General features: G+C 56.7%; 36 protein-coding genes, 2 tRNA genes and 1 other RNA gene. 12 read left to right on the forward strand and 27 right to left on the reverse strand.

All coding sequences use genetic code 11. The features are described 5' to 3' along the window. Positions 1-181 precede the first annotated feature (181 nt). The 15 genes from pnp to rlmE form a co-directional block, all read right to left on the reverse strand. Entirely contained in the window at positions 182-2,287 is a 2,106-nt protein-coding gene (gene pnp, locus EQV90_RS19425; RefSeq protein WP_003439642.1) for a polyribonucleotide nucleotidyltransferase, read from the reverse strand. Positions 2,288-2,510: 223 nt separating this feature from the next. Beyond that, positions 2,511-2,780 (reverse strand): 30S ribosomal protein S15, encoded by a 270-nt coding sequence (rpsO, locus tag EQV90_RS19430; protein ID WP_003439639.1) that lies wholly within the window; start codon positions 2,778-2,780, stop codon positions 2,511-2,513. Between the two features lie 162 nt (positions 2,781-2,942). Further along, positions 2,943-3,860 carry a tRNA pseudouridine(55) synthase TruB gene (gene truB, locus EQV90_RS19435; RefSeq protein WP_003439625.1) on the reverse strand — a complete coding sequence of 306 codons (918 nt, stop codon included), beginning with the start codon at positions 3,858-3,860 and terminating at the stop codon, positions 2,943-2,945. A gap of 3 nt (positions 3,861-3,863) precedes the next feature. Beyond that, positions 3,864-4,265, reverse strand: a complete 402-nt coding sequence (gene rbfA / locus EQV90_RS19440) for a 30S ribosome-binding factor RbfA (protein WP_003439623.1) — start codon at positions 4,263-4,265, stop codon at positions 3,864-3,866. Between the two features lie 158 nt (positions 4,266-4,423). Continuing rightward, positions 4,424-6,931, reverse strand: coding sequence for a translation initiation factor IF-2 (gene infB, locus EQV90_RS19445; protein WP_003439621.1), 2,508 nt, complete (start codon positions 6,929-6,931; stop codon positions 4,424-4,426). Positions 6,932-6,958: 27 nt separating this feature from the next. Then, the gene (gene nusA / locus EQV90_RS19450; protein WP_003439619.1) at positions 6,959-8,440 is read right to left on the reverse strand and encodes a transcription termination factor NusA; all 1,482 of its coding nucleotides are present in this window, start codon (positions 8,438-8,440) and stop codon (positions 6,959-6,961) included. 47 nt (positions 8,441-8,487) lie between these two features. Beyond that, complete coding sequence (rimP, locus tag EQV90_RS19455; protein WP_003439616.1) at positions 8,488-8,946, reverse strand: ribosome maturation factor RimP; 459 nt, start codon at positions 8,944-8,946, stop codon at positions 8,488-8,490. Between the two features lie 141 nt (positions 8,947-9,087). Beyond that, positions 9,088-9,164: transfer RNA gene (locus EQV90_RS19460), tRNA-Met, on the reverse strand. 96 nt (positions 9,165-9,260) lie between these two features. Next, positions 9,261-9,346, reverse strand: a tRNA-Leu gene (locus tag EQV90_RS19465). Positions 9,347-9,375: 29 nt separating this feature from the next. Continuing rightward, positions 9,376-9,759, reverse strand: coding sequence for a preprotein translocase subunit SecG (gene secG, locus EQV90_RS19470; protein ID WP_003439612.1), 384 nt, complete (start codon positions 9,757-9,759; stop codon positions 9,376-9,378). Between the two features lie 2 nt (positions 9,760-9,761). Next, positions 9,762-10,517: a triose-phosphate isomerase gene (tpiA, locus tag EQV90_RS19475; RefSeq protein ID WP_240878558.1), complete on the reverse strand. Its 756-nt coding sequence runs from the start codon at positions 10,515-10,517 to the stop codon at positions 9,762-9,764. 66 nt (positions 10,518-10,583) lie between these two features. Further along, positions 10,584-11,921, reverse strand: a complete 1,338-nt coding sequence (gene glmM, locus EQV90_RS19480) for a phosphoglucosamine mutase (protein ID WP_003439606.1) — start codon at positions 11,919-11,921, stop codon at positions 10,584-10,586. A 16-nt stretch (positions 11,922-11,937) separates the two neighbouring features. Then, complete coding sequence (folP, locus tag EQV90_RS19485) at positions 11,938-12,789, reverse strand: dihydropteroate synthase (protein WP_003439604.1); 852 nt, start codon at positions 12,787-12,789, stop codon at positions 11,938-11,940. A gap of 8 nt (positions 12,790-12,797) precedes the next feature. Further along, on the reverse strand, positions 12,798-14,705 hold the full coding sequence (ftsH, locus tag EQV90_RS19490) for an ATP-dependent zinc metalloprotease FtsH (RefSeq protein WP_003439601.1): 1,908 nt from the start codon (positions 14,703-14,705) through the stop codon (positions 12,798-12,800). 191 nt (positions 14,706-14,896) lie between these two features. Continuing rightward, positions 14,897-15,547, reverse strand: a complete 651-nt coding sequence (rlmE, locus tag EQV90_RS19495) for a 23S rRNA (uridine(2552)-2'-O)-methyltransferase RlmE (RefSeq protein WP_003439598.1) — start codon at positions 15,545-15,547, stop codon at positions 14,897-14,899. Between the two features lie 106 nt (positions 15,548-15,653). Here rlmE and yhbY point away from each other — a divergent pair, with 106 nt between their 5' ends. Next, positions 15,654-15,962, forward strand: coding sequence for a ribosome assembly RNA-binding protein YhbY (gene yhbY / locus EQV90_RS19500; RefSeq protein WP_003439595.1), 309 nt, complete (start codon positions 15,654-15,656; stop codon positions 15,960-15,962). A gap of 305 nt (positions 15,963-16,267) precedes the next feature. Here yhbY and greA read toward each other — a convergent pair whose 3' ends face one another. The 7 genes from greA to grpE form a co-directional block, all read right to left on the reverse strand. Beyond that, a complete protein-coding gene (gene greA, locus EQV90_RS19505; protein ID WP_240878559.1) occupies positions 16,268-16,744 on the reverse strand; it encodes a transcription elongation factor GreA in 477 nt (158 codons plus the stop codon). Continuing rightward, positions 16,741-19,962: a carbamoyl-phosphate synthase large subunit gene (gene carB / locus EQV90_RS19510; protein ID WP_003439590.1), complete on the reverse strand. Its 3,222-nt coding sequence runs from the start codon at positions 19,960-19,962 to the stop codon at positions 16,741-16,743. The genes greA and carB overlap by 4 nt, the downstream gene beginning before the upstream one ends. 114 nt (positions 19,963-20,076) lie before the next feature. After that, complete coding sequence (carA, locus tag EQV90_RS19515; RefSeq protein WP_240878560.1) at positions 20,077-21,213, reverse strand: glutamine-hydrolyzing carbamoyl-phosphate synthase small subunit; 1,137 nt, start codon at positions 21,211-21,213, stop codon at positions 20,077-20,079. Positions 21,214-21,472: 259 nt separating this feature from the next. Beyond that, positions 21,473-22,279 (reverse strand): 4-hydroxy-tetrahydrodipicolinate reductase, encoded by an 807-nt coding sequence (gene dapB / locus EQV90_RS19520; RefSeq protein WP_003439585.1) that lies wholly within the window; start codon positions 22,277-22,279, stop codon positions 21,473-21,475. A 10-nt stretch (positions 22,280-22,289) separates the two neighbouring features. Further along, positions 22,290-23,414, reverse strand: a complete 1,125-nt coding sequence (gene dnaJ / locus EQV90_RS19525; protein WP_003439584.1) for a molecular chaperone DnaJ — start codon at positions 23,412-23,414, stop codon at positions 22,290-22,292. 321 nt (positions 23,415-23,735) lie between these two features. Next, a complete protein-coding gene (gene dnaK, locus EQV90_RS19530; protein WP_003439583.1) occupies positions 23,736-25,649 on the reverse strand; it encodes a molecular chaperone DnaK in 1,914 nt (637 codons plus the stop codon). A gap of 100 nt (positions 25,650-25,749) precedes the next feature. After that, positions 25,750-26,316: a nucleotide exchange factor GrpE gene (gene grpE, locus EQV90_RS19535; protein ID WP_003439582.1), complete on the reverse strand. Its 567-nt coding sequence runs from the start codon at positions 26,314-26,316 to the stop codon at positions 25,750-25,752. Between the two features lie 253 nt (positions 26,317-26,569). On the opposite strand from grpE, the gene recN reads away from it, so the two are divergent. Continuing rightward, on the forward strand, positions 26,570-28,252 hold the full coding sequence (gene recN, locus EQV90_RS19540) for a DNA repair protein RecN (protein WP_003439581.1): 1,683 nt from the start codon (positions 26,570-26,572) through the stop codon (positions 28,250-28,252). A gap of 96 nt (positions 28,253-28,348) precedes the next feature. Here recN and fur read toward each other — a convergent pair whose 3' ends face one another. Then, positions 28,349-28,762 (reverse strand): ferric iron uptake transcriptional regulator, encoded by a 414-nt coding sequence (gene fur, locus EQV90_RS19545; RefSeq protein ID WP_003439580.1) that lies wholly within the window; start codon positions 28,760-28,762, stop codon positions 28,349-28,351. 97 nt (positions 28,763-28,859) lie between these two features. On the opposite strand from fur, the gene EQV90_RS19550 reads away from it, so the two are divergent. Continuing rightward, the gene (locus tag EQV90_RS19550; RefSeq protein ID WP_010656958.1) at positions 28,860-29,393 is read left to right on the forward strand and encodes an outer membrane protein assembly factor BamE; all 534 of its coding nucleotides are present in this window, start codon (positions 28,860-28,862) and stop codon (positions 29,391-29,393) included. A gap of 56 nt (positions 29,394-29,449) precedes the next feature. Here the strand turns inward: EQV90_RS19550 and EQV90_RS19555 are convergent, their stop codons facing one another. From EQV90_RS19555 to EQV90_RS19565, 3 genes are read right to left on the reverse strand one after another with little or no spacing between them, the layout of a single operon-like run. Beyond that, the gene (locus EQV90_RS19555; RefSeq protein ID WP_003439578.1) at positions 29,450-29,755 is read right to left on the reverse strand and encodes an RnfH family protein; all 306 of its coding nucleotides are present in this window, start codon (positions 29,753-29,755) and stop codon (positions 29,450-29,452) included. Positions 29,756-29,760: 5 nt separating this feature from the next. Next, a complete protein-coding gene (locus EQV90_RS19560) occupies positions 29,761-30,195 on the reverse strand; it encodes a type II toxin-antitoxin system RatA family toxin (RefSeq protein WP_003439577.1) in 435 nt (144 codons plus the stop codon). A gap of 7 nt (positions 30,196-30,202) precedes the next feature. After that, positions 30,203-31,606, reverse strand: coding sequence for a sodium-dependent transporter (locus EQV90_RS19565; protein ID WP_003439573.1), 1,404 nt, complete (start codon positions 31,604-31,606; stop codon positions 30,203-30,205). Positions 31,607-31,746: 140 nt separating this feature from the next. Here EQV90_RS19565 and smpB point away from each other — a divergent pair, with 140 nt between their 5' ends. Continuing rightward, on the forward strand, positions 31,747-32,229 hold the full coding sequence (smpB, locus tag EQV90_RS19570) for an SsrA-binding protein SmpB (protein ID WP_003439570.1): 483 nt from the start codon (positions 31,747-31,749) through the stop codon (positions 32,227-32,229). A gap of 60 nt (positions 32,230-32,289) precedes the next feature. Here smpB and EQV90_RS19575 read toward each other — a convergent pair whose 3' ends face one another. Next, the gene (locus tag EQV90_RS19575) at positions 32,290-33,057 is read right to left on the reverse strand and encodes a GntR family transcriptional regulator (RefSeq protein ID WP_003439567.1); all 768 of its coding nucleotides are present in this window, start codon (positions 33,055-33,057) and stop codon (positions 32,290-32,292) included. Positions 33,058-33,309: 252 nt separating this feature from the next. On the opposite strand from EQV90_RS19575, the gene EQV90_RS19580 reads away from it, so the two are divergent. From EQV90_RS19580 to EQV90_RS19615, 8 genes are all read left to right on the forward strand, one after another. Then, positions 33,310-35,004: a lactate permease LctP family transporter gene (locus tag EQV90_RS19580; RefSeq protein WP_010656956.1), complete on the forward strand. Its 1,695-nt coding sequence runs from the start codon at positions 33,310-33,312 to the stop codon at positions 35,002-35,004. A gap of 139 nt (positions 35,005-35,143) precedes the next feature. Beyond that, positions 35,144-35,968, forward strand: a complete 825-nt coding sequence (locus EQV90_RS19585; protein ID WP_003439562.1) for a (Fe-S)-binding protein — start codon at positions 35,144-35,146, stop codon at positions 35,966-35,968. Next, positions 35,965-37,425: a LutB/LldF family L-lactate oxidation iron-sulfur protein gene (locus EQV90_RS19590; RefSeq protein WP_240878561.1), complete on the forward strand. Its 1,461-nt coding sequence runs from the start codon at positions 35,965-35,967 to the stop codon at positions 37,423-37,425. Before EQV90_RS19585 ends, EQV90_RS19590 begins: the two co-directional genes overlap by 4 nt. After that, positions 37,422-38,093, forward strand: coding sequence for a lactate utilization protein (locus tag EQV90_RS19595; protein WP_127196824.1), 672 nt, complete (start codon positions 37,422-37,424; stop codon positions 38,091-38,093). The genes EQV90_RS19590 and EQV90_RS19595 overlap by 4 nt, the downstream gene beginning before the upstream one ends. Next, entirely contained in the window at positions 38,090-40,894 is a 2,805-nt protein-coding gene (locus EQV90_RS19600; protein WP_160626194.1) for an FAD-binding and (Fe-S)-binding domain-containing protein, read from the forward strand. The genes EQV90_RS19595 and EQV90_RS19600 overlap by 4 nt, the downstream gene beginning before the upstream one ends. A gap of 230 nt (positions 40,895-41,124) precedes the next feature. Continuing rightward, entirely contained in the window at positions 41,125-41,424 is a 300-nt protein-coding gene (locus tag EQV90_RS19605; protein ID WP_003439557.1) for a hypothetical protein, read from the forward strand. A gap of 76 nt (positions 41,425-41,500) precedes the next feature. After that, positions 41,501-41,892, forward strand: a transfer-messenger RNA (tmRNA) gene (gene ssrA, locus EQV90_RS19610). A gap of 185 nt (positions 41,893-42,077) precedes the next feature. Then, positions 42,078-43,283: an integrase domain-containing protein gene (locus EQV90_RS19615; RefSeq protein ID WP_240878562.1), complete on the forward strand. Its 1,206-nt coding sequence runs from the start codon at positions 42,078-42,080 to the stop codon at positions 43,281-43,283. Positions 43,284-43,387 lie beyond the last annotated feature (104 nt).

A 43,387-nucleotide genomic window follows, 5' to 3' on the forward strand; every position in this document is an offset into this window, starting at 1 on the left:
ACTTGGTCGACGACCGACAATTTAAAGGTCAGCGTGTAGTCTCGCTGACTACGCCTTTTACTTGTCTCCATTACGCCCTCCTGAAAATAGATCAGAAGGTGTAAACCTTATTCAGGACGGGACACAGGCATAAAAAAAGGATCCCGAAGGATCCTTTTTTCAACGCCGGTTTCGGGGGCTATTAAGCTTCCGAAGCCTTGGCAGCTGCTACGTCCTTGATGGAGAGCTTGATACGGCCGCGGTTGTCCACGTCCAGTACCAGTACTTCCACTTCCTGACCTTCTTTCAGAATGTCAGTCACTTTCTCGACACGAGCATCGCTCAGCATGGAGATGTGCACCAGGCCGTCTTTGCCTGGCAGGATGTTTACGAATGCCCCGAAGTCGACGATGCGCTCAACCTTGCCGGTGTAGATCTTGCCGATTTCGGCTTCTGCGGTGATGCCCAGAACGCGCTGACGCGCCGCTTCTGCTGCTTCCTTGGTTTCGCCGAAGATCTTGATCGAACCGTCGTCTTCGATATCGATCGAAGCCTTGGTTTCTTCGCAGATTGCACGGATGGTCGCGCCGCCTTTACCGATGACATCACGGATTTTGTCGGTGTCGATCTTCATCGCAATCATGGTCGGAGCGTTGGCCGACAATTCGTTGCGAGATACGGCAATGATCTGGTTCATCTGACCCAAGATGTTCAGGCGAGCGTCCAGGGCCTGGCCCAGTGCGATCTCCATGATTTCTTCGGTGATGCCTTTGATCTTGATGTCCATCTGCAGCGCGGTAACACCTTTAGCGGTACCTGCTACTTTGAAGTCCATGTCGCCGAGGTGATCTTCGTCACCCAGGATGTCGGTCAGAACTGCGAATTTCTCGCCTTCTTTAACCAGACCCATGGCGATACCGGCAACCGGTGCTTTCATCGGCACACCAGCGTCCATCAGTGCCAGGGAAGCGCCGCAGACCGAAGCCATGGAGCTGGAACCGTTGGACTCGGTGATTTCCGATACAACACGGATGGTGTACGGGAATACGTCAGCAGCAGGCAGCATGGCCTGAACCGAACGACGGGCCAGACGGCCGTGACCGATTTCGCGACGACCGGCGCCACCCATGCGACCACACTCACCTACCGAGAACGGCGGGAAGTTGTAGTGCAGCATGAACGGGTCTTTCTTCTCGCCTTCCAGGGTGTCCAGCAGTTGTGCATCACGGGCAGTACCCAGAGTTGCAACGACCAGAGCCTGAGTTTCACCACGGGTGAACAGAGCCGAACCGTGGGTCTTTGGCAGAACGCCAACTTCGATGTTCAAAGGGCGAACGGTTTTGGTGTCACGGCCATCGATACGCGGCTTGCCGTTAACGATGTTTTCGCGAACGGTGCGGTATTCGATTTCGCCGAATGCAGCTTTGACTTCAGCAGAAGTCGGCTGGCCTTCTTCACCGGACAGCTTGGCAACAACCTGGTCTTTCAGTTCGCCCAGACGTGCATAACGCTCGTGCTTGACGGTCAGGGTGTAAGCCTGGGAGATCGCTTCGCCGAACTCGGCGCGGATAGCGGCCAGCAGAGCGGTGGCTTCTGGAGCAGGAGCCCAGTCCCAAGTCGGTTTGGCAGCTTCGGCAGCCAGCTCTTTAACAGCCTGGATCACTACCTGGAATTCGTCGTGGGCGAACAGTACCGCGCCCAGCATCTGGTCTTCGGTCAGCTCTTTGGCTTCCGATTCAACCATCAATACAGCTTCCGAAGTACCGGCAACAACCATGTCCAGGCTGGAAGCGGCCAGTTGCTCGTAAGTCGGGTTCAGCAGGTAGCCAGTGCTTTCGTGGTAAGCAACGCGGGCGGCGCCGATCGGACCATCAAAAGGAATACCGGAGATTGCCAGAGCAGCCGAGGTACCGATCATCGCAGCGACGTCCGGATCGGTTTTCTTGCTGGTGGACAGAACGGTGCAGACAACCTGCACTTCGTTCATGAAGCCTTCTGGGAACAGCGGACGGATCGGACGGTCGATCAGACGCGAAGTCAGGGTTTCTTTCTCGGAAGGGCGACCTTCACGCTTGAAGAAACCGCCCGGGATTTTACCCGCGGCGTAGGTTTTTTCTTGGTAGTGAACAGACAGAGGGAAGAAGCCCTTGCCTGGATCAGCTTGCTTGGAGCCGACAACAGTCACCAACACGCTGACGTCGTCGTCAACGGTGACCAATACTGCGCCGGAGGCCTGACGGGCGATACGGCCAGTCTCGAGGGTGACGGTCGACTGACCGAACTGGAATTTTTTGATAACCGGGTTCACGGTGTCCTACCTTCTTTGTGGCTCTTGGGGAACGGGTTTCTTGCGAAATACTGACGCAATGTCGGGTATTGACCCGACTCAGATGCTTACGAAAGCGGACGGCACAGTGAGCTTTCGTAAGAATCCGGCTGGCCCAGATAAAACTTGAGGCTGGAAGCCTGCCGTACACCTGCGGGAAACCCGCAGATACACGACAAACGACCAGCCTCTAGCAACATCGCTATTAGCGACGCAGACCCAGGCGAGCGATCAGCGTTTTGTAACGCTCAACGTTCTTGCCTTTGAGGTAGTCCAGCAGCTTGCGACGCTGGTTTACCATGCGGATCAGACCACGACGGGAGTGGTGGTCTTTTTTGTTTTCTTTGAAGTGACCTTGCAGCGTGTTGATGTTAAAGGTCAGCAGTGCAACCTGCACTTCTGGAGAACCTGTATCACCTGGAGCTTGCTGGTAGTCAGCTACGATTTCTGCTTTATGTTCGATTGTCAGTGCCATGGGGCATTTCCTTTCATTAGGGTTCTGCTTGCGAACAAGACAGATCCAATAGGCCGAGGACAAATCCTCGTATTTATAAGTGAGGAGTGACCGTGCCTAATAACAGCCACCCTCGTTCCAGTCTGGCCAAAGAGTATTACATCTCGAGCCAGCCTGTTCCGGTCATTCTGACCGAATCAGTCGACGCGGCGCGATGCGCCCGTCTTCGCTCACTTCACCGATACCGATAAAGCGACCGTTGTGATCTTGTACCCGCACCATGCCGAACTTCGGAGCATCCGGAGCGCGTACCGGTTGGCCATTAAGCCAATAGAATGCGCTGTGTTCCGAGAAGTGCAGCAAAGGCCAGTCCAGCAAACCGCTGTCCGATGGCATCAGGAAGCGGTCAACCGCTTCGTTTCCGCCTTCGGCATGCACAGCTTCCAACTCTTCCAGAGTGACCGTTTGGGCCAGGCTGAAAGGTCCGGCGTGTGTACGACGCAGCTCTGCAACGTATGCACCGCAACCCAGTTGCTCACCAATATCTTCCACCAGGGTACGGATATAGGTGCCTTTGGTGCAGTCGACGGACAAGCGCGCAGTGTCGCCTTCGCTGGCCAGTAATTCGAGGCGGGTAATAGTAACAGAACGCGGTTCGCGCTCCACCACTTCGCCTGCACGAGCCAACTTGTAAAGCGGCTGGCCGTCACGCTTGAGTGCAGAGTACATCGGCGGTATCTGACTGATTTGCCCACGGAATTTGGGTAAAACAGCTTCAATATCGGCGCGACCAACGGTCACCGGACGCGTCAGCAAAACATCGCCTTCGGCATCCGCTGTGGTCGTGGTCTTGCCCAATTGCATCAGGGTTTCATAACCCTTGTCGGAATCGAGCAGGTATTGCGAAAACTTGGTGGCTTCGCCAAAGCACAGCGGCAATACGCCACTGGCCAATGGATCGAGGCTACCGGTGTGCCCTGCCTTCTCGGCATTGAGCAGCCAGCGGACTTTCTGCAGGGCCGCGTTGGAGGTGAATCCAAGCGGCTTGTCGAGCAGGATGATACCGCTGACGTTACGACGGATACGCTTGACCTGAGCCACCGGTTACTCCTTGGTGTCTTCGGGAGCGGTGCCTTCAGGATGCTGATTGTCTTCAGCCACTGCACGCTCAATCAAGGCGGACAGGTGCGCACCACGCACGACACTTTCATCGTAGTGGAAGTGCAGTTGCGGAACGCTGCGCAGTTTCATTTCACGCGCCAGTTGCATGCGCAGGAAACCCGCTGCCGAGTTCAGCACCTTGACGGTCTGGGCGATGTCTTCAGCGTTGTCCTGGCCCATCACGGTGATGAAGATCTTGGCGTGACCGACGTCACGGCTGACTTCAACAGCGGTAATTGTAACCAGACCCACGCGTGGATCTTTGACTTCACGACGGATCAGCTGTGCCAGCTCGCGCTGCATCTGATCGCCAATTCGTTGGGTACGGCTATATTCTTTTGCCATGTCTTGTTACCTGTTACTCACCCATGGGAAACCCATGCGGTCTGAAAGCGGCAAACGCCCGGCCAGACAGAAGCCGGACCGGGCGTTGCGTTTAGAGTCCAGGCCGGGCACAAGGCATTTGCATGCCCTGGCTCGTCCTCGCTCTTGAGGCTCGCGATTTAGAGGCTGCGAGCAACCTGGACCTTCTCGAACACTTCGATCTTGTCACCGACTTTAACGTCGTTGTAGCTCTTGACGCCGATACCGCATTCCATGCCGGCACGTACTTCGGCAGCGTCATCCTTGAAGCGGCGCAGGGATTCCAGCTCGCCTTCGAAGATAACGATGTCATCACGCAGTACGCGGATTGGACGGTTACGGTGAACAACACCTTCCAGCACCATACAACCTGCGATAGCACCGAACTTAGGCGAACGGAATACGTCACGCACTTCAGCGATACCCAGGATGTTCTCGCGAACGTCGCTGCCAAGCATGCCGGTAAGGGCTTTCTTGACGTCTTCGATGATGTCGTAGATGACGTTGTAGTAACGCATGTCCAGGCCTTCTTGCTCGACAATCTTGCGCGCGCCAGCATCAGCACGAACGTTAAAGCCGAACAGTACAGCGTTGGATGCCAGTGCCAGGTTAGCGTCGCTCTCGGTGATACCACCGACACCGCCGCCCACTACGCGCACTTGCACTTCGTCGTTACCCAGGCCGCTCAGAGCGCCCTGCAGAGCTTCCAACGAACCACGGACGTCAGATTTGAGGACGATGTTAAGCGTCTTCTTCTCTTCCTGGCCCATGTTCTCGAAGATGTTTTCCAGCTTGCCTGCGTGAGCACGAGCCAGTTTCACTTCGCGGAACTTGCCTTGACGGAACAGGGCAACTTCACGCGCCTTCTTCTCGTCAGTCATTACGCTCATCTCGTCGCCAGCATCTGGCGTACCGTCCAGGCCGAGAATCTCGACAGGGATGGATGGACCGGCTTCCTTGATGGATTTGCCGTTCTCGTCGAGCATGGCGCGGATGCGGCCGTAGTTGGAACCGACCAGAACCATGTCGCCTTGGCGCAGGGTACCGTCTTGAACCAGAACAGTCGCAACCGGACCGCGGCCTTTGTCCAGACGGGACTCAACTACTACGCCACGGCCAGGAGCCGATGGAGTTGCCTTGAGTTCCAGGACTTCAGCTTGCAGCAATACGGCTTCGAGCAAGTCGTCAACGCCGGTACCCATTTTCGCCGAAACCGAAACAAACGGAGTGTCGCCACCCCATTCTTCCGACGTTACGCCGTGAACGGACAACTCGCTGCGGATGCGATCGAGATCAGCGCCCGGCTTGTCGATTTTGTTCACTGCAACAACCAGCGGCACGCCAGCAGCTTTCGCATGCTGAACAGCTTCGATGGTCTGCGGCATTACGCCGTCATCTGCAGCAACAACCAGAATCACGATGTCAGTCGCCTTGGCACCACGAGCACGCATTGCGGTAAACGCAGCGTGACCCGGGGTATCGAGGAACGTGACCATGCCGCGTTCGGTTTCAACGTGGTATGCACCGATGTGCTGAGTAATACCACCGGCTTCGCCAGCAGCTACCTTGGCACGACGGATGTAGTCGAGCAGGGACGTTTTACCGTGGTCAACGTGACCCATTACGGTCACAACCGGAGCACGGGAGAACGACTCGCCTTCGAACTTCAGGGACTCGGCCAGGGAATCTTCCAGGGCGTTGTCGCTTACCAGAGTCACTTTGTGGCCCAGTTCTTCAGCAACCAGTTGAGCAGTTTCCTGATCAAGTACCTGGTTGATGGTTGCCGGAGTACCCAGCTTGAACATGAACTTGATGACTTCAGCAGCCTTGACCGACATCTGTGCAGCCAAATCGCCGACAGTGATGGTCTCGCCAATCTGAACGTCACGAACTACAGGGCCGGTTGGGCTCTGGAAACCGTGAGCGTTACGCTTCTTCAGCTTGCCCTTGCCACGACCACCGCGACGGAAGCTATCGCTTTCTTCATCGGAAGAGCGCGGAGCAACACGTGGAGTCGGTGCTTTTTCTTTAACCGATGCGCGATGCGGTGCGTTCTTGCGATCGCCGTCACCACTACCGCGACGATTGTTATCGTCTGCGCGTGGTTTGTCCGGGCGACGCTGTTCGTCACGTTTACGTGCATCAGCGGCTGGCGCAGGTGCTGCAGCCGGTGCAGCCTGCACAGGTGCAGGAGCAGCGACAGCCGGAGCTGCTGCAGGAGCAGAGGTAGATGCAGGCTGACGGCGCGCGTCTTCTTCGGCGCGACGCTTGGATTCTTCTTCAGCCTTCTGACGTGCGGCATTTTCTACTGCACGACGCTCATCCATCTCACGCTTGCGCTCGGCTTCGATTTCTTCCGGGCTGCGTTGTACGAAAACTTTCTTCTTGCGTACTTCAACACTAATGCTTTTGCTGCCAGCTACACGCAGGGTACTGGTGGTTTTACGCTGCAAAGTGATCTTGCGCGGTTCTTCCACTTTAGCCTTGTGGCTGCTTTTCAGGTGAGTCAGCAGAGCCTGCTTCTCACTGTCGGTCACATTCTGCTCGGCGGCGTTGTGCGGCAGACCTGCCTCACGCATCTGCTGCAACAGGCGCTCAACCGGTGTTTTGACCTCATCGGCCAGTTGTTTCACCGTGACTTGCGTCATGCATTTCTCTCCTCAGGCCGCGCCTAATTACTCGAACCAATGGGCTCGGGCGGCCATGATCAACTTGCCGGCACGATCAGAGTCAATGCCGTCGATGTCGAGCAGGTCGTCAATAGACTGCTCGGCCAGGTCTTCGCGGGTAATTACGCCGCGCACCGCCAGTTCCATCGCCAAATCCTTGTCCATACCCTCAAGCGAGAGCAGGTCTTCGGCCGGATGGGCGTCTGCCAGCTTTTCCTCAGTAGCGATGGCTTTAGTCAACAAACGATCCTTGGCTCGAGCGCGAAGCTCGTTGACGGTATCTTCGTCAAAGCCATCGATGTTGAGCATTTCCTCCACCGGTACGTAGGCAATCTCTTCCAGGCTAGTAAAGCCTTCATCTACCAGTACCTGCGCCAGGTCTTCATCAACTTCAAGCTCTTCGATGAAGTTGCGCAGGATGTCGCCGGTTTCTGCTTGCTGCTTAGCCTGGATGTCCGATTCGGTCATCACGTTCAGGGTCCAGCCGGTCAACTGGCTGGCCAAACGTACGTTCTGACCGCCGCGACCAATCGCCTGGGCCAGATTGTCTGCGCCAACGGCGATGTCCATGGCATGGGCATCTTCGTCGACGATAATCGCCGCTACTTCTGCTGGCGACATTGCGTTGATCACGAACTGCGCCGGGTTGTCATCCCAAAGGACGATATCCACTCGCTCTCCGCCCAATTCGCCGGACACTGCCTGGACGCGCGAACCGCGCATACCAATGCAGGCACCTTGCGGATCAATGCGTTTGTCTTTGGAGCGAACGGCTATTTTAGCGCGAGATCCAGGATCGCGGGAGGCCGCCATCACTTCGATCAGGCCTTCGGAGATTTCTGGAACTTCAATACGGAACAGCTCGATCAACATCTCCGGCGCGGTACGCGACAGGATCAGTTGAGGACCGCGGTTCTCGGTACGAATTTCTTTCAGCAGTGCGCGAAGGCGTACGCCAACACGGAAAGTTTCACGCGAGATGATGTCTTCACGAGCCAGCAACGCTTCTGCGTTGTTACCCAGGTCGACGATCACATTGTCACGTGTCACCTTTTTAACGGTACCCGAAATAATTTCGCCCAGACGCTCACGATAGGCATCGACTACTTGAGCACGCTCGGCTTCGCGGACTTTCTGCACGATTACCTGTTTGGCAGTCTGTGCAGCAATCCGACCGAATTCGATAGAATCGATTTTTTCTTCGATAATATCGCCGGCTACAGCGCCTGGCTGTTTCGCCTGGGCCTGGTCTACCGCCAACTCGATTGCTGGATCATCCAGATCTTCGTCTTCGACCACAGTCCAGCGACGGAAAGTCTCATAATTACCGGTGTGGCGATTGATTTCCACACGCAGATCGACTTCGTCTTCAAAACGCTTTTTAGTAGCGGTGGCCAGAGCCAGCTCCAGCGCTTCAAAAATAACGTTTGCCGGTACGCCCTTTTCATTGGACACCGACTCAACAACCAGCAGTACTTCTTTGCTCATCGTACGCCTCGCCTTTCGCAAGCCATTGGATCCGCGGGATCCGCGTCTCAGTCAAAACTGGGAATAATGTTGGCCTTGTCGATCATATCGATCGGCAACAGGAATTCATGGTCTTCAACTTGCACCACGATATCCTGCTCCTCTACGCCGCGCAGAAGGCCCTGAAAGTTACGTCGCCCTTCAAAAGGCGAGCGCAGCTTGATCTTCACTTGCTCACCGACATATTTCGCGAACTGTTCAAGAGTGAACAGCGGGCGTTCCATGCCAGGAGAAGAGACTTCAAGGGTGTATTCAACAGCGATAGGATCTTCGACATCCAGAACACCGCTGATCTGACGACTGACAATTGCACAGTCATCCACCAATACGCCGCCTTCCTTGTCGATATACACACGCAACATTGAATGGCGGCCTTGAGCCGAAAATTCAATACCCCAGCATTCATAGCCAAGGGCCACGATCACCGGGGCCAGCAAGGCCTGCAACTCTTCTAGCTTGCTCGACACTTGAACCCCCTAGTGCATGTTTGTGCATGCTGTGCAAAATGAAAAAATGGGCGAAGCGCCCATCTCTGAAACGTCGTTGAATACCGACGCTATAAAGTGTCCAGTTAACAAAAAGCCCCTAATAAGGGGCTCCGCTAAAACTGGTTGCGGGAGCCGGATTTGAACCGACGACCTTCGGGTTATGAGCCCGACGAGCTACCAGACTGCTCCATCCCGCGACAAAGCTGGAGCGGAAGTATACGGTTGATCCTTTTCAGGGTCAATCCAACCTTCCACATACAAGAAAGCCCGCTACTGCGGGCATTCTTGATAATTGGTACCGAGAAGGGGACTCGAACCCCTACACCCTATGGGCACAACCACCTCAAGGTTGCGTGTCTACCAATTCCACCACCTCGGCAATACTACAGTTACATCATGAAACCCGTTTTACTTTTGCTCTTGAGCTGGAGGTACGTCAGTCGCAGGAGTTGCCGACTTTTGCTCTTGAAGCACCGGAACATCATCTGAAGCCGGCTTTTGCACTGGAACTTCCAAAACCGCTGGATTTGGCAAACCTACTTGAGTCAGCTGTTCAGCTTTCTCTTTAGCAAAGTAACCTAACCCCAAGCTGGTTATGAAAAAACCTGCGGCAAGTATAGCAGTAAACTTACTAAGAAAGGTAGAGGAACCTTGGCTTCCGAACACAGTATTTGATGCACCTGCGCCAAAAGAAGCTCCAGCATCCGCTCCCTTACCCTGTTGCAGCAAAACCAGGGCAATTACACCCAAAGCTGTCAGCAGATGAAAAACAGTTACGACGTTATCCAGCATTTTCAGTTTCCTGCGGCACGAATAATCGCACCGAACTCATCTGCATTCAGGGAAGCCCCGCCAATGAGTCCCCCATCGATATCCGGCATGCTGAACAGTTCGACCGCATTGGCCGCCTTCACGCTGCCGCCGTATAGAAGCCGCACACCTTGCGCGACTTCAGAATTCTTTTGCGCCAACTGTGCGCGAATGGCCGCATGCACATCTTGCGCTTGCTGCGGTGATGCAGTCAGCCCGGTACCAATGGCCCAGACCGGCTCATATGCAATCACTGCATTTACAAAAGCCTCAATACCAAATGCGTCAATCACGACATCCAGTTGACGCCCTACCACTTCAAGGGTTTGCCCGGCTTCGCGCTGCCCCAGGGTTTCCCCTATACACAACACCGGCGTCAGACCAGAAGCCTGAACTGCTGCAAACTTGCGATTGAGGGTCTCATCCGACTCACCCAGAATCAGGCGACGCTCAGAGTGACCTACAAGCACCAATGCGCAACCTGCATCCTGCAACTGACTCGAAGAAATCTCCCCGGTCAGAGCTCCCTGCTTTGCTTCAACCGCAGCATTCTGAGCACCAACCGAAATTGGCGCGCCTTGTAAGCCTTTGATCACACGATCAATGAACAGGTCAGGCGGGAATACTGCAACATCAACACTGCCAGGCAAGGACAGATCACGCAGACCAACGATCAGCTCAGCGACGCTGGCGCAGGTACCGTGCATCTTCCAGTTACCAGCTACCATCATGCGACGCATGCTTTACCTCGTCGGTCAAAGTGGGCGCAGATGTTACCCAACCACATCCGCGCTGGCAAGTCGAATTCAGGCACAAACTTCACTTACTAGTTTTGCCAGCTCATCGGCATAGCCGCGAACCATATTTTCATCGTCACCTTCGACCATTACGCGCACCAGAGGCTCGGTACCCGACTTGCGCAGTAATACACGCCCACGCCCTTTCATGGCTTCAGTGACTCGTGCGCAGGCCTCTTTGACGGCCGGGTGCTCGACCGGGTCAACACCACCACCAAACCGCACATTTACCAGCACCTGCGGACATTTACGCAACGCCTGACGCGCCTGAGCCAGACTGTCGCCACGGCGACGCAACGCCAGCAGCACCTGCAGGGCAGCGATAATCGCATCACCGGTGGTCGTATGCTGGAAGCACACGATATGCCCCGAGTTCTCACCGCCCACCTGCCAGTCGCGCTCTTGCAGGCCTGCAATCACATAGCGATCCCCGACATTGGCCCGAACGAAGGGAATGCCCAGGTCATCCAGCGCCAACTCAAGCCCGAGATTACTCATCAGCGTGCCGACGACACCACCTTGCAATTTGCCACGCTCATGCAAGTCGCGGGCAATGATGAACAGCAACTCATCACCATCAACAATCGCGCCCGTGTGATCAACCATCAGCACCCGGTCACCGTCGCCATCAAACGCGATACCCAGGTCCGCGCCCTCAGCCAGGACTGCAGCCTGCAACTGCCCCATATGGGTCGAGCCGCAATCATGGTTGATGTTCAAACCATTAGGCTGAGCCGACAACACAGTGACTTGTGCACCCAGTTCCTTGAAAACACTTGGCGCAACCTTGTAGGTCGCACCATGGGCGCAATCAATAACGATCTTCAGATCGCTGAAGTTGGTACTGCTCGGCACACTGCTCTTGCAGAATTCGATATAGCGACCCGGCGCATCATTGATACGCGACACCTTACCCAGCTTGTCGGAGTCAACGACGGTCATCGGAGTGTCCAGCAACTCCTCAATCATCAACTCGACGTCATCAGGCAACTTGGTGCCATCCCCCGAGAAGAACTTGATACCGTTATCGTCGTGGGGATTGTGCGAAGCACTGATCACAATGCCCGCTTCCGCATGGAAGGTGCGCGTCAGATAAGCAATGGCCGGAGTAGGCATTGGCCCCAACAGCATCACATCGGCACCGGCCGCAGACAGACCGGCCTCTAGCGCGGACTCGAACATATAACCGGAAATGCGCGTGTCCTTGCCTACCAGGATGCGACATGCACCCTTGCTGCGGAACGCCATACCCGCCGCCCAACCCAGCTTGAGCATGAAGTCAGGGGTAATTGGATAAACGCCGACCCGACCACGAATACCGTCGGTGCCAAAATATTTCTTCGTCATAAGTGCTCCATCATTCTTAGTCGGCGGACTCTACCGCTGCGATCATCCGTACCACATCAACTGTTTCGGCAACGTCATGGACACGCAATATTCGCGCACCCTTGGTCACGGCCAGCGCTGCCAGAGCCAAACTGCCATACAGTCGCTCTGTAACCGGCCGATTCAGCGCCTGCCCAATCATGCTTTTACGCGAAACACCTACCAGCAATGGTCGACCCAGTGCATGCAGGGCCTCCATATGCTTAAACAAACTCAGGTTGTGCTGCAACGTCTTGGCGAAACCAAATCCCGGATCCAGCACTATGCGCTCAGACGCAATCCCGGCAGCGGCGCATTGCGCCATGCGTTCAGCAAGAAATGCCGACACCTCACCGACCAGATCAGTGTAATGCGGGTTGTCCTGCATATCCCCGGGCTCGCCGAGCATATGCATCAGGCATACCGGAAGACCTGTGGCTGCAGCAGCCTGCAGGGCACCTTCGCGGCGCAATGAGCGCACATCATTAATCAGGCCGGCGCCAAGGCGCGCAACCTCAGTCATGACGATGGGCGCGGAGGTATCGACCGAAATGATCACATCAAGTTCACGACTGATGCGCTCGACAACAGGCGCCACCCGATCAAGCTCTTCCTGTGGCGAAACCACCGGAGCACCGGGGCGAGTTGACTCACCGCCGACATCAATCAGGGTTGCCCCCGCAAGAACCATTGCCTGCGCATGGCGCATTGCCGCATCCACCGCAGCGAAGCGACCGCCATCAGAAAAGGAATCAGGGGTGACATTGAGAATGCCCATCACGTGCGGATGGGCCAAATCAAGAACCCGGTTGCCGCAAGGCAACCGGGTTGAGGGCTGAACAAAAGTCATTTCAAGCCTTATTGATCAGCAGCTGGGCCGCCGATAGGTGTTTCCGGGCGCTCGGTCTTGTCCAGGGTTGGAGCAGTCGGGGTACCCGAGCCACCACCTTCCCAGTCACGCGGCTCCCGTGGCGGGCGCCCCGCCATGATGTCGTCGATCTGATCGGCATCGATCGTTTCGTACTTCATCAAGGCATCAGCCATGGCTTCCAGCTTGTCACGATTGTCGGTCAGGATCTGCTTGGCAGTGCCATAGCACTGATCAATGATGCTGCGCACTTCGGAGTCGATCAGCTTGGCTGTCTCGCCCGAAACGCTCGAGCTCTGACCACCGCCACGCCCCAGATACGACTCTTCGTCTTCGGCATACATCAGCGGGCCCAATTTCTCGGACAGGCCCCATTTGGTGACCATGTTCCGGGCAATCTGGCTCGCACGCATGATGTCGTTGGACGCACCGGTAGTCACACCGTCAAAGCCCAGGGTCATCTCTTCAGCAATACGGCCGCCATAGAGCGAGCAGATCTGGCTGATCAGAGCACGCTTGGACAGGCTATAACGATCCTCTTCCGGCAGGAACATGGTGACGCCCAGGGCGCGACCACGAGGAATGATCGAAACCTTGTAAACCGGATCGTGCTCAGGCACAACGCGACCAACAATGGCATGACCCGCTTCGTGATAAGCCGTGTTGCGCTTTTCTTTGTCCGACATGACCATCGATTTGCGCTCTGCGCCCATCATGATCTTGTCTTTAGCCAGCTCGAATTCTTTCATTTCCACAACACGCTTACCGGTGCGCGCTGCAAACAGGGAAGCTTCGTTCACCAGGTTGGCCAGGTCAGCACCCGAGAAGCCCGGAGTACCACGCGCAATCACGCCTGGCTGGACATCATCGCCCATCGGAACTTTGCGCATGTGCACCTTGAGAATCTGCTCACGGCCACGAATGTCCGGCAAGCCAACCACGACCTGACGGTCAAAGCGGCCTGGACGCAACAGCGCAGGGTCGAGCACGTCCGGACGGTTGGTGGCGGCAATCACAATGATACCGTCATTCATCTCAAAGCCGTCCATCTCAACCAGCAACTGGTTAAGGGTTTGCTCACGCTCATCATGACCGCCGCCCATACCGTTACCACGGTGACGGCCGACAGCATCGATTTCATCGATAAAGATGATGCAAGGTGCGTGCTTTTTCGCCTGTTCGAACATGTCACGAACACGGCTGGCACCAACACCGACGAACATTTCAACGAAGTCCGAACCGGAAATCGTGAAGAACGGCACCTTGGCTTCGCCAGCAATCGCCTTGGCGATCAAGGTTTTACCGGTACCCGGCGGGCCAACCATCAGCACACCACGGGGAATTCGACCGCCCAGACGCTGGAACTTGCCCGGATCGCGAAGGAATTCGACCAGCTCGCCTACTTCTTCTTTCGCTTCGTCACAACCGGCTACGTCAGCCAGGGTCGTTTTGACCTGGTCTTCCGATAGCAGTCGCGCCTTGCTCTTGCCAAAGCTCATCGGTCCGCCTTTACCGCCGGCACCGCCCTGCATCTGACGCATGAAGAACATGAAGACAGCGATGATCACCAGAATCGGGAAGCTCGCAACGAGCAATTGAGTCCAGATGCTTTGCTGCTCAGGCAGCTTGCCCTCAACGGTCACATGGTTATCAACCAGATCACCGATCAAACCGTTGTCCTGAATAGCCGGACGGATGGTTTTGAAGGAATCGCCATCGCTGCGTTTGCCGGTAATCACGTAGCCGTCCACGGCAACGCGTTCGACCTTGCCATCCTTAACTTGCTGGATGAAGTCGGAATAGTTGAGGGTTTGTGGCTCGTTTGGACTGGAGAAGTTGTTCATCACTGTCACCAGGACAGCTGCGATGATCAACCACAGGATCAGATTCTTTGCCATATCGTTCAATTAGCTACCCTCTGAAGCAAGCCCCGCTACTGAAGCGTGCTTCGCATGATATTCACCGGCATAACTTACTACATTGCCTACAACCCTTGCAGGCTCCGTCTGTAACCCTTTGTGAAACTTTGACTACACAATATTCTTTATGTGGGATCTGTAAAGCGATACAAAAAAACCTATCACCCTATTCAGAGACGCTCATCACTGGCAGATCCGGCGATTCCACGAAAGCCGCGGCCCAGCAAATATTGCTCACGGGACCTGTCTCGCGAAGAAGACGGCTTGCGCATCTGCACCTTATCAAACAGCTTGCGAATGTCTTTGTGGTATTCGTCGAAGCCTTCACCCTGGAAGACCTTGATCAAAAAATCACCACCGGGCCGCAAGACACGTCCGGCAAGATCCAGTGCCAATTCGCACAAGAACATCGCCCGAGGCATGTCAACAGCTGCCAATCCACTCATATTGGGGGCCATATCCGAAATCACAAGGTCTACCTGCGTATTTCCGACAGCTTCAAGAATCTGGGCAAGTACGTGATCTTCGGTAAAGTCACCCTGGATAAAGGTCACATCAGGAATGCTGTCCATCTCCAGGATGTCCGAAGCGATCAGTCGCCCCTGACCGCCGATCAGACGGCTGGTGACCTGCGACCAGCCACCCGGGGCGGCCCCCAGGTCAATAACAGTCATGCCCGGGCGAATAATGCGGTCACGTTCCTGGATCTCCAGCAACTTGTAGCTGGCACGCGAACGATACCCGTCTTTTTGCGCCATTTTGACGTATGGGTCGTTGAAATGCTCTTTCAGCCAGTTAAGGCTAGTCTTGGAACGGGCCACGGGCCACCTCAAAAAAATAAACGGGTCGTGATTAACTGGGCGGTCCCGGACTCCCTCGGGTAAACTGGCCGCCGCTTTTTACAAGATCAGACACAGGGGTCAGATTATGCCGCTCACTCAAGAGCAGAAGAAACAGTACAAATCCATTGGCCACCATCTGAAACCAGTATTGACTGTGGCTGATAATGGTTTGACTGAGGGTGTTTTAGCCGAACTCGAACGCGCATTGGGCGATCACGAGTTGATTAAAATCAAAGTCAACATCCTGGATCGCGAATCCCGCCTGGAGGCCATTGCAGAACTGTGCAAGGCAGGCAAAGCGGAATTGGTGCAGGTTATCGGCAAAATGGCGCTTCTTTACCGCAAGAACGTCAATGTTAACAAGCAACTGTCGAACATCCATCGTTTCAAGTGATGCCGACAAGGGTCAAGGGTGCGCTTTGCGCGCCCTGACACTCTTGCCTGGCCAATAGCAAAAACTGCCCGCGCAACGCATCAGGCAGCCAGAACCAGCCATCGCAACACATCCCGCCAGCAGACTGCATCAAATAGTGCTCGCCGCTTATCGGCCACACTACGCGATACATTGATCAACAGCGACACCACAGCATACAGCCCGGCACCGCCAAAAAATTCTGTGTGCAACAAGCATCAGCCGCCAACCCGGATATCCGGGCCGGCCGCCAAAGCAGTGCGCCCGCACGAAGCGGGCGCCTTTTCTCAGATGTGACGTACTTCGACAATCTCGTACTCAATGACGCCGCCCGGTGTTTTCACCGCAACCACATCACCTTCTTCCTTGGCAATCAAGGCACGAGCAAGTGGCGAAGCTACGGAGATTTTTCCGAGTTTGAAGTCAGCCTCATCCTCACCAACGATCTGATAAGTCACGCGCTCGTCAGTTTCAACGTTCGCGATCTCGACGGTCGTGCCGAAAATCACCTTGCCGGTATGAGGAATCGCCGCCACATCAATAACCACTGCGTTCTGCAGACGGCCCTCGATATCACGGATACGCGCCTCAGACATACCCTGCAGCTCACGAGCGGCATGGTACTCAGCATTTTCCTTGAGGTCGCCCAGTTCGCGCGCCGTACCGATTTCCTTGCTCAGCTTTGGCCGAACAACCTTGGTCAGGTGTGCAAGCTCTTCTTCCAGGGCTTTATGGCCCTGGACCGTCATTGGGTATTTGATCATGCCTTCAATCCTGCGTGTAGATCCTGCAAGCTGCGTACGGTTTTTTCAGGACCGAATTTAAGCGCTTCGCAGATCGCTTCGCCAGCAGCAATAGTCGTGGTGCAGTAGATTTTGTGCTGCAGAGCGTTGCGGCGAATGGAGTAAGAGTCAGCAATCGACTGACGACCTTCGGTCGTATTGATGATCAGGCTGACTTCATCATTTTTGATCATATCGACAACGTGCGGACGACCTTCGGTCACCTTGTTCACCCGGCGCACTTTCAGACCCGCCGCCTCGATGAACTTGGCAGTGCCAACGGTCGAAACAATCTCGAAGCCCAGGCTGATCAGATCACGTGCAACACCCGCCACCAAAGGCTTGTCGTCGTCACGTACGCTGATGAACGCAGTACCGCCGGTAGGCAGAACTTCGCTGGCACCCATTTGAGCCTTGGCAAAAGCTTCACCGAAGGTATCGCCCACGCCCATCACTTCACCGGTGGACTTCATCTCAGGGCCGAGAATCGGGTCAACACCAGGGAATTTGGCGAACGGGAAGACCGCCTCTTTCACGCTGTAGAAGTTTGGAATGATTTCTTTAGTGAAACCGATTTCCTTCAGGGTTTTACCAGCCATCACCCGCGCCGCGATCATCGCCAGGGAAACACCGATGCACTTGGATACGAAAGGAACTGTACGCGAAGCACGCGGGTTCACTTCGATCACGTAGATATCTTCGCCCTGCAGAGCAAGCTGCACGTTCATCAGGCCGACAACGCCCAACTCCAGAGCCATTTTCTTGACCTGTTCACGCATCTCGTCCTGGATATGCAACGGCAGCGAGTACGGTGGCAGCGAGCATGCGGAGTCACCGGAGTGAACACCTGCCTGCTCAATGTGCTGCATGATCGCGCCGATCACTACGTCAGTTCCGTCGCAGACGGCATCAACGTCCATTTCGATTGCACAGTTCAGGAAGTGATCCAGCAGCACCGGGCTGTCGTTGGACACTTTCACCGCATCGCGCAGGTAACGCTTGAGCTCGTCTTCTTCGTAAACGATTTCCATCGCCCGGCCGCCCAACACGTAGGAAGGACGAACCACCAGCGGGTAACCGATTTTGGAGGCAGCACGAATGGCTTCGTCTTCGCTGCGCACGGTGGCGTTTGGCGGCTGACGCAGGTTCAGACGCTCAACCATTTGCTGGAAGCGCTCACGGTCTTCTGCACGGTCGATAGCATCAGGGCTGGTACCAATGATCGGCACGCCTGCTTCTTCCAGCGCACGGGCCAGTTTCAACGGGGTCTGGCCGCCGTACTGGACGATCACGCCCTTCGGCTTCTCGACACGTACGATTTCCAGCACGTCTTCCAGGGTCACGGATTCGAAGTACAGACGATCCGAGGTGTCGTAGTCAGTGGAAACAGTTTCCGGGTTGCAGTTGACCATGATGGTTTCGTAACCATCGGCACGCAACGCCAGAGCCGCGTGAACGCAGCAGTAGTCGAACTCGATACCCTGACCGATACGGTTCGGACCACCACCCAGAATCATGATCTTGTCACGATCCGAAGGGTTGGCCTCGCACTCTTCCTCATAGGTCGAGTACATGTAAGCCGTGTCGGTAGCAAACTCGGCTGCGCAGGTGTCAACGCGCTTGTAAACCGGGAACACTTCCAGCTTGTGACGATGGCGACGCAGGTTCTTCTCGGTCACACCCAGCAGTACAGCCAGACGTGCGTCGGAGAAGCCTTTGCGCTTGAGGCGATACATGGCATCGCGATCAATCGAAGACAGCGCCATGGTCTTGATCTTCTCTTCGTCCTTGATCAGATCTTCGATCTGCACCAGGAACCAAGGGTCAATCATGTTCATGCCGAAGATGTCTTCTACGGTCATGCCCGCACGGAATGCGTCAGCCACGTACCAGATACGCTCGGCACCCGGCACAGTCAGCTCGCGCTTGAGCACCGCCATGCTTTCCGGGTTGCTCAGGTCCAGCTTTGGATCAAGACCGCTGACACCCACTTCCAGACCGCGAAGGGCTTTCTGCAAGGATTCCTGGAAAGTCCGGCCAATGGCCATGACTTCACCAACCGACTTCATCTGAGTTGTCAGGCGCGCATCGGCTTTAGGGAATTTTTCGAAAGCAAAGCGCGGCAGCTTGGTCACGACGTAGTCGATGGACGGCTCGAAGGACGCCGGAGTAGCGCCACCGGTGATTTCGTTCTGCAACTCGTCCAGGGTGTAACCGATCGCCAGCTTGGCAGCGATACGCGCAATCGGGAAACCGGTGGCTTTCGAAGCCAGCGCCGAAGAACGCGAAACACGCGGGTTCATCTCGATCACAACCATACGGCCAGTGTCCGGGCAAATGCCGAACTGCACGTTGGAGCCACCGGTCTCAACGCCGATCTCACGCAGTACCGCCAGCGAGGCGTTACGCATGATCTGGTATTCCTTGTCCGTCAGGGTCTGTGCCGGAGCAACAGTGATCGAGTCACCGGTGTGCACGCCCATCGGGTCAAAGTTTTCGATCGAGCAAACGATGATGCAGTTGTCCTTTTTGTCGCGGACAACCTCCATTTCGTACTCTTTCCAGCCGATCAGGGATTCGTCGATCAGCAGCTCTTTGGTCGGCGACAGGTCCAGACCACGAGCGCAGATTTCTTCGAACTCTTCACGGTTGTAAGCGATACCGCCACCGGTGCCGCCCATGGTGAACGATGGACGGATGATGCACGGGAAGCCCAGCTTTTCGAGGACCGCATTGGCCTCTTCCATGCTGTGGGCGATACCGGAGCGCGGGCAATCCAGACCGATGGACTTCATCGCCTTGTCAAAACGCGAACGGTCTTCAGCCTTGTCGATGGTGTCGGCATTGGCGCCGATCATTTCTACGCCGAACTTCTCCAGAACGCCTTCACGCTCCAGGTCCAGTGCGCAGTTCAGAGCAGTCTGGCCGCCCATGGTCGGCAACAGAGCGTCCGGACGCTCTTTTTCGATGATCTTGGCAACAGTCTGCCACTTGATCGGCTCGATGTACGTTGCGTCGGCCATGTCCGGGTCGGTCATGATGGTGGCCGGGTTGGAGTTCACCAGGATGACGCGATAGCCTTCCTCGCGCAGAGCTTTACAAGCCTGGGCGCCGGAGTAGTCGAATTCACAGGCCTGGCCGATAACGATCGGGCCAGCGCCGAGAATCAGGATGCTTTTAATGTCTGTACGTTTTGGCATGGGTTTGTCACTCAAATCCGCAGGTCAGTCGGCAAGCCGTCGATCAAGCCTGTGAAGCACCCAAGGGGCCGCCGGAGTCCGGGGCCGGCACTGGGTACTAGCACAAGGGTATGATCAGCGGCGCTTGGCCATCTCATTGATGAAACGATCGAACAGCGGCGCTACGTCGTTCGGGCCAGGGCTGGCTTCAGGGTGACCCTGGAAGCTGAAAGCGCTCTTGTCGGTCAGCTCGATACCTTGCAAGGTGCCGTCAAACAGCGACTTGTGGATTGCGCGCACGTTGGCCGGCAAAGTCGCTTCATCAACCGCAAAACCGTGGTTCTGACTGGTGATCATCACAACGCCCGTGTCCAGATCCTGAACCGGGTGGTTCGCACCGTGGTGGCCGTGACCCATTTTCACCGTCTTGGCGCCGGACGCCAGAGCCAGCAACTGGTGTCCCAGGCAGATACCGAACACCGGAATTTCGGTTTTCAGCACTTCCTGAATAGCCGTGATTGCGTAGTTGCATGGCTCCGGATCACCCGGGCCGTTGGACAGGAACACACCATCCGGATTCAGAGCCAGTACGTCGCTGGCCGGAGTTTGTGCCGGCACAACAGTGACGCGGCAGCCACGCTCAACCAGCATGCGCAGGATGTTCCACTTTACGCCGTAGTCGTAGGCAACTACGTGATAAGGCAGCTCGGACGCTTCAATTGTCGGATGGCTATCGGTGGCCAGGTTCCAGACACTGGAGCGCCACTCGTAAGCCTTCTCGGTGCTGACAACTTTCGCCAGATCCATGCCTTTCAGGCCCGGGAAGCCGCGCGCAGCAGCAATGGCAGCTTCGTCAGAAATGTTGTCGCCGGCCATGATGCAGCCGTTCTGTGCACCTTTCTCACGCAAAATGCGGGTCAGGCGACGGGTATCGATACCTGCGATAGCGACAACATTGTTGGCTTTCAGGTAATCGGAAAGCGACATCGTGTTGCGCCAGTTGCTGGCAACCAGTGGCAGATCACGAATAACCAGACCTGCGGACCAGACACGATCAGACTCGGCATCTTCCGGCGTAGTACCGGTATTGCCAACATGCGGGTAAGTCAGGGTAACGATTTGCTGAGCGTAGGATGGATCCGTCAAGATCTCCTGGTAGCCAGTCATTGCGGTGTTAAACACCACCTCTCCAACGGTCTGACCGTCGGCTCCAATGGCTTCGCCGCGAAAAATGCTGCCATCAGCGAGGGCGAGTATGGCTTGCTTAGTCAAGAAGACCTCCCGTAAATAAAGCCTGAAAGGGCGATCGCAGGTTGTAAAAAAGCGGAGTGACGTATGGACACGTCACCCCGCTTCTTCATCGAATTATCTGCGCGCTTTTAGTGGACACACTAAAGCTGTAGCTTACAGAAAAAGGCTTTTTTGGTCTACCGCTAAAGAGCCTAAAAGGCAGAGGAATGCGACAGAACATCGCTTAGCGGTTAAAAGTCAGGCTGCCGGCGCGCCAACAGCCTGATTTTACAGAGACAACTCAACGCAGGTCGAGCACATCCTGCATGTCATACAGCCCGGGCTCACGCCCGTCGAGCCACAGCGCAGCACGAACGGCACCCTTGGCGAAGGTCATGCGGCTGGATGCCTTGTGGGTGATCTCAAGACGCTCGCCCTCGGTCGCAAACAGAACCGTATGATCCCCCACCACATCACCGCCCCGAACTGTCGCAAAACCGATGGTTTCGCGCTCGCGGGCGCCGGTGTGACCTTCGCGACCATAGACCGCCACCTGCTGCAGGTCACGCCCCAATGCACTGGCAATGACCTCACCCATGCGCATCGCGGTTCCCGAAGGCGCGTCGACCTTGTGCCGGTGATGAGCTTCGATGATTTCGATATCAGCATCTTCACCCATCACCCGTGCCGCCATATCCAGCAGCTTGAACGACAGGTTGACGCCCACACTGAAGTTGGAGGCAAAAACAATCGCAATATCCTGGCCGGCTTCAACCAGCAACTGCTTTTGTTCGGCATTCAACCCCGTAGTACCGATCACCATGGCCTTGCCCAACTGGCGACACACGGCCAGGTTGGCCAGCATTACCTCAGGCAGGGTGAAATCGATCAGTACGTCGAAATCAGCCGCGACCGCTTGCAGGTTTTCCGACAACGGCACACCGATACGCCCGATAGAGGCCAGCTCACCGGCATCCGCCCCCACCAGGGAGCTGCCCGGGCGCACGATGGCCGCTGTCAGCCCGCACACTGGTGAGCGCTGCTGCACCGCATCGACCAAGGTCTTACCCATGCGCCCAGCAGCGCCCATCACAGCCATACGTCGCATGTCCCGCTCCTTACAAATCGCCGAAGAAGCGCTTCACGCCTTCGAACCAGCCGGTTGCGTTCGGCGAATGACTACTATCGCCTTCGAGTGTCGAACGGAACTCTTCCATCAACTCACGCTGACGACGGCTCAGTTTCACCGGCGTCTCGATCACCACACGGCACATCAAGTCACCAGCGCCGCCGCCACGTACCGGAGCAACACCCTTGCCACGCAGACGGAACTGCTTGCCGGTTTGCGTGCCTTCCGGAATCTTCAGCTTGACCCGGCCATCCAGGGTCGGCACTTCAATCTCGGCACCCAGCGAAGCATCGGCAAAGTTGATCGGTACTTCACAGAACAGATGCTTGCCGTCGCGCTGGAAGATCGCGTGCTCACGCACCTCGATCACCACGTACAGATCGCCGGTCGGCCCGCCCTGCACACCCGCCTCGCCTTCGCCCGAAAGACGAATCCGGTCGCCCGTATCTACGCCCGCAGGCACTTTTACGGAAAGGGTTTTGTATTCTTCTACGCGGCCTTCGCCACGGCAGCTGTCGCACGGATCAGAAATGATCTTGCCCTGACCGTGGCAACGCGGACAGGTCTGCTGCACAGCAAAAAAGCCCTGCTGCATGCGCACCTGGCCAATACCGCCACAGGTCGTACAGGTAACCGGCGAAGAACCTTTCTTGGCACCCGAACCATCGCATGGTTTGCAGTTGACCAGCGTCGGCACACGAATATTGACCGTGGTACCGCGTACGGCCTCTTCCAGATCCAGCTCCAGCGTGTAGCGCAAATCGCTGCCCCGCTGAGCGCCGCCCCGGGAGCCACCGCGACCACCGCCGAAGAAATCACTGAACACATCGCCGAAAATATCGGAGAAGTTCTGCCCGCCAAAACCGGCACCGCCACCACCCATTTGCGGATCAACACCGGCATGGCCGTATTGATCATAGGCGGCACGCTTACTGGAGTCCGACAGAACTTCGTAAGCCTCGTTGGCTTCCTTGAACAACTCTTCGGAAGCCTTGTCATCCGGATTGCGATCCGGGTGATGCTTCATTGCGAGGCGACGATATGCCTTCTTCAACTCCACTTCAGTGGTAGTACGTTCAACACCCAATATTTCGTAATAATCGCGCTTTGCCATAATTCTTTGCACTCTCAAGGACGTTCGGCAAAACCCTCCCGAGCCTCACCAAACCCGCCGGACCCCAGTAAAGACCAAGCCCGACTCACGTCTTTTTCAACGATATTGGTTTCTGATTAACAGCCAATGCATCGGCCAACAGGAGCGGTTACAGCCAAGCGGAAACAAAAAAGATCCGGACCCAACCGCAAGCATTCGACCATGTCGCATGCTGTAAAAATTCCTCTACTCCAGACACGCCAACGCGGGAGCAAGCTCCCGCGCGGCGACATCCTACCAGTCACCGCTAATGCACGGTCAACCGGCCGACCAACAAGCTAATTACTTGTTGTCTTTTACTTCTTCGAACTCGGCGTCGACAACGTCGTCAGCCTTGGCTTCTTCAGCAGGCTTGGCCGCTGCGTCTGCCGGGTTCGCTTGCTCGGCGTACATTTTCTGTGCGACCGGAGCAGACACCTTGGACAGCTCTTCAACCTTGGCTTCGATAGCAGCCTTGTCATCGCCTTTAACAGCGGCTTCAAGTGCAACTACTGCAGCTTCGATTGCAACTTTCTCTTCTGCGGTCACTTTATCGCCAGCATCAGCGATCATTTTACGAGTCGAGTGAACCAGTGCGTCGCCCTGGTTACGTGCAGCTGCCAGCTCTTCGAACTTGCGGTCTTCTTCAGCGTTGACTTCAGCGTCACGAACCATCTGAGCAATTTCTTCCTCGGACAGACCCGAGTTAGCCTTGATCACGATGGACTGAGACTTGCCAGTCGCCTTGTCTTTTGCACTTACGTGCAGGATGCCGTTGGCATCGATGTCGAAGGTCACTTCGATCTGAGGCACGCCACGTGGAGCTGGTGGAATGTCAGCCAGGTCGAACTTGCCCAACGACTTGTTCTGAGCGGCTTGCTTGCGCTCGCCTTGCAGCACGTGAATGGTCACTGCGCCCTGGTTATCGTCAGCAGTCGAGAACACTTGCGATTTCTTGGTAGGAATCGTGGTGTTTTTCTCGATCAGGGCAGTCATTACGCCACCCATGGTTTCGATACCCAAAGTCAGCGGGCTCACGTCCAGCAACAGAACGTCTTTCACATCACCGGCCAATACTGCGCCCTGGATAGCAGCACCCATTGCAACAGCTTCGTCCGGGTTCACGTCTTTACGTGCTTCCTTGCCGAAGAACTCGGTTACCAGCTTCTGTACCAGCGGCATGCGAGTCTGACCACCGACCAGGATCACGTCGTTGATCGCGCCAACGTCGATACCGGCGTCTTTCAGTGCAGTGCGGCAAGGCTCGATGGTGCGCTGAACCAGGTCTTCAACCAGCGATTCCAGCTTGGCGCGGGAAATCTTCACGTTCAAGTGCTTAGGACCGGTGGCATCTGCAGTGATGTACGGCAGATTCACGTCGGTCGACTGGCTCGAAGACAGTTCGATCTTGGCTTTTTCAGCAGCTTCTTTCAGACGCTGCATCGCCAGCGGGTCACCTTTGAGGTTCATGCCGCTTTCTTTCTTGAACTCGTCAACCAGGTAGTCGATCAGACGGATGTCAAAGTCTTCACCACCCAGGAACGTGTCACCGTTGGTCGCCAGCACTTCAAACTGGTGCTCGCCATCCACTTCGGCAATTTCAATTACCGACACGTCGAAAGTACCGCCACCCAGGTCATAAACGATGACAGTGTGGTCGCCTTTCGCTTTGTCCATACCGTAAGCCAGAGCAGCAGCGGTTGGTTCGTTGATGATGCGTTTTACGTCCAGACCCGCGATACGGCCGGCGTCTTTGGTCGCCTGACGCTGGCTGTCGTTGAAGTAGGCCGGAACGGTGATAACCGCTTCAGTCACTGGCTCGCCGAGGTAGTCTTCGGCGGTTTTCTTCATTTTCTTCAGAATTTCAGCCGAGATTTGTGGCGGAGCCATTTTCTGGCCGTTCACTTCAACCCAAGCGTCGCCGTTGTCAGCCTTGGCGATCTTGTACGGAACCATCTGAATGTCTTTCTGCACAACTTCTTCGTCAAAACGACGACCGATCAGACGCTTCACCGCGTACAGGGTGTTATGCGGATTGGTCACTGCCTGACGCTTGGCCGACTGGCCAACCAGAATTTCGCCATCGTTGGCATACGCAACGATCGACGGCGTGGTACGCGCGCCTTCAGCGTTTTCGATAACTTTTGCTTTACCGTTTTCCAGAACCGAAACACACGAGTTGGTGGTCCCGAGGTCAATACCGATAATTCTGCCCATGTTAACTCTCCCTAAATTTGAATTTTTTTGCCGCAGCAGTAATGACCAACTGCGGCATTACTTAACGCTTGACTTCTAAATGGGGGCCTTGCGGCCGATTTCAAGCCTGCTCGTCAATCGATGGCGAAACCGGCGCTGGAGCCTTGCTGACTACGACCATAGCCGGGCGCAGCAAGCGACCATTGAGCTGATAACCTTTTTGAAACACCTTGAGCACACTGTTTGGCTCCAGGTCAGCGCTTTCCTGCATTGCCATCGCCTGGTGATGCTCGGCATTGAAGGGCTCGCCGTGTGGATCGATAGCTTCCAGGTGATAACGCTTCAGGGTGTCCTGGAACATTTTCAGGGTCAGCTCGATCCCTTCACGCATTGGACGAATGCTTTCGTCGTCCGGGTTCGACAGCTCAAGGCCGCGTTCCAGACTGTCGATTACCGGCAACAGGTCGCCAGCAAATTTTTCCAGTGCAAATTTGTGTGCTTTTTCAACGTCCTGTTCTGCACGGCGGCGAACGTTCTGTAGATCGGCAGCTACGCGCAAAGCCTGATCATTAGCGGCCGCCAGCTGCTCTTCAAGCACTTGCACGCGGGATACCAGATCTTCGCTTCCTGCATCAGCAGCCTGATTAGCGTCTTGATTCTGCGTATCCATAGTCTGTTCGTCTGCCATAGATTTCTCCTTTCAAACTTTGTCCGCGAGCTCGACTCGCGCTTCTGCCAAGGTATATGGGGTCGCAATTTTCAGGTTCAAGAGCCAAAAAGCAGTAAGTGTGGTCTTTCCCCTCGAGCAAAAGCCCCGGCTGGACAATCGAAACGACCTAAAAAAGCAAAACGACCAAGCAAATCGAACTAAACGAAGGCATTGTCAGCACGAAACAAAACACTGTATAAATAACCAGACATTACGTTTTGGAGCAGCTCCTATGCTGGTGCACCTGTCCGTACATAACTACGCCATCGTTGAACATCTCGATCTTGAACTGGATCGCGGGATGAGTGTAATCACTGGCGAGACCGGTGCCGGTAAATCGATCATGCTCGATGCGCTCGGCCTTACCCTGGGTGACCGCGCCGACAGTGGCGTAGTTCGCCCCGGGGCCGAAAAGGCAGACATCCTGGCCACCTTCGACCTGCAGGATATCCCCGAAGCCCGGGCATGGCTTGCCGCACGCGATCTCGAGGCTGAAGGCCCGTGCATCCTGCGCCGAGTGATCACGGCCGAAGGACGCTCACGCGGCTACATCAATGGCACACCCTGCCCTCAAGGCGACCTGAAAGCCCTGGGCGAGTTGTTGATCGATATCCACAGCCAGCACGAACACCAGTCGCTGCTCAAACCCGACACCCATCGCCGCTTGCTGGACGAGTATGCGGGTGCCACCGATCTGGCCCGCCAGGTCCATCTGGCAGCACAACGCTGGCGCCAGACCCGCCAGGAACTCGAGCACCTGTCCAACTCGGGTGACGAGCAGCGCGCACGCCACCAACTGCTGAGCTACCAGCTCGAAGAACTCGAAACCCTCTCGCTGGGCGAAAACGAACTGGAAGAGCTGGAGCAGGAACACAAGAACCTGACCAACGCCGAAACCCTGCTGACTATCTGCCGTCAGGTGGTTGAACAGTGCAGCGAAAACGATTCCGGCAACGTACTCAACGCGCTGACCGTGAGCCTGAATCGCCTGTCGAGCATCAACAACAACTCCGGCTCGCTGAGCGAAGCAACCGACCTGCTGGCCAGCGCACAAATTCAAGTCGAAGAGGCCGTGGGCGAACTTAACCGTTTCCTCGATCATTTTGATGCTGACCCGGGCCGCCTGCAGTACCTCGAAGAGCGACTGGACACCATCTACACCCTGGCACGCAAACACCGCGTCCAGCCAAATGACGTTGCCGCCCTGCAGCAACGGCTACTGGAAGAGATCGAAACCCTCAACGCCAACGATGAGTCCATTGAACGCCTGAACAATGAACTGACCGCGTACACCCGCCACTATCAGGAGTGCGCACGCGAACTCAGCGGTTTGCGTGCCCATGCGGCAACACAGCTGAGCAGTGCAGTAGAAGAAGAAATCCAGCGCCTGGGCATGCCTGGCGGCCGCTTCGTCATCGAGTTACGCCCACAAAACAGCACCGACCCGATGCCCCACGGTCTGGAGCAAGTTGAACTGCTGGTCAGCGCCAACCCCGGCCAGCCTCTTAAAGCCCTGGCCAAGGTGGCCTCTGGCGGCGAACTGTCACGCATCAGCCTGGCCATCCAGGTCATCACCGCACAAACCTCACGCGTACCCACCCTGGTATTCGACGAAGTCGACGTGGGCATCGGCGGTCCAACTGCTGAAATCGTTGGCCAGTTGCTGCGCAGGCTTGGCGAGCGCGGCCAGGTGCTGACGGTCACCCACCTGCCGCAAGTGGCAGCGCAATGCCACCAGCACCTTTTCGTACACAAGGTTCGCGAGAGCGAAACCACACGCACCGCCGTGTCCAAACTCAGTCAAAAAGAGCGAGTAGAAGAAGTCGCGCGCATGCTCGGCGGTATCGATCTGACCAAAGAATCATTGGCTCACGCCAAGAAAATGGTGGTCACAGCAAAAAACCTGGCAGCTTAACGACGAACGGTCAACAAATACCAAGATTCAGACAGCACGAAGGCGACCCTGGGGTCGCCTTCGTTGGTTTCGCGAACCGGGGTTCGCGCGACATGCTTATTTAGTTTTCTTGCGTACGTACAGCACCAGATTGTGATCTACCAGCTCGACGCCATGTTTGGCGGCGATGGCATGTTGCAGTTTTTCGATGTCTTCGTCGAAAAACTCGATCACTTCACCACTGTCCACGTTGACCATGTGGTCGTGGTGTCCGCCGTCGGCATCGGCCAATTCAAAGACCGCATGACCGCCATCAAAATTATGGCGAATCACCAGCCCTGCGGACTCAAACTGCGTCAGTACACGGTAGACCGTGGCCAGACCGACGTCTTCGCCAGCTTGCATCAATGCCTTGTAAACATCCTCGGCACTCATGTGACGCTGCTCGGCAGAGTCAAGCATTTGTAGAATCTTGACTCGTGGCAGAGTCACCTTAAGTCCGGCCTTACGTAGTTCGCTATTTTCAACCATGGTTAGCTTTCTCGCGGAAGCGCTTCGCAGCTTCTCTTAATACGGGTATGATCGGCGTTTACGTTGTCCCAGCCAAGATAGTGGAAGTCGCCCACCGATGCAAAACACCAAGCTCTTGCTAACCAGTTTCACCTTTGTGGGACTGCTCGCACTCGCCGGTTGTTCATTCCCCGGGGTTTACAAAATCGACATCCAGCAGGGCAATGTCGTCACGCAGGACATGATAAACCAGTTACGCCCGGGAATGACCCGCCGGCAAGTGCGGTTTATCATGGGCAACGCCCTGCTGACCGATACATTCCATCCGGATCGTTGGGATTATTTGTATAGCCTGCAACCCGGTGGCGGTGAACGCCAACAAGAACGCGTGAGCGTGTTCTTCAACGAAAACGACCAGCTCATCAGCTTGTCAGGCGATTTCAAGCCTGGCGTGAGCCGCGACGAGGCAATTCTCGGCAAAGACACTGCCCCGGGTGAAACCACCCCGCCAGTGCCTGAGACTGCCCCGAGCGAGAATAGCGATGAGCCACCTAAACCTGGCTCGCTGCTCGATCAGATCCAGAAAGACGTCGATGGAGTCAAAGCGGTACCTGTACCGACTCCAGCGCCTCTGGATACAACCGAACAATAAAGGTTCGGCACAAAAAAGCCCGGCATGCCGGGCTTTTTGTTGTCTGTCTAAAGTGCTTACAGCTGGCTCAGGCGCTTGGCTTCAGCCGCTTTGGCTGCACGCTGACGCCGGATTTCTTTAGGGTCGGCCAGCAAAGGACGATAAATTTCAACCCGATCACCGGCCTGCAATACATGGCTGTCTGGCGCTGCGACCTGCTTGCCGAAAATCCCCACAGGGCAATTCAGCAGATCCAGCTCCGCAAACTCGCTATCCATACCCGACGCCAGCACCGCCGCCCGTACAGTAGTGCCTTGCGGCACCGCCAAAACCAGCAAGCGCTGACGATCGACAGCCGCGTAGACAACCTCAACATCAATCATCAGAGTCAGCCATACAACTGCTTGGCGCGCTGGCAAAACGCATCTACCAGCGTATTGGCGGCCTGATTGAACAACGGCCCCAAGGTCGCCTTCACAATCGCCCCGGCGTAATCAAACGTCATATCCAGACTGATCTTGCAGGCTTTCTCGCCCAATGGCTTGAACACCCAGAGGCCGTGCAACTTGGTGAATGGCCCCTCTTCCAGATTCATCTCAATGGATTGCCCCGGCACCAGCGTGTTACGCGTCACAAAGTGCTGGCTCAAACCGCCCTTGGCCACACCCAGGCTGGCGCGCATCAGCACCTCGGTGCTTTCAAGAATTTCGGCCGATGAACACCACGGCAAGAACTCCGGATAACTCGCAACATCGTTAACCAGGTCATAAAGAGCCTGCGCCGGATAAGGCAGCAAGGCGGAGCGTTGGATATGGGTAGTCATGTCAGCGTTACTTCCACAGCTGGGCGGCAAACACAATCAGAATGCCGAGTGGCGCCACATAGCGCATCAAGAAAAGAGTCAGGGTGAACATCGCCGGGCTGCGCATCGACAACTCGTCGCGTACCGCGCCACGCCCCATGATCCAGCCTGCAAAGACCACAAAGCACAGCCCGCCTAAAGGCAGCATGATACGCGAGGTGAAGAAATCAACGACACCAAAGAAGTCCAGACCGCTGGCAGCCCCCCATTGGTACAGGTGAAAACCTGATTCTTCGCTCACGAAAAACTTGGCCTGCTTCCAGATATTGAACGAAAACACCGTACCCAGACCGACGAACCAGCAGGTAAAGGCCAGCCAGAACGTGACCCAAAGGCGCCTGACCCGGGTCCGCTCAACGAGGTAAGCCACCATCGGCTCCAGCAGTGAGATAGCCGAACTCCAGGCTGCAACGGCCACCAGAACAAAGAACACCACCCCCATCAACTGACCGAACGCTACGTTGCCAAAGGCAAACGGCAAGGTCACAAACATCAGCCCTGGGCCTTCGCTCGGGTTCAAACCCGAAGCGAATACAATTGGAAACAATGCCAGTCCGGCCAGCAATGAGACAAAGGTATCGATCAGCGCCACACCGACAACCGTCCCGGAAATCGATGCGTTTTTCGGCATATATGCACCGTAGATCATGATAGAACCCACGCCCACACTGAGCGAAAAGAACGCATGTCCCATCGCCGCCAGCAAGCCGTCGAGCACCCGGTCGGGGTTGAAGTCGAACATGAAATGCACGCCCTCCATGAAGTGCCCCGTGGTCATGCTGTAACCCAGCAGCACCAGCAACAGTACAAACAGAATAGGCATCATGATCCGCAAACTGCGCTCAAGACCCGCTACCACACCCCTGGCGATCACAAACGCTGACAGAAGCATGAACGCTGTATGCCAGAACGTAAGGCGCCATGGGTCGGCTATCACGCCACCGAAGTAAGCACCCACCTGATCAGCCGTCGCGCCCTGAAAGTCGCCCTTGCCCATATTGATGATGTAATCCAGCGACCAGCCGCCGACCACACTATAAAAAGACAGGATCAGCAGTGCCGTGATCATCCCGGCAAAAGCCCCCCAGGACCAACGCCCGGAATGCCCGGCCTCCACCGCCAATACCTTCAAGGCATTTGCCGGACTCAGTCGCGCCCGCCGACCGATCAGGGTTTCAGCCAGCATCACCGGCACACCAATCAGCGCGATACAGGCCAGAAACACCAATACAAAAGCACCGCCACCGTAGACGCCCACCATGTAAGGGAATTTCCAGATACTGCCCAGACCCACGGCAGAACCGGTCGCAGCGAAAATAAAGACCCAACGGCTTGCCCAACTGCCGTGGACAGAAACCTTGTCTGTCGACATCGTTACTACGCCCAACCACTAAAAAAAGAGGGCGCATTGTCCGGGAATCACCCTACGCGCTCAAGCACGCAGTCCTGCACGCACAAACTCGCAGGTTGGCCGTAGCCGACACGCTAGCAACTGCCTATAATGCCGGCCCTATGGCTAAACAGAAGAAACACCCCACAGGGACCATCGCGCAGAATAAAAAAGCGCGACACGATTACTTCATCGAACATCGGTTCGAGGCTGGTCTGGTCCTGGCCGGCTGGGAAGTAAAAAGTCTGCGTGCAGGCAAGGCACAGCTGGTCGACAGCTATGTGCTACTCAAGGACGGTGAAGCCTGGCTGCTTGGCAGCCATATTGCCCCCCTGACGACAGCCAGCACCCACGTTATTGCCGACCCGACGCGCAGCCGCAAACTGCTGCTTAACCAGCGCGAGCTGGAAAAGCTGTTTGCCGCGGTGCAGCAGAAGGGTTACGCCTGCGTCTGCCTCTCGCTTTACTGGAGCAAGCACTTGATCAAGTGCGAAATTGCCCTGGGTAAAGGCAAGAAGGAATACGACAAGCGTCATACCGAGCGTGAGCGCGACTCCGATCGCGAGCTGCAGCGTGCAGTGCGCAACAAGGGCAAGGAAGACTAAACCTCCCTGCCCCTATCATCTGCAGGAGCGAGCTTGCCTCGCCCCTGCAGGTTTGGCCCCTTACAACCCGTTACGCCGCTCAGCCCGCGCCATGCGCTGAACTTCCTGACGCACTTCTTCCAGCACTTCCTGCACGTACACCAGGTGCCGGCTCGCCACTTCCCGGGCATCCTCTGCACGCCCCTCGATAATCGCCAGATACAACTCGCGATGCTGACTGATCAGCATGTCGCGCGTTTCACTGCGCTGCTTGTACATACCCCCGATGTTGGTCACCACGTTGCGCTTGAGCAGGTCGAACAAGCCCCGAATGGTGTGCAGCAACACTGCGTTATGACTGGCTTCGGCGATAGCCAGATGGAAGTTGGCATCCGCCTCGCCCTCCTCGGCGCGGCTCACCTCATCGACCCGTGCATAACAATCCTGCAACTGCTCAAAGGCCAGGCGCAGACGCTCGCGATCCATCTCGGTGGCGCGCGATGCCGCGTAAAAGGCACATGAAGCCTCAAGGGTATGGCGAAACTCCAGTAAATCGCGCTGCGCTTCGGGATTGCTCTCCAGCAATTGCAACAACGGATCACTAAAGGTCGAACCCAGCGCAGTCGCCACATAATTGCCGCCGCCCTGGCGACTGACCAGCAAACCTTTGGCCGACAGCTTTTGAATGGCCTCGCGCAACGACGGGCGCGACACACCAAACTGCTCCGCCAGCGCACGCTCAGCCGGCAAGCGCTCGCCTGACTTCAACGTTCCCTCAAGGATCATGCCCTCAAGCTGCTCGACAATATCGTCCGACAAACGGCGCTGACGAATTTGATCAAACCCCATAACTGCTCTCCACCCTCCCGACCGAGCGCCGGGGGCCGCTATTCTCGCCGATTGGCGCAATCCGCACACTCATCAGAAGCGCCGCTCCGGCCCCCATCAGATGCACTGAACACGAACATCCCGACAAAAGATTTAAGAGCGGCAAATTGACACATACCGCATAAGGCTTTTACCCTAGCCGGTAGCGGTTGTAAATTGGTAATACCAATTATCCAAGCACGCTCGACCAATAACAATTAGGGGCCACCCCATATGCAAACCTGGCAACAGCTCTATAGCCCGCTCGGCAGCCTCGGCCTGTCCGCTCTCGCGGCTGTCATTCCGATCGTGTTTTTCTTCCTGGCTCTGGCCGTGTTCCGTCTCAAAGGACACGTCGCCGGGAGCATTACCCTTGCCCTGTCCATTGTGGTGGCCATCTTTGCCTTCCAGATGCCTGTCGACATGGCCTTCGCAGCTGCCGGCTATGGATTTGCCTATGGCCTCTGGCCAATTGCCTGGATCATCGTTGCCGCGGTGTTCCTCTACAAACTGACGGTTAAAAGTGGTCAGTTCGAAATCATCCGCAGTTCGGTACTGTCGATCACCGATGACCAGCGCCTGCAAGTGCTGCTGATTGGCTTCTGCTTCGGTGCCTTCCTCGAAGGTGCAGCCGGTTTCGGCGCGCCGGTAGCCATTACTGCCGCACTGCTCGTAGGCCTGGGCTTCAACCCGCTGTACGCGGCGGGCCTGTGCCTGATTGCCAACACCGCCCCCGTAGCGTTCGGCGCACTGGGCATTCCGATCATCGTGGCGGGCCAGGTGACGGGCATCGACTCGTTCAAGATCGGCGCCATGGCTGGCCGTCAGTTGCCATTGCTGTCGCTGTTCGTACCCTTCTGGCTGGTATTCATGATGGACGGCCTGCGCGGCGTACGTGAAACCTGGCCGGCAGCCCTGGTGGCCGGCTTGAGCTTCGCCGTCACCCAGTACTTCACCTCGAACTTCATTGGCCCTGAGCTGCCGGACATTACCTCGGCCCTCGCCAGCCTGGTCAGCCTGACCTTGTTCCTGAAAGTCTGGCAGCCAAAACGGACTGCAGGCGCACAGATAGCAGGCGTTTCCTCTGACGTAATCGTGACAGCCAGCGCAGGAGGTTTCGGCAAACCGAGCAACCTCATGGCTTCGCCTTACAGCCTGATGCAGATTCTCAAAGCCTGGTCGCCGTTCCTGATCCTCACCGTTCTGGTCACCATCTGGACCCTCAAACCGTTCAAGGCCCTGTTCTCCCCGGGCGGCGAGATGTATGGCTGGGTGTTCAACTTCGCCATTCCGCACCTTGATCAACTAGTGATCAAAACCGCACCCATCGTAAACGCACCGACCGCCATTGCTGCCGTGTTCAAACTGGACCCGATTTCAGCAACCGGCACAGCGATTTTCTTCTCTGCATTGATCTCGATGCTGATCCTGAAAATTGACATCAAGACTGGTCTTACCACTTTCAAAGAGACCCTCTACGAACTGCGCTGGCCGATCCTGTCCATCGGCATGGTGCTGGCCTTTGCCTTCGTCACCAACTACTCGGGCATGTCTTCCACCATGGCTCTGGTGCTGGCCGGGACTGGCGCGGCGTTCCCGTTCTTCTCGCCGTTCCTCGGCTGGCTGGGCGTATTCCTGACCGGTTCCGACACCTCCTCGAACGCGCTGTTCAGCTCGCTGCAAGCCACCACCGCGCACCAGATCGGCGTCAGCGACGTGTTGATGGTTGCGGCCAATACCAGCGGCGGCGTGACCGGCAAAATGATTTCCCCGCAATCAATCGCCGTAGCCTGTGCGGCCACCGGCCTGGTAGGCAAAGAGTCAGACCTGTTCCGCTTCACCCTCAAGCACAGCCTGTTCTTCGCCACCATCGTTGGCCTGATCACACTGGCGCAGGCCTACTGGTTCACCGGCATGCTGGTGCACTAATAAGACTATGGTTACTGCACGATAAAAGGCGCCGGCCTGCACGCCGGCGTCATTCATTCCAAACCCGGTCTGCCTGGCGGCTGAAGACGGTTTCAGCTGCTGACGCGGACACATAACCGGGACCACCCGGAGACGCCTGATGAGCGAGCTTTTTTACAACGCCGTGCCGAATGCGACCCGCGTCGCCCCGCCCCTCCCGACACCTCGTCAATACCCCTCGCACAAGCCACGCAAGGTCTATCTGTTTGGCACCTGCGTAGTGGACCTGTTCTTCCCCGAAGCCGGAATGGACGCCATTCACCTGATCGAACGCGAAGGTATCGCAGTCGACTACCCCCAGGGCCAAAGCTGCTGCGGACAACCGGCCTATACCTCCGGCTACACCGATCAGGCCCGCGAAGTCGCACGATCGCAGTTGGCATTGTTCGCCGAAGACTATCCCGTGGTCGTGCCGTCCGGCTCTTGCGCCGGGATGCTGCGCGAGCACTACGAAGACCTGTTCAAGGACGAACCCGAAACCCTGCTCAAGGTCCACGCCCTGGCCGAACGCACCTTCGAACTCACCGAATTCCTGCTGTTTGTGTGCAAGGTGCAATTCAAGGACAGCGGTGCTCCGGTCAAAGTAGCGCTGCACACCTCATGCTCCGCACGGCGCGAAATGAACACCCACCTGCATGGCCGCGAAATGCTCGCGCAACTGAGTAATGTCGAACGTATCGACCACAGCCACGAAAGTGAATGCTGCGGTTTTGGTGGGACATTCAGCGTACGCATGCCGGATATTTCCGGGGCCATGGTCGCCGACAAGACCCGCTCCTTGATTGAAACCGGCGCCCATCAGGTACTGACTGCCGACTGCGGCTGCCTGATGAATATCAATGGCTCGCTGGAAAAACAGAAGCAGGCCCTGCGCGGCCAGCATCTTGCCAGCTTCTTGTGGCAGCGCACCGGAGGCCAGCAATGAGCACCAGCACACTGATCCCCACCGTCGCGATTGAAGAAGACTTTCGCGAGCGCGCCCACGAAGCCTTGGCCGACACGCAACTGCGAAACAACTTTCGCAGTGCCATGGACTCTTTGATGACCAAACGTGCGGCGTCCTTCAGCGACGCCCATGAACGCGAACACTTGCGAGCCCTGGGCAATGCCGTGCGCGCCCGCGCCTTGTCCAAACTGCCCGACCTGCTGCAACAACTGGAAGCCAACCTGACTCGCAACGGCGTGCAGGTGCATTGGGCCGAAACCGTCGACCAGGCCAATGAAATCGTGATGTCCATTGCTCGCCGGCGCTCAGCCAGGCAAGTGATCAAAGGCAAGTCGATGGTCAGCGAAGAGATGGAGATGAACCACGTGCTCGGCGCCCAGGGCATTGAATGCCTTGAGTCCGACATGGGCGAGTACATCGTTCAACTCGACAACGAGAAGCCGTCCCACATCATCATGCCGGCGATCCACAAGAATGCCGGGCAAGTGGCTGACTTGTTCCACGAAAAACTCGGTGTGGACTACACCAAAGACGTCGACCAGTTGATCCAGATCGGCCGACGCGTGCTGCGCCAGAAATTCTTTGAAGCTGACATCGGCGTGTCCGGCGTCAACTTCGCAGTCGCCGAAACCGGCACTCTGTTGCTGGTGGAAAACGAAGGCAATGGCCGCATGTCCACCACCGTGCCACCGGTGCATATCGCCGTCACCGGTATCGAAAAAGTCGTCGAAAACCTGCGCGATGTGGTGCCACTGCTGTCACTGCTGACCCGCTCGGCCCTCGGCCAGCCGATCACCACCTACGTCAATATGATCTCCGGCCCGCGCAAACCCGGCGAACTGGACGGCCCCGAAGAAGTGCATCTGGTACTGCTCGACAATGGCCGCAGCCAGGCATTTGCCGACAGCGAGTTACGCCAGACTCTTAACTGCATCCGCTGTGGTGCCTGCATGAACCACTGCCCGGTATACACGCGCATCGGCGGCCATGCCTACGGCGAGGTTTACCCGGGGCCGATTGGTGCAATCATCACGCCGCACATGGTGGGCCTGGCCAAAGTTCCGGATCACCCCAGCGCGTCGTCGCTGTGCGGTGCCTGCGGCGAAGTGTGCCCGGTAAAAATTCCGATCCCGGCCCTGCTGCGCCGCCTGCGCGAAGAGAACGTCAAAGCGCCGGATGCTTCGCCCCGAATCATGCGCGGCCAGGGCAGCAAGTACTCGCGCAAAGAGCGCCTGGTCTGGAACATGTGGGCCAGACTCAATAGCTCTCCCACCCTCTACCGCGTGTTCCTCAAGGCTGCCACCCGCCTGCGCGGGCTCACGCCGAGCAATGTCGGGCCGTGGACGCAAAACCACAGTGCCCCCAAACCCGCAGCCCGCTCCCTGCACGATATGGCACGCGTGCACCTGGCGAAAAAATCGGGAGACCCGCGATGAGCGCTAGACAAAACATCCTCAACAAACTGCGTAACAGTCTGACAGGGACCACACCGGTGCCTGACAACTTCGACGAAGTGCTGGTGACACAACCCTGGACTTATACCCCGGAACAACGCATCCCTCAGCTGCGCAAACTGATGGAAGCGGTGCACACCGAAATCCACCTCAGCACCGAACAGGACTGGCCCGCTCTGTTGGCGCAATTGGTCACCGACCGTCAACTGCCGAGCCTGCTGATTGCCCCGACCACGGCCCACGGGCAAAAAGTGACGGCGCACTGGGAGCAAAATCCCGGGTTGGCGCCGCTCAAGGCCTACAACCGTCCGGTGGAAGAATGGAAAGCCGAACTGTTCAATGACACCCCGGCCAGCCTGACCACGACCCTGGGCGCGATTGCTGCCACCGGCAGCCTGATCATGTGGCCAACCCCTGAAGAACCGCGCCTGATGAGCCTGGTACCGCCGGTGCATTTCGCCCTGCTCAAGGCCAGCGAAATCCGCGACAACTTCTATCAGGTGCAGCAAGAGATGAACTGGGCCGCCGGGATGCCAACCAACGCATTATTGGTATCCGGCCCGTCGAAAACCGCCGATATCGAGCAAGTGCTGGCCTACGGCGCCCACGGCCCGAAAGACCTGGTGGTGTTGATCCTGGAGGATGCATGAGCCTGCCCGCTGCCTTTGTGCGTGATGTCGAACAACTGATCGCGCAGGACCGCCGTTTCAGCGACCCGCTGTCCACCCTGGCCTTTGGCACTGACGCCAGCTTCTATCGGCTGATCCCCAAGCTGGTGATCCGCGTCGAGTCCGAAGACGAAGTGGTCGAACTGCTGCGCCTCGCCCGTCGCGATCAGGTGCCGGTGACTTTTCGCGCCGCCGGCACCAGCCTGTCGGGGCAGGCCATCAGCGACTCGGTGCTGATCGTGCTTGGGGATAACTGGAACGCCAAGGAAATACGCGGCCAGGGCACACAAATCCGCCTGCAACCCGGGGTTATCGGCGCCCAGGCCAACGCCTGGCTGGCACCGTTCGGGCGCAAGATCGGCCCCGACCCGGCCTCGATCAACGCCTGCAAAATCGGCGGCATCGTCGCCAACAATGCCAGCGGCATGTGTTGCGGCACCGCGCAAAACACCTACCACACCCTGGCTGGCCTGCGCGTGGTGCTGGCCGACGGTACCCGGGTCGATACCGAAGACGCGAACAACGTCGCCGACTTCCGCCAAAGCCATGCTCCATTGCTCGAACAGCTGGCGACATTGGCCCGCGAGACCCGCGCCAATCCCGAACTGGCTGCCAAAATTCGCCATAAATACCGTCTGAAAAATACCACTGGCCTGTCGCTCAACGCCCTGGTGGATTTCGATGACCCGCTGGATATCCTCAGCCACTTGCTGGTGGGCAGCGAAGGCACGCTGGGCTTCATCAGCTCGGTGACCTACGACACGGTAATCGACCATCCGAATAAAGCCTCGGCGCTGATCGTGTTCCCCGACGTTGAAACCTGTTGCAACGCAGTCACCGTACTGAAAAGCCAACCTGTGTCCGCCGTGGAGCTACTGGATCGTCGCAGCCTGCGCTCGGTACAGGACAAGCCCGGCATGCCGGCTTTCGTACAACAGCTGTCGGCCAATGCCTGCGCCCTGTTGATCGAGTCCCGTGCCGCAACCTCGACCTTACTGCACGAACAACTGGCGCAAATCATGGCGTCGATGGCGGCGTTCCCGGTCGAGAAACAAGTCGACTTCACCGAGGACCCGGTGGAAAACGCAAAACTGTGGGCGATCCGCAAAGACACCTTCCCTGCAGTCGGCGCCGTGCGCAAAACCGGGACCACGGTCATCATCGAAGACGTGACCTTCCCGGTCGAACAACTGGCCATCGGCGTCAATCGCCTGATCGAGCTGTTCGACAAACACCACTACGACGAAGCGATCCTGTTTGGCCATGCCCTGGAGGGCAACCTGCACTTCGTCTTCACCCAGGGTTTCAACAACCCCGAAGAAGTGGCGCGTTACCAGGCATTTATGGATGACGTGGCGCAACTGGTGGCCGTGGAATTTGGCGGCTCGCTCAAAGCCGAGCACGGCACCGGGCGCAACATGGCGCCTTTCGTAGAACTGGAATGGGGCAGCGATGCCTACCAGTTGATGTGGCAGCTCAAGCGTTTGCTGGACCCCCAGGGCATTCTCAACCCTGACGTGGTCCTCAGCGAAGACCCGCACATCCATCTAAAGCATCTGAAACCGATGCCCGCCGCTGACGAGATTGTGGATAAATGCATCGAGTGCGGCTTCTGCGAGCCGGTATGCCCATCAAAAGGCCTGACCCTCAGCCCGCGCCAGCGGATTGTGATCTGGCGCGACATTCAGGCCAAAAAGCGCGCAGGTATCGACACCCTAGAACTGGAAAAAGCTTACGCCTACCAGGGCATCGACACCTGCGCCGCTACCGGTTTATGCGCACAGCGTTGCCCGGTGGGTATCAATACCGGCGAGCTGGTGAAAAAACTCCGGGCCCGCAGCGCCCACAGCGTGAAAACCGCCGACTGGCTGGGAAATCACTTTACAACCACGCTGCAAGGCGCCCGCTTCATGCTGCACGCCGCCAATGGCGCACGCATGCTGCTGGGTGCGCCGCGGCTGGGCAAAATCTCGGCCGCGCTGACCAAGGCAAGCAAAGGCCGGGTACCCTTGTGGACCAACGCCATGCCGCAACCCGAACGGCCGATTCGCTTCAGCCCGCCGGTCAATGATGCACGGCCGCGCGTGGTGTATCTGGCCGCGTGCGTTTCACGGGTGATGGGGCCGGCGGCAGGCGACAGCGAGCAAATGTCGCTTCTGGATAAAACCCGCGGCCTGCTGGAAAAAGCCGGTTACCAGGTAGTGTTCCCCGACAACATGGACAGCCTGTGTTGCGGCCAGCCGTTTGCCTCCAAAGGCTATGCCGAACAGGCCGAACACAAACGCCAGGAACTCATCGGCGCCCTGCTGCATGCCAGCCGTGGCGGGCTTGATCCGATCTACTGCGACACCAGCCCTTGTACCTTGCGCCTGGTGCAGGACCTGAACCAGTCGCGCCTGGACCTGTACGACCCGGTGCGTTTTATCCGCACCCACCTTGTGCACAAGTTGAACTTCACCCCGCAGACCGCGCCGATTGCCGTGCATGTCACTTGCAGCACCCAGCACCTGGGCGAAAGCCAGGCGCTGATCGACATTGCACGGCTGTGCAGCACCCAGGTAGTGATTCCCGAAGGGATCCATTGCTGCGGATTTGCCGGCGACAAAGGCTTCACCACACCGGAGTTGAACGCCCACTCGCTGCGCACCCTGAAAGACGCCGTGCAGCATTGCAGTGAAGGGATATCCACCAGTCGCACCTGCGAAATCGGCCTGAGCCAACATGGCGGAATCGATTACCACGGGCTGGTGTATCTGGTGGACCGGGTGACCACCACCCTCTAGGAGCGAGCTTTTTACGTCGACGGCATGCAGGCTGGCTCGCCCCGGACGCCCTGCCGAACACTCAAAAAAACGCCCCACTTTTGGGCATAAAAAAACTCATTCCATGGCGGCCAAATACAGGCAGAACTCCTGAGCACAGCTATAGTCAATTGGCTTAAGGCCCCAATGTTTGGGGCATATAACCGAGTCCGGAGACACCGGGCCTACCCTGTACACAAGGAGTTTTCCCCATGAAGCGTACCGCTCTTGCTGGTCTGTTTATTTCCGCTGTGATGTTGGCCTCTCCGGTGTTTGCGGCTGAAACCGTTCCTGCAAAGGATGATTTGTGCGCCATCAACCTGCAAAGCATTGAAAACGCCATGGCTACTTCTGGCCAGACAAGTGAAAACACCGCCGACGACATCAAGGCTGGTTACGAAAAGGCCAAGAAAGAACAGGCGAGCGGCGATGACAAAGCCTGCATTTCAACCACCACTCAATTGCTCCAGCGTATCCAGGATAACAACAAAGGTGGTGATGACGGCAAGTAAGCCCTTGATGGGGTTGGCCTTCTGCGCCGCAAAGGCGTACACTCCGCTAGCTTGCTGGTAATACACAGCAAGCATCGGGGCCGTTTAGGATTCGACGCCGGTTGCGAAACTCTAGGTGCATGCCGAGTTGGTAACAGAACTCGTAAATCCACTGTTGCAACTACTTATAGTTGCCAATGACGAAACCTACGAGGGTCAAGCTCTCGCAGCGTAAGCTGCCTTAGCCATCCTCCTGGTACCTTCGGGTCCAGCAATCACTAGGGGATGCCTGTAAACCTGAAGTGATTGTCATATAGAACAGGATCGCCGTGCAGTACGTTGTGGACGAATCGGCTAAAACTTACACAACTCGCCCAAAGCACCCTGCCCTTCGGGTCGCTGAGGGTTAACTTAATAGATACGGCTAAGCATGTAGTACCGACAGCGGAGTACTGGCGGACGGGGGTTCAAATCCCCCCGGCTCCACCAACTTTACATCTAAAGACGTCCACGGACGTCTTTTTTTGTGCCTGAAACCTAGTAAAATCAAGGCTTTAGGGTCTACCGGCGTCCATGGACGTCCGGCACAATCCACGACATCGGGTATTCCAGATGGTATTCCAAGCCCTTCAGTGGTAATTTTTGGAATACCAATTGATGTCATGGAACACCTCATGTGCGCCCAAGCCACCCGCCTCTCTGACCGCCAACTCAAAGCGGTAAAGCCGAAAGACAAGGACTACGTCCTCAGTGATGGAGACGGTCTACAGCTGCGTGTGAGGGTCAATGGCTCTACGCTATGGAACTTCAACTACCGGCAGCCGATTACCAAAAACCGCATCAATATGGGCCTCGGCACCTACCCAGAACTCTCGCTCGCTCAAGCCAGGAAGAAAACGGTCGAAGCCAGAGAACTTCTCGCTCAGGGCATCGACCCGAAAGAACAACGTAGCGAGCTGGCGCAGACAAAAAGGCAGGCAACCGAGCACACATTCGAGAACGTGGCGTCTGCCTGGTTTGAACTGAAAAAGGATTCCGTAACTCAGGCTTATGCCGAGGACATCTGGCGCTCGCTCACGCTGCATGTCTTTCCATCGCTGGGAACAATACCTGTCTCGCAGATCAATGCCCCGATGGTCATCGAGCTGCTACGCCCTTTGGAAACCAAAGGCAGCCTGGAGACAGTGAAGCGACTGACCCAACGACTCAACGAGATCATGACCTACGGCGTGAACTCAGGAATGATTTTTGCCAATCCCCTCAGCGGCATCCGGGCCGTTTTCAAGAAGCCGAAAAAGCAAAACATGGCCGCCCTCCGTCCCGAAGAGCTGCCAGAGCTGATGGTTGCCATCGCCAATGCGAGCATAAAAAGAACCACACGCTGCCTGATCGAATGGCAACTCCATACCATGACCCGCCCTGCAGAAGCCGCTACGACATCCTGGGCTGACATCGACCTCGACAAGAAAACCTGGACGATCCCAGCGGAACGTATGAAGAAGCGACGTGCGCACGTCATACCACTGACCGAACACGCACTTGCTCTGCTGGAGACAATAAAGCCCTACAGCGGCCACAGAGAATACGTGTTCCCAGCTGACAGAGACCCACGGGATCATTGCAACAGTCAGACGGCAAACATGGCCCTGAAACGTATGGGATTTGAAGGTAGATTGGTGAGCCACGGTATGCGCTCCATGGCCAGTACTATCCTCAACGAACACGGCTGGGATCCGGAGCTGATCGAGGTAGCGCTTGCCCACGTCGATAAAGACGAGGTTCGCAGCGCCTATAACCGAGCGGGCTACATCGAGCGCAGACGCCCGATGATGGCCTGGTGGAGCGATCACATACAGGATGAATCGCCCCTAGTTTCGTAGACACCTCCAAGCCTTAAAATGAGGCCCATTAGGAGGTGCCATGAGCAACCAGCGATATCCCGAAGAATTCAAAATCCAGGCGGTCAAACAAGTGACCGAAAAGA

It is taken from the genome of Pseudomonas sp. TMW22089 (genome assembly GCF_022496645.1).
Classification (GTDB): domain Bacteria; phylum Pseudomonadota; class Gammaproteobacteria; order Pseudomonadales; family Pseudomonadaceae; genus Aquipseudomonas; species Aquipseudomonas paraversuta.

Coding starts and splice junctions, on each gene's coding strand:
- rpsO (WP_003439639.1), bottom strand. CDS start 2,780: ATGGCACTGACAATCGAACATAAAGCAGAAATCGTAGCTGACTACCAG.
- rbfA (WP_003439623.1), bottom strand. CDS start 4,265: ATGGCAAAAGAATATAGCCGTACCCAACGAATTGGCGATCAGATGCAG.
- infB (WP_003439621.1), bottom strand. CDS start 6,931: ATGACGCAAGTCACGGTGAAACAACTGGCCGATGAGGTCAAAACACCG.
- nusA (WP_003439619.1), bottom strand. CDS start 8,440: ATGAGCAAAGAAGTACTGCTGGTTGTTGAGTCGGTGTCCAATGAAAAG.
- secG (WP_003439612.1), bottom strand. CDS start 9,759: ATGCTGGATAACGTCGTAACTGTTTTTCATCTGCTGACAGCTTTGGGT.
- tpiA (WP_240878558.1), bottom strand. CDS start 10,517: ATGCGTCGCATGATGGTAGCTGGTAACTGGAAGATGCACGGTACCTGC.
- glmM (WP_003439606.1), bottom strand. CDS start 11,921: ATGACGAAGAAATATTTTGGCACCGACGGTATTCGTGGTCGGGTCGGC.
- folP (WP_003439604.1), bottom strand. CDS start 12,789: ATGACTTTTGTTCAGCCCTCAACCCGGTTGCCTTGCGGCAACCGGGTT.
- ftsH (WP_003439601.1), bottom strand. CDS start 14,705: ATGGCAAAGAATCTGATCCTGTGGTTGATCATCGCAGCTGTCCTGGTG.
- yhbY (WP_003439595.1), top strand. CDS start 15,654: ATGCCGCTCACTCAAGAGCAGAAGAAACAGTACAAATCCATTGGCCAC.
- greA (WP_240878559.1), bottom strand. CDS start 16,744: ATGATCAAATACCCAATGACGGTCCAGGGCCATAAAGCCCTGGAAGAA.
- carB (WP_003439590.1), bottom strand. CDS start 19,962: ATGCCAAAACGTACAGACATTAAAAGCATCCTGATTCTCGGCGCTGGC.
- dapB (WP_003439585.1), bottom strand. CDS start 22,279: ATGCGACGTATGGCTGTGATGGGCGCTGCTGGGCGCATGGGTAAGACC.
- dnaJ (WP_003439584.1), bottom strand. CDS start 23,414: ATGGCAAAGCGCGATTATTACGAAATATTGGGTGTTGAACGTACTACC.
- dnaK (WP_003439583.1), bottom strand. CDS start 25,649: ATGGGCAGAATTATCGGTATTGACCTCGGGACCACCAACTCGTGTGTT.
- grpE (WP_003439582.1), bottom strand. CDS start 26,316: ATGGCAGACGAACAGACTATGGATACGCAGAATCAAGACGCTAATCAG.
- recN (WP_003439581.1), top strand. CDS start 26,570: ATGCTGGTGCACCTGTCCGTACATAACTACGCCATCGTTGAACATCTC.
- fur (WP_003439580.1), bottom strand. CDS start 28,762: ATGGTTGAAAATAGCGAACTACGTAAGGCCGGACTTAAGGTGACTCTG.
- EQV90_RS19550 (WP_010656958.1), top strand. CDS start 28,860: ATGCAAAACACCAAGCTCTTGCTAACCAGTTTCACCTTTGTGGGACTG.
- EQV90_RS19555 (WP_003439578.1), bottom strand. CDS start 29,755: ATGATTGATGTTGAGGTTGTCTACGCGGCTGTCGATCGTCAGCGCTTG.
- EQV90_RS19560 (WP_003439577.1), bottom strand. CDS start 30,195: ATGACTACCCATATCCAACGCTCCGCCTTGCTGCCTTATCCGGCGCAG.
- EQV90_RS19565 (WP_003439573.1), bottom strand. CDS start 31,606: ATGTCGACAGACAAGGTTTCTGTCCACGGCAGTTGGGCAAGCCGTTGG.
- smpB (WP_003439570.1), top strand. CDS start 31,747: ATGGCTAAACAGAAGAAACACCCCACAGGGACCATCGCGCAGAATAAA.
- EQV90_RS19575 (WP_003439567.1), bottom strand. CDS start 33,057: ATGGGGTTTGATCAAATTCGTCAGCGCCGTTTGTCGGACGATATTGTC.
- EQV90_RS19580 (WP_010656956.1), top strand. CDS start 33,310: ATGCAAACCTGGCAACAGCTCTATAGCCCGCTCGGCAGCCTCGGCCTG.
- EQV90_RS19585 (WP_003439562.1), top strand. CDS start 35,144: ATGAGCGAGCTTTTTTACAACGCCGTGCCGAATGCGACCCGCGTCGCC.
- EQV90_RS19590 (WP_240878561.1), top strand. CDS start 35,965: ATGAGCACCAGCACACTGATCCCCACCGTCGCGATTGAAGAAGACTTT.
- EQV90_RS19595 (WP_127196824.1), top strand. CDS start 37,422: ATGAGCGCTAGACAAAACATCCTCAACAAACTGCGTAACAGTCTGACA.
- EQV90_RS19600 (WP_160626194.1), top strand. CDS start 38,090: ATGAGCCTGCCCGCTGCCTTTGTGCGTGATGTCGAACAACTGATCGCG.
- EQV90_RS19605 (WP_003439557.1), top strand. CDS start 41,125: ATGAAGCGTACCGCTCTTGCTGGTCTGTTTATTTCCGCTGTGATGTTG.
- EQV90_RS19615 (WP_240878562.1), top strand. CDS start 42,078: ATGTGCGCCCAAGCCACCCGCCTCTCTGACCGCCAACTCAAAGCGGTA.